This is a genomic window from Hyphomicrobium sp., assembly GCF_035548195.1.
Taxonomy (GTDB): Bacteria; Pseudomonadota; Alphaproteobacteria; order Rhizobiales; family Hyphomicrobiaceae; genus Hyphomicrobium_B.
Map to the genome: position 1 here is coordinate 1 of NZ_DASZTY010000004.1, position 57671 is coordinate 57671.

Consider the following 57671-nt stretch of genomic DNA (forward strand, 5'->3'; position numbering starts at 1 on the left):
ATCGCCGTTCCAGGTCTTGAGCGAAGAGTCTTTGCCGACCGGCTTGCCGAGCGACATCGTCTTCTCAGGATCGACCAGGATGTCGGAATCCGGGCCCATCGAGTAGGCGCGCCAGACCTTCTTGCCGCTGTTGATGTCGTAAGCGGTGACATGGCAGCGAACGCCGAATTCAGCGCCCGAGATGCCGATGATCACTTTGTCTTTCGTCACCAAAGGAGCGCCCGTACCGGTTTCACCCTTCTTGGGATCGCCGTCGACGACCTTCCACAGTTCCTTGCCCGTCTTCGCGTCGAGAGCGACGAGAGACGTATCGGCCTGGTGAAGGAAGATCTTGCCTTCAGCGTACTGAACGCCACGGTTGACCGTGTCGCAGCACATCACAGGAATAACCGACGGATCCTGCTTCGGCTCATACTTCCAGATGATCTTCTCGTCGTTCGCAAGATCAAGAGCAAACACGATGTTCGGGAACGCCGAATGGAGATACATCGTGTTGCCGATGACGAGCGGGCCACCTTCGTGACCACGAAGAACACCCGTCGAGAACGTCCACGCGACCTTCAGCTGGCCGACGTTAGCGGTCGTGATTTGGTCCAGGGTCGAGTACCGCGTACCGGCATAATCGCCGGACTGGATCGCCCAGTTCGCCGGATCGCTCGACAACTTGATCACGTCCTCGTTCGCCCATGCGGACGCTGAGAACGCGGCAGTTGCGAGCAACCCGCATGCGAATGCACTTTTGCGCATTGCGCTTCCTCCGTTTTGAGAAAAGTCTTGCCACGCTTGCAAGTTGATCTCGAGGACCTCCCGACTTTTCCTGCCATCAAAATCAAGGGCTTGCGGGATTTTTTCCCGTCTTAACCTCGTCGATGGAGGAGTTCTTCACGGAACCGTGTAGAACTCGGTAGGTCCCCGTGAACGCGGGCATGTAGACACTTTTTTTATACATCCGCAACACGTACTGCGACGATCGATCGTCCGCGACAAATTAAGACAGCTGTGCTGACCAAAAATACCCTATGATTTATCGGCGTTTTTCGCGTCGCACCAAAAATGGTGCGGCGCACGTCTATTTCTTCCCGAACGTGATAATTCTGCTCTCCGTTCACGAATCCTCGCAAGTTCGTGATACCTCGCGATCCATTCGCGCTTTTGCATTGGCTCTGTTTTCCGACTTATCTTGGGAAAATAACAATGACCCAAAATTCCCAGCCCCCTACGGGACCTTCCCGCAAAGATTTTCTCCGCGGAGCCGCGCTGATCGCGCTGCTGCCGTTGTTACGGCGCGCGGCACGTGCCGAAGAAACCCAGTTCGGCATAACGGAGGTGGCGCCCGGCATTTATGTCCACGTCGGCAAGTATGCTTTGGTTAATGGTGAAAACCACGGAGACATCTCGAATGCTTGCTGCGTCATCGGGAGTTCGGCCGCTGCGGTCATCGATACCGGCGGCTCGTACGAAGTCGGAAAAGCCTTCCTCGATGCGATCCGAAAGGTCACCGATAAGCCGATCCGCTACGTTATAAATACGCATATGCATCCGGACCATGTCCTCGGCAACGCCGCGTTCGAAGGTCTTGGCGCCGAATTCGTCGGCCACCACAAACTTCCCGCGGCACTAGCGGCCCGTGCCGAGAGCTACCTGAGAAACGCCCGCGAACGCATCGGCGACAAAGCTTTCGCCGGTACCAAAATCGTCATGCCGACAAAGCTCGTCACCGATACGCTTGAACTTGATCTTGGGAGCCGTCCCCTCACATTGGCGGCGCGGCCAACCGCCCACACTGATAACGACCTGACGATTTTCGATACCGCGACAGAGACGTTCTTTCTCGGAGATCTGCTGTTTTCGGTCCACATTCCAACACTCGATGGATCGATCGTCGGATGGTTGAAGCTTATTCCCGAGCTGATGAAGCAAAGGGCCAAGCGCGCGATCCCCGGCCACGGCCCCAAATCCATGCCATGGCCAGACGCAATTTTGCCGGAGCAGCATTATCTAGAAACGATTGCGCGCGAGGTACGCGCCATGATCAAGGACGGCAAGACGCTTGAGGAAGCGGTCGCCAAAGTTGGCCAATCTGAGCGCGGAAACTGGAAGCTCTTCGATGAGCACAACGGCATGAACGTGACCGCAGCGTTCACTGAGCTCGAATGGGAATAAAGGCGATCACGCTTGGCGACCGGCTCTCTGGAAGAGGGTCGCCAGACGCAGACTTCAGAAGCAGCGCAACTCACCTTCGACTTGCGCGCGTCTCATGTCCTTCACTTTTTTCTGCATTTCCGGGATCTTTGTCCAGGCGACGTTCTCGCCGCCCTTGAGTCCCACCGAGATCAGCGTCTCAGCTTCTTCATAGTCCGAATACGGCAGGATAGCCGCAATCTGATCGATCGAGCACGAACACTTATCGAGCATCTCACGCGTCTGACCGTTTACGGCCATGCAGGCATAAACGTAATCCGCGCGCGCGGCAGTCGGATAGTCATTCGCCGGCAATTCTTGCGCTATTGCCATTCCCGTGCAGGTCAAGCCCGCGGCAAAAGCCATTCCGAAAAGCGCCCTGCGTCCCAGAGGATTTTTCATTTCACATCTCCCACGCCTTCTAACGTTGTCGTTTCGAGCAGCGACGGCGCCGACTTGTCGGTGCTCGTGTAGTCAGAAACCATCCGCGCAAAATAACCCGGAATTTTATCGGAGAGCGCGATCTTGAATGTCGCGTTCTCGAAACCGTTCATTTTTGCTTTCGCGGGATCGTTCGCGTAAGGCGTCGCCGTCACCTGATAGCCATCGACCTCCTTGCCCTTGTAAAGAATTTTGACGGGCGCGATCGTGGCGTTCTCCGCGAGATATTTGCTGAACGTGTTCTTCAGATAGGCGCTATCTCCCCCCGCAAGCAGACGGAAGTGCGAAACGGCGTTGTCGAGATAGACAATCAACATCGGATTTCCGTCCATACCCGTGATGCGCTGCGGCTCACGCGCGCGATCGCCGGAGTAAACCTGGACGGTGACGTTCTTTTTGCCCGGCGCGCCATCGCTGTCGATTTTTACCGTGATATCGTCGCTAAAACCGGGGCCAAGCAGCTTCTCGTCGGAGGGCTTGCGGACAAACTTATAGTCGAGCACCGTTCCCGCGGCGACCGATGAGATGTGCGGACGATTAAAAAGGATATCGGTCGGTTTCGGCGTATCTTCGGCACCCGCAACGCCGGGGATAAGCAAGGCAAGCGCAGCCAAAGCGGCGACGGGAAATCTCAGCATTAAACCTTTTCCTCCAGATCAGCAGAATTGCTTGTTTTTCCCGGCTCTTTAGCGACCGGCGTACATATTGACCAGAGATCTTTGACCGATCCGGTAAAGCGTACGCCTGAGCGGGTTGGCAATTTTCAATGGAAAATGCCGGAAGAACTTCCAGTTCGGAACTTAAAAGCCGGTAATATCGGGCTAACGAAGGAATTTTCCGAAGGCGCGCGGCCCGTCGCCGACGGCAGCCTTTCCCGTGATTTTGAGAGCCGTTGGATCGAGACGAAGCAGGACGTCATCGCCCCAGCAGGAAACGTAAACATTGCTGTCCGACGAGTCCGCTTCGATGCCTTCAGGATGATCGCACGCCCTAATTTTCTTGATCGGCGCAAGTGTGGCCAGGTCGAATACCGTGACACTCCCACCGTATTGATCCGTTGAAAACCCCCGTCCGTCCGCCAACGCTACGACGTAGGGACGCCGCCCTGTCGGCACGTGACCGATTACCTTGCGCGCGGGGATGTCGATCACGGTCACATCATCGCTCTTCACGTTTGCGGTATAGGCACGCTTGCCGGACGGATCGATGGTAATTCCGAAAGGATGTTTCCCGACCGGAATCGATGCAATCCGTTTCCGACTGGCGATATCGATAATGGAAACCGCATCGCTTTCGCGATCCGCTGAAAGCAACAGCGACCCATCAGGCGTCACCGCCAATCCCGAAGGCGATTTTCCGACGGCAATTTCGCCGACGACGGCGAACTTCACCGCATCGATGATGAGGATCTTATGGGTGTACCAGTCCGCGACGTAGATTTCCTGCTTTGTCGGATGCATCGCTATGCCGAGCGGGCCGCCACCAAGCTTTAAGCGTCGTACGACGATGCGCTTGACTGCATCCACCTCGACCAGCTCTTTGCTATCCGGTGCCGTAATGTAGGCCCTGGATTTATCTGGCGAGAGCGCGATCCCAGCAGGTTTGCCACCGACTTTTATTCGCGCAACTTCCTTCATGGCCGTAAGATCGACAAACGACAGGCTGTCGTCCGGTTGATTTGTGGTCAGTGCCTCGCCCGCCAGCGCGGCCGATTGCAGTCCACCGAACAAGAGAACGGCAACCGCCGCGCTGAAGCGGAGCGAAATTCGCACTATTTGCCACCCTCGATCTTGGCCTTCACGGCGGCTAATGTGCTCTTATAAAGATCTTCGACGGCCTTCTTCGACGCTTCATCGTTCAGGTTCGGCGGCGGGTCATTGTTCATGTATCCGCGATAGAACGCACCTTTCCACTCAAGCGTCGACTTGTTGTCGCCGTCGGCGGTCACGGTGATATGCGAAGAATAGTCGTTGACCGGCAGAACCTTCACATCGACCTTCGTAATCTCGTAGCTATAGGTCATGTCCTTCGCGTCGTAATCGTCGAGCATTTCCTCGATGACGCCGCCATTTTTGAGTGTCAATGTCCGTGTGGCGCCGTCATTGGAAGCCTGGCTCGTCGCAGGCTTGTTACCGCCCTTGCCCTCGGTCTTGGCGACGGCAGGAACCCAGCTCATGTCCTGAAAATTTCCGACAACGGCCCAGACCTTGGCGGCAGGCGCATTGATCTCGACCGATTCTTCCACCTTCTGGCGTGACGGACCGTGAGCCAAAGCCACGGCCGGCAACGAGCCCAAGATCGCCGCGGCGATCGCGAAGCGTTTCAACATGCATTTCCTCCGGAGGTTCAGATCTGTGTGAAGCCAGATTGTTGGACCCTTAGGCCGAACGCGGGGACATTAGGCGCGTTGAACGTCGCGGGAGACGGCCAATTGTGTCGCACCGTATTTCCACCCGTTACCCTGCTTGACCGTTGGGGTGAGAGTTGGTTTACCTCCGGCCTCATACATTTGTCGAATCTCGCCGGGTAGCTTCCGCGGCTTCATGAGGTGGTGGATTTGGAATCCGAAAAGTCGAGAAACGGCGCAAATCACTTTGAGAACGTTGCCTGCCCTTTCTGCGGAATGGCCTGCGATGATCTCGACATCGGCCCCTCGGGCAACGGTGGGCTCAAAGTTCTCAAGAACGGGTGTGCGAGATCTATCGCAGGTTTCGAACGCCCACTTGTCGAACCGAGCCCGCAGGTCGACGGGAAGAACGTCACTTTAGAAGAAGCTGTCCGGGCGGCCGCAAAGTTAATCCAGACGAGCAAGCTCCCGATCTTTGGCGGCCTTGGCACCGATGTCGAAGGATCGCGCGCAGTCATTGCACTCGCCGAGCGCGGCGGCGGCGTTGTGGATCACGCGATGAGCCCGGCGACCTACCGCAACATCCGCGTCATGCAATCGAGCGGTTGGCTCACGACGTCTCTTACCGAGGCCCGAAATCGCGCCGATCTTTTCATCTTCGCTGGCTGCGACACGCACAAGAACAATCCCCGGTTCTTCGAGCGCGTCGTCTGCACGGAAGCATCGATGTTTTCCGATAATCCTGCAAAGCGTACGGTCATCTTTTTAGGCGAAGGCCTCGATCAGTCTGCGGCCAAGGGCAACCGTATTGGCGAAGTCCTCACGCTTCCGTGCAAGTCAGACCGTATTGGCGAGATTCTGGATGCGATGCGTGCCCTCCAAAAGAGCCTTGCGCTACCGAGTGGCGATATCGGCGGCTTGCCGCGTGCGGCCGTTGACGATCTCTATGCCCGCTGCAAAGCTTCGACTTATGGCGTGATCGTTTGGGATCCGGCGAGCTTCAACTTCCCTGGCGGGGATCTGACCGTCAACGCCATCTGTGAGTTCGTCAAAGAGATTAACGCGACATCGCGATTTGCAGGACTTTCGCTAGGTGGCAATGAAGGCGTTCCTTCTGCGTCTTCGGTCTGTGCCTGGCAATCCGGATATCCGCTTCGTGTTTCGTTTGCGAACGGCAAGCCGGAATACGATGCCGAACGTTATGATGCGACACGCATGCTCGCTGCGAAGGAAGGTGACCTGCTGGTATGGCTCGCGTCGTTCGGTGATAACCTCGTTCCGCCGGAGACCGACGTTCCGACAATCGTTCTCGGAACGCCCGGATTGAAACTCAGCCGGAAGCCTAAAATCTTCATTCCTGTCGGTACGCCCGGCGTCGATCACAGCGGTCGGGTCATACGCGTCGATAACGTTGTTTCGCTTCCGCTGCGAAAGCTGCGCCAATCGAAGCTTCCGTCGGCCGCCGACGTTCTCGCCTCCATCGAAGCCGCCCTCTAACACTCGAGATAAAGAATGCTCATCAAGCTTACAGGCGGCCGCATCTACGATCCCGCGAATGGCGTTGACGGCGAGGTCCGCGACATCTTTATCGAGAACGGTCGTATCGTTTCACCATCGCCGAATGCCAAGGTCGATCATGAATATTCGGTGCATGGCCGTGTGATCATGGCCGGCGGCATCGATCCTCACTCCCACATCGGCGGCGGCAAGATGACCATCGCCCGCATGATGCTGCCGGAAGACCATATCGGCCAGGAGTTCGCACGGACGGACATTACCCGTGCGGGTGTCGGCTATGCCATCCCGTCGACGATGACCGCCGGTTACCGCTATGCGGAGATGGGCTACACTGCGGCATTCGAACCGGCGATGCTTCCGGCGAATGCCCGGCAGGCTCACATGGAGCTTGCCGATACCGCGATCATCGACAAGGGCGCGTTCGCGATGCTTGGGTCGGATGATTTCTTCCTGCGCCAACTCGCAGGCAAGGCCGACTTCTCGGCAATCAAGGATTATATCGCTTGGACGATGCACGCGACGCAGGCGATTGCCGTCAAGGTCGTCAATCCGGGCGGAATCAGTGCGTTCAAGTTCAACCAGCGCAAACTCGATCTCGACGAAAAGCACGTTTATTACGGCGTCACGCCTCGCGACATCATCGTGACGCTGGCGCGTGGCCTTAACGAACTTGGCGTTATCCACCCGATCCATATTCACGGCTGCAACCTGGGAGTTCCGGGCGGCGTCGAGACGACGCTCGCGACGATCAAGGGTGCAGAAGGGTTGCCGATCCATCTGACGCACATTCAGTTCCACAGCTACGGAACCGAAGGCGACATGAAGTTTTCGTCTGCCGCGGCGCAGGTCGCGGAGGCCGTCAATGCCAATCCGAACGTCTCGTGCGACGTCGGCCAAGTGATGTTTGGACAAACGTGCACAGCATCGGGCGATTCGATGCGCCAGTTCGTCAACACGCGCTCGGCGTATCCGAAGAAGTGGGTCGTGATGGACATTGAATGCGATGCCGGTTGCGGCGTCGTTCCGTTCAAATATCGCGACAAGAGCTTCGTCAACGCGCTGCAGTGGGCGATCGGTCTTGAACTATTCCTCCTCGTGAACGACCCGTGGCGTCTGTTCCTGACGACCGACCATCCGAACGGCGGTCCGTTCACCTGCTATCCGCATTTGATCCGTCTCTTGATGGATAAGGCGTTCCGGCAAGAAATGATGCAGACGATCAACCAGGATGCGTTGAAATATTCGACACTTTCGACGCTCGATCGCGAATACACACTCTACGAAATCGCGATCATGACGCGCGCCGGACCGGCGAAGAGTCTTGGCCTTGTGGATCGCGGCCACCTTGGCGTCGGCGCTTGTGCCGACATTACCGTTTATGACGACAACCCGGACCGCGAGGCTATGTTCACGACGCCGGAAATGCTTTTCAAGAACGGCGAGTTGATTGTCCGCAACGGCAAGATCGTCAAGGCCGTCAACGGAGCGACGCACGTTTCCCGGCCGTCATACGACCGGGGCATTGAACGGCAATTGAAGTCGTATTTCGATGACTACAATACCGTGCGAATGGAGAACTTCCGCCTGTCGGATGATGAGATCACGGACAATGGGCGCGGCTCCCTTATCATCCAACCGACGAAGGCGCGCGTAGCATGAGCAAGACCGTCAACGGCGTCGAGATCGACGATACCTTCGCCGAAGCCTTCGGCATGACAGGTACGGGCATCATCATCACGGCAGACTCGTTGAAGTGGGCGCGCATCGCCGCCACGGTCGCCACCGGCTTCGGCACATCGGTGATCGGGGCGGGCGCCGAGTGCGGAATAGATCGCGAGTTGAGCCCCGATGACACACCTGATGGGCGTCCTGGCGTCCGCATTCTGATGTTTGGTTTTTCGCCTGACGCGCTCGTTCCTCAGATCCGGAACCGCATTGGACAATGCGTTCTCACGAGCCCCGGCTCGGCCTGCTATGCAGGTCTCAAGGCTCCGCAATCGATCGGCCTCGGAAAGGCGCCGCGCTATTTCGGCGATGGCTTCCAGACGGCAAAGAAGCTTGGTCAGAGCCGGTATTGGCGCGTGCCCGTCATGGACGGGGAATTCGTCATTGAGGAAGAAACCGGCGTAACGACCGACGCAGTCGGTGGCGGCAATATGCTGATCCTCGGCAACGATCGTGCGGGCCTATTAGAAACCGCCGAGGCTGCTGTCGAAGCCATTGCGAAGGTCGATGACGTGATCACCCCGTTTCCCGGCGGTATCGTTAGATCAGGAAGTAAGGTTGGTGCAAAATACTCGGGGATGTTCGCTTCGACCAACGATGCGTTCTGCCCGACACTGCGCGGAACCGTGAAGAAAAGCGAACTTGGTCCCGATACGCTGGCGGTTCTTGAAATCGTTATCGATGGGCTGACGTCGAAAGCGGTCGCCGATGCGATGCGGGCCGGCCTCAAGGCCGTGACCGACACAGGCGCCAAGCGTGGCGTTACGCGCGTCACTGCGGGCAACTACGGCGGCAAGCTTGGACAGCACCACTATCATCTGAAGGATTTGATCTGATGAGCGGCCTTACGTTGCGCCTCAAGGCGCCTGCGTCCGAGCGGATCAACCTTGACGGCGTCACTCCCGCGAAACTCGCAGCATTGTCTGGGCATGAGATTGCGAAGCTCAATGTCGGCATCGACAAGGGCGGCCTCGCGCTTGGCGATGCCTTCGATATTTCCGGCAGCGCGAGCGAGACGCTGACTATTGAAGGCGCCGGACCGAACCTCGATTTTGTCGGCGGCGGCCTCGACAGTGGAACGATCCGCGTCGTCGGCGACGTCGGTTCCTACGCTGGCCGCAAGATGGCGCGCGGCAAGCTCGAAATTCGCGGCAACGCTGGACACTATCTGGCCTCCGGAGCCACGGGCGGGTTCATTCACGTTTCCGGCAATGCGGGCGACAATGCGGGCGGGTTCATTCCGGGTGATCGTTTCGGGATGTTGGGCGGCGTCGCCGTCGTCGGCGGAAATGTCGGTGCGCGTGCGGGTGAAAAGATGCGCCGCGGCACCATCATCGTGAAGGGCAAGACGGGCGAAGGCGCGGGCACTCGGATGATCGGCGGCACCATCTGGGCCGAAGGCGGTATCGGCCCCCTCCCGGGCTTCATGATGCGCCGAGGAACACTCCTCGGACCCAGCGTCGAAAGCTTGCTGCCAACGTTCATCGATTGCGGGAAACACGATCTCGTGATCGTGCGTGTTATGTCCCGCTATTTCAAGAGCACGCTTGGCGACCTCGCGCCGGCCGCTATGCCATTGTTCGTGCGAAAGATTGGCGGCGATCTCGCCACCATTGGCCGTGGTGAAATTCTGCTCCCGGCTGCGTGATCGCCGGCGTAGCGCGGCGTTTGTGTGATTTGCACGAAAATTATTCCCCTAAGATGCAACGATAGTATTCTCGCTTTGGCGTCGCGACGAAGTCGCGGCGGCTCTGATGCCGTTGCTCTTCACAAGGGAAATCCGGTCGCTCATGATCGCAATCGTGCTTTCGGCCTGCCTGGCGAACCAGCCCAGCGTGTGCCGCGACTATAAAATTCCGATCAACGAGGGCATCGACGCGACGCATTGCGTGGCAGATGCACCGCCGTATTTTGCCCGGTGGGCGCAAGAGCATCCCGGTTGGACGATAACGCGTTGGCGCTGTGCCCCGGCGAGCGAGAACGACATCTGAATTCGTCTTCTCCGCCGTGGCTTACGCTATCACTAACGGGCTTTTTCCCAGGCGAGAGTCGACATTGATGGCGGCATAGTTCCGCTCATCTCGATCACGAATTTCTGGCGAATGGCGCGTGCGAAATCGCCATACCCTTGCGCCGGAAGAACGAAACTGCCGGGACCCGCCATCACGTGCTTGCGGTACCACTGTTCCAGCGGAGGCTTTCCTCCCGGCACCGCTTTCGGCAGCAACGCGTCGTTCTCGGGCGTATCGAGAAGTATCGGGAGGCCGTTTATCGTTACGCCGTTGCTGACGAGTTCGTCGCGCACTTTCTCGATCGGCTCGTCAGCGTTGCAATTGTCCGGGCCATCTCCCGACACGTCGATCACGATACGCGCTGCTTTTGCGGGAATCTGCGGAACGATTTTGTCGTTTGCCGAGCGCAGCATCCGCGTCATGCAAGTAAACTCCCCGCCTTGGTGGGGAAGCGTTCGTATTCGTTTTGCAACGGCGAACGCGTCTGCCTTGTTCGCGATGCGCATCCACGGAAGGACGAAGGCGGGCTTGTCGGCCCAAGTCACCATGGAAAATAAAATGCCGCCGCTGGAACCGCCCGAAATCGCATCTATGACTCCCGGATCTTCGAGAGCCTTCGCGATCCCTTCCATTTGCAGCTTGTACCGCGCGTTATCGACGGAGTTGGAGACGTCGACCGATACGACGAGAGCAGTATCGACAGCGGGAAGATCATCGGCCTTCGAATTTGAGACCGGAAAGACTGCTAGCCCAATAGCCAGTATCGCGCCAAGCGCCGACTGCAGATGTTTCATGACGCCTGGAATGAGCAAATTCGCTTGTGGATCGAGTTTTACCAACGTTCTGTGATGGAGCCTAGCAAAGACTGTTTTGCTCGCCAAGCACGGACCTTCCGACGAAGCTGATCCGCTCGGCCTAGGCCGTCAGTCGGTAAAATACGCTCCGCGGACGACCCGCGCCAAGGCGAACGCCAGCATCAGCGCCATGCCGAACCACGTCGCAGCGTAGAGCAAGTGGTGATTGTAAAATGAAATGACCGTGAGCCCCCCGATCGGGAATCCGCCTGGATTGGGAGTGCTGTCCGCATCGATGAAGTAAGGTGCAACGTTCGTTAGATTTTGCGTTTTCGCGATGGCGTTAACATCCCTCGAATACCATCGGTTTGCATTGGGTTTGTTCGAGCGCAGAAAGGCTCCGTTGGGCTCCGTCATGCGAAGCAATCCCGTAACCGTCGCCTCACCGTCAATCTCACCCGCCATGCGCGTTGCAGGGTCGCGCCGGTCAGCAGGAACGAAGCCGCGATTGACGAGAACCACGAAGCCATCGCGACTCCGAAGCGGGGTCATAATCCAGTAACCCATTCCTTGCTCTGTGGTCGCATCGACAAGCGTCTCGCGATCGTTCGCGAAGCGGCCGGTCACCGAAACCACTTTGTATTCGTCCTTGGACCGGGTGATCGATGACCACGCCGCCGGTCCAGGCGCTGCAACGGGCGACGCGTGGATGCGATGCTCGACGCGGTCGATGAGCGCGAGCTTCCAAGCCCGGCGTTCGATTTGCCAAACGCCGAGCGCCGTAAATATTGCAATTCCGGTGAGCGCGAAAACGACGAAGCCAGCCAAGCGCCGCCGCGGCACGGATTCTTTTCCTTTTAGTCCATAGCCAATGTGCGACGCATTGAATTCGGCGTCGATGGTCACGGCAACCGGCTCATGTCGTGGCTCGGCATCATGTTGGTGTTGAGGTGATACATAACCCACAAGGAACCGGCGAGCGTGATCAAGACCATCACCAATGTGAAGATCAATGCCATCATCGTCCAACCGTCTTCGGAGCGCGGGCTCATATGCAGAAAGAAGATCATATGAACCACGATCTGAACGGCTGCAAACGCCATGACTGCGACGACCGTCGCTTCTTTGTTGCCAAGCACGCCTGACATAACGAGCCAGAACGGGATGGCCGTCAACACGGCCGACAGCCCAAAGCCGATCAGATAGCCCCCGAGCGTCGCGTGGACGCCGCCATCGCGATCGTGCCCCGCGTGCGATCCATGATTTACGTGCGCTTCGGTGCTCATCTGAGGACACCCATTAAGTAGACGAAAGTGAAGACGCCGATCCACACGACGTCGAGGAAGTGCCAGAACATGCTGAGGCACATCAGCCGGCGTTTGTTGGCTTCAATCAAGCCATGCTGCCAGACCTGAAACATCAGCGTGCCAAGCCAAATCAGTCCGAACGTGACGTGCAATCCGTGCGTGCCGACCAGCGTGAAGAACGACGACAGGAATGCGCTCCGCTGCGGCGTCGCTCCTTCATGGATCATGTGAGCGAACTCGGTCAGCTCGATACCGATGAAGGCGGCGCCGAAAAGTGCTGTTATTGCCAGCCATGCCTGCATCTGTCCGACACGATTTTTGTCCATCGCCAGCACGGCAAAGCCATACGTGATCGAGGAAAACAACAGCATCGACGTATTGACGGCGACAAGCGGCAGATCGAACAGGTCCTTTGGAGCGGGTCCTGCTGCATAGCTTCCGCCGAGTACGCCATACGTCGCGAACAGGCATGCAAAGATGAGGCAGTCGCTCATCAGGTAGATCCAGAATCCGAGCATCGTGCTGCCGCCGCCAGCGTGCGCATGCTCATCTTCCAAATAAAAGACGGGAGTCGCGCTTGCCGCTTGGCCTGCGCCCGTTGTCTTTGCCGGTGCGTCCATATTCAAGCCTGCCCCGAAAGAAGCTTTGTCCGCGCGCCTTCGGTCCGGATGACCTCATCGACGGGAATGTTGAAATCGCGGTTGTAATTGAACGTGTGGCCGATGGCCGTCGCCAGCAGAGCTACGAAGCTGACTGCCGCGAGCCACCAGATATACCAGATCAATGCGAAACCGAGGACGCCGCTGATGCCGGCCAGGATGATTCCGGCGCTCGTATTCCTCGGCATGTGGATCGGCTTGTAGCCGCCAAGAGGCCGCGCATAGCCGCGCTGCTTCATATCCCACCACGCATCATTGTCGTGAACGACAGGCGTGAATGCAAAGTTGTAAGGTGGAGGCGGAGACGACGTCGACCACTCCAGCGTTCGCCCGTTCCAAGGATCGCCCGTCAGGTCTCGCAGCGCTTCGCGATTGCGGATGCTGACGAAAATCTGGACCAGGAAGGACAAAATACCGAAGAGAATAAGTACCGCACCGATGGCCGCGATCACGAACCAGATTTGCAACGATGGATCATCGAAAACCCGGAGACGCCGGGTGACGCCCATCAAACCGAGTACGTAGAGCGGCATGAAGGCCAGATAGAAACCCGATACCCAGAACCAGAATGACATCTTTCCCCAAAACGGGTCGAGCTTGAACCCGGTAACCTTGGGAAACCAATAGGCGATGCCGGCAAACATTCCGAACACGACGCCGCCGATGATCACGTTATGGAAGTGCGCGATCAGGAACAGACTGTTGTGAAGGACGAAGTCGGCAGGCGGAACAGCCAGAAGTACGCCGGTCATGCCGCCGATGACGAATGTCAGCATGAATGCGATGGTCCACATCATCGGCAATTCATAGCGAATGCGGCCACGATACATCGTGAACAGCCAGTTGAACATCTTCGCGCCCGTCGGGATCGAAATGATCATCGTCGTGATGCCGAAGAATGAGTTTACGCTCGCGCCTGATCCCATCGTGAAGAAGTGATGCAGCCAGACGAGGTACGACAAAATCGTGATGACGACGGTCGCATAGACCATCGACGTGTAACCAAAGAGACGCTTGCCGGAGAACGTGGACGTTACTTCCGAGAAGACGCCGAACGCCGGAAGAATGAGAATGTAAACCTCGGGATGCCCCCATATCCAAATCAGGTTCACGTACATCATCGGGTTGCCGCCGAAGTCGTTCGTGAAGAAGTTCGTGCCGGCGTAACGATCGAGACCAAGTAGCGCCAGCACGGCTGTCAAAACCGGAAACGCGGCAACGATCAGAACGTTGGTGCAGAGCGCAGTCCAAGTGAAGACCGGCATCTTCATCATCGTCATTCCCGGTGCCCGCATCTTCACGATGGTCGCGATAAGGTTGACACCGGACAGGAGGGTTCCGACACCCGCGATCTGCAGCGCCCATATGTAATAATCGACCCCGACATCTGGGCTGTATCCGATGTTCGACAGCGGCGGATACGCAAGCCAGCCGGTCCGCGCAAATTCGCCGACGAAGAGCGACATCATCACGAGCATTGCACCCGAGACGGTCATCCAGAAACTGAAGTTATTGAGAAACGGAAAGGCGACGTCGCGCGCACCGATCTGCAGCGGCACAACATAATTCATCAGTCCGGTGACGAGTGGCATCGCCACGAAGAAAATCATGATGACGCCGTGCGCGGTGAAAATCTGATCGTAGTGGTGTGCCGGTAGATAGCCTTCCGAACCGTTGAAAGCGATTGCCTGCTGCAATCGCATCATCAGCGCATCGGCAAAGCCACGCAGCAGCATGATAAGACCGAGAATGATGTACATGACGCCGATGCGTTTGTGATCGACGCTCGTGAACCATTCCCGCCAGAGATAACCCCAGAGACGGTAGTATGTGATTGCACCGACGACGGCAGCACCACCGAGCGCGACACCGACGAACGTCGCAACGAGGATCGGTTCATGAAACGGAAACGACTCGAGCGTCAGCCGTCCAAAGATCGCTTTTTGAAGACCAGGATTGTCAAGCATTCCGATATACGTCCCGATCAGGAGTTGGATGGCCGCTGAGGCGCGGCCGGTTGGGATGAAAGCCCCGGGCGCGGCAGACCGGCGCCAACGACGGGAATAGCCTCTAACGATCGCGGTGGAGGATCGTTGTCCGCTTCAACTCCCGTGGGTTCGGTCTTCGTACAGATGCTGGCCACCGGCGACTTCTTCGGACCCAGCACCGTCGATCCGCGTCGGACATATTTGTCATATTCGAGCGGCAGAACGTTATAGACACCTGCGAGTCCGAGGCCGCCCTTGGCATCGATGGCGCTCATCTCGTCCATGCACATTTTGCCGGGCTCGACGCACATCCCAACGATTGCTTTAAAGAGTCCTGCATCTACGGTCGCGAATTTCTTCACGGGAACGTTTTCGCTCGGGCGCTCAAGCTCCAGGTATTCTTTGCGGCTGAGCGTAGAATCTCCGGACTTTGCGTCAGCGACCCACTTCTCAAAGTCGCTTTTTGTCAGTCCGTGGAAGGCGAAGTGCATGCCCGAAAAACCGGCACCACTGTAGTTCGCTGAAAAGCCCTCATAAACGCCGGGCTTATTGATGACAGCGTGGAGCTTCGTCTGCATGCCCGGCATTGCGTAAACCTGCCCCGCAAGCGCCGGGATAAAGAACGAGTTCATGACCGACGATGACGTTATGCGAAAATCGATCGGCGTTTCGAGTGGAGCGGCCAGCTCGTTCACCGTCGCAATTCCGTAGTCCGGATAGATGAAGAGCCACTTCCAATCGAGCGCGACGACATCGACCTTAAGTGATCTTGTGTCGTGAGCTACGGCCTGTCCTGGCGCCGTGCGACCGATTGGACGGAACGGGTCGAGCAGATGCGTCGCCATCCAAGTTACCGCTCCCAAACAAATGATGATGAGCAGCGGCGCAGACCAAATGATCAACTCCAAATGTGTCGAATGGTCCCAATCGGGATCGTAGGTCGCACTCTTATTCGATTGGCGATAATGCCAAGCAAAAAACGCGGTGAGCGCCATCACCGGAATGATGATGAGCAGCATTAGTACTGTCGAGATGACCACAAGATCCCGCTGCTGCATGGCGACGTCGCCTGATGGATGCAGCACAACAGCGTTACAGCCACTCAACAAAACGATGAGTGGAAGCAAGGCAAACATACGAAGACGATTCAAGGTGGCTCCTGTCGGGGGACGCAGCACTTCCTTGCTTCACCGCTAAAGGCGTGACGACAAAAACGACATTGGACAATTTGCCCAATGCTCTTGCGACGCATCCCGAGACTAACAGTGGAGACACCGGAACGAGCGGACAGTCCGCCGTCCGCCAATTACCTAAAGGAGCAGACGACGGATGAGTGCTCAATCTGCCGCGCCCTCGTCAGCGATGTTCGAACGCGATGCGCGGATCGTAAACGCTCGACATGGCGACGCGACGCCCGGCGAAATCGCGATCGGCGTCATCATTGGACGAACGTCGGAGTTCTTCGACTTTTTCGTCTACGCAATCGCTTCCGTCATCGTCTTTCCCAAGCTGGTCTTTCCCTACTTGGATGCGCTGACCGGAACGCTTTATTCGTTTGCGATCTTCGCGCTCGCGTTCGTCGCGCGACCGATTGGCACCGGCATTTTCATGGCCATCGACCGCAACTATGGGCGCGGCGTTAAGCTCACGATTACCCTGTTTCTGCTTGGAACGTGCACCGTCGCGATCGCCTTCCTGCCGGGATACGAGCAGATCGGCGCTGCCTCCGCCTTTCTCTTGGCGCTTCTTCGCATCGGCCAGGGTCTTGCGCTTGGTGGCGAATGGGACGGCCTTCCCGCACTCCTCGCCATTAACGCGCCTGAGGGACGTCGCGGATGGTACGCCATGATACCGCAGCTTGGCGCGCCGCTTGGGCTGATCGTCGCAGCCGCGCTGTTCGCTTTCTTTGTCGCCAATCTGTCATCAGACGATTTCTTCGATTGGGGATGGCGCTACCCGTTCTTTGTCGCGTTTGCCATCAACGTCGTCGCCCTCTTCGCTCGCCTGCGATTGGTCGTGACGCCGCAATATACGAGACTGTTCGAAAGCCGTGAGCTACAGCCTGCTCCCGTTTTGAAAACGCTACGTGCCGAAGGCACACATGTGATCGTCGGGGCATTCGCGCCGTTGGCGAGCTTCGCCCTGTTCCACATGGTTACTGTATTTCCGCTGTCGTGGGTGTTTTTGTTTACAGCGGAGGGGCCGGCGCGCTTTCTCGTCATCGAGATCATCGGCGCGTTTGTTGGTTTGGCAGCAATTGTCGTCTCGGGATACGTCGCCGATCGGATCGGCCGGCGCAATCTTTTAGCTGGCACGGCCGCCGCCATCGCAGCATTCAGCGGCTTTGCACCGCAGCTTCTAAACGGCGGCGAATTTGGAGAAATGACCTTTATGGTCCTCGGCTTTGTCCTGCTCGGACTTTCGTTCGGACAGTCCTCGGGCGCAGTCGCGGCGAGTTTCTCGAAGGCGTACCGTTACACCGGATCTGCGTTGACGACGGATCTGGCTTGGCTTTTCGGCGCCGGTTTCGCCCCGTTCGTCGCGTTGCTGCTGTCGAGCCAATTCGGTTTGATGGCCGCCGGCGCCTACCTGCTCTCGGGCGCGATCTGCACGCTCTTGGCTCTGGCGGTAAGCAGTCAGTTCCGCACACGCGCGGACCGCTGATCGCGACAGGAGCCGGCACTTCAAGTAGCTCTTTAGGACTGTCGTGCACACCGCACGGCAGTCCTTTAAACATTTAGGTCGGCTGCTCGTTGGATATCAGCGATCGCGCGGCATTGTCGGAGTCGCAAGGGAGCCCGAGAAGCGCCAGAAATGTGAGCGCCGCAGCTCCCGCCAGATAAAGACCGACGGCATGAATGCCGAACTTCGTCGCAAGCGTCGTCGCGATGTAGGGCGCCAGCGACGCACCGAAAATACCGGCAAGATTGAACGCCAAAGATACGCCAGTGTATCGGACGCGGACCGGAAACGGCTCGGAAAGTGCCGTTCCGAGCGGACCGTAAGTCAGACCCATCAGCCCAAGACCCCCAATCATGAAAATGATTACGCTGCTCAATTGTCCCGAACCGAAAAGCGGCTGGAATAGAAGCCCGAAGCCCGCGATGAGCGCTGTTGTCCAGAGCAATACAGCGCGCCGTCCGAAGCGATCCGCGAGCCACGCCGAAAGAGGAATAGTCAATCCAAAGAATACGACGCCAATCATTTGAATCGGTAGAAATTCCTGGCGCGTATATTTCAGTGCATTGATCCCCCAGCTCAATGCAAAAACCGTCATCAGATAAAACAAGACGAATGTCGCAAGCGCAGCGAACGTGCCGAGGATCAGCAGCCGAGAGTGACTCGCGAACACCGACACCAGTGGCACTTTCACTCGTTCTTCAGCTTGGAGCGCGCGTTTGAACTCCGGTGTCTCGGAAATGCGCAGGCGGACATAGAGCCCTACCAGCACGAGCGTTGCGCTCGCGATGAATGGGATGCGCCACCCGAACGCGGCAAACTGTTGGTCGGTCAGAAGCTCCGTAATCAGAAGAAAAACGCCGGTCGAACAAAGAAAGCCGATCGGAGCACCGAGCTGCGGGAACATGCCGAACCATGCCTTTCGCGCAGGTGGAGCATTCTCGGTTGCGAGGAGGACGGCGCCGCCCCACTCTCCGCCGAGACCCAGACCCTGGAAGAACCGGCACATTGCCAGCAAAAACGGCGCCCAGATTCCAGCCGTCGCATAAGTCGGCAGGAGTCCGATCCCGACAGTCGCCAAGCCCATCGTCAATAGCGCTGCTACAAGCGTCGCCTTTCGCCCTATGCGATCCCCGAAGTGTCCGAACAGCATCGCGCCGACGGGCCGGGCGAAGAAAGCAATTGAAAAGGTCGCAAAGGACTGCAGAACTGCCGTCGTCGCATCCGCATTCGGGAAGAAGAGCTGCGGAAACACCAGAACCGCGGCCGTCGCATAGATATAGAAATCGAAAAATTCGATCGTCGTTCCGGCGAGACTTGCAAACAGCACGCGACGGGTTGAGGCATTCTCTGATCCGGCCAAAGTTACACCTGTGTCTGGGAAGGAGCTGACGGGAAAGTGCGACTATTTCAGCCAGAACGCCGCCGCGCAACCCAGGAGCTCGTCGCGCCGGTCCGCAAGCAGAGACACGCTGCTGACGATAGATCCGCGGCTACGTCAAGTCAGAGACGGCAATTACCTCCTGACCCGAGCGACCGATGACCGAATGGCTGAGGTCAGAACGGATGTTGACGATTTCCAGCTTTTTCCGAGCGTGCGCGGCGAAGCAAGTCGATTTCTGACGGCGCCGACAATTGCAGTGTCTACCGACGGCTCATTTTCGATTTTTGAGAGAATGATTTCGAGAAACTGCCTTTGCCAACGCGTCCGCAAAGGCATTTCGTTGATCAGGTCTGCAGTGAGCCCCTGCGGAAATGGCCAAGGCTGGGCGACGCCCGCCGCCACAAAATTGAGCTTCGTCAGGACGCACTTGGTACAGACGCCGCAATTTTCTCCGGTTCTCGGTCCGGCCCAGCAGACGCGCAGATGCGGAACGAGCTGAGGATGGCGGCCAAGATAGCGCGCTCGTTCAATGCGATCGTAGACGCCGCCGTCAGATTCGATCTTCAGCTTCGAAGATGAGAAAAAACGGTCGGTCCAGAAGCTGTTGCCCCAAACGGGGAAGGAATTTTGATAACTTTCCTCCGTTGCGATCAACGCGACGTCGTGAGCATCCGAAAATTGATGTAAGACGGAAGCGAGACCAGCACCAAAGGTCATTTCCCAATTTGGGATTATGCTTCGCCAATTTGTCTTGACGGTAACAAGCCCAACGCCGAGGTCGCGACATATGGCCAGTCCGTTGCTTAACAGAACTTCGAAACCGCCATCTGCTTCGAGAGGCATGTCGAATCCGTGAACCATGACGGCGGTATCGATATCGCGAACGGCCCTCCCCGCATCTTTGTTTAAGTGGCGGCTCAGTGTGAACGTGCTGTCAACACCGGACGAGAATGCCGCCACGGCACGATTGGCACGATTGGGAGACGACCGGAACGTTTCGCCGGCGGTCGTGATTTTGATTTTTTTCTTGAAAATGTCCGGTCGCCAGGAATGCCAAACCTCCTGATAGTGATCGAGACCGTCCAAAAGAGTTGAGTCTACCTCAAATTCGGCCTTCAGATCAGTCATTTCGCTCATCGCGATCGGCAACATCGCTATGAGCGCGAAATCGGCTCCGTCGAATTCAGGAATGTGTGCGCCAGCTCTCGGCTGAATCTCGTAGAAAAGATTTGGTAGCTTTCCGCCGCTTAAAACTTCGCGACGAAGTCCGTCTTCGGAAATGCGCAGTTTGAGCGTAGCCATTCGAGATTCCGAGTTTGGCCGATAGGTTTCAACAGACATACCGGCGCGTTGCGGCGAAAGACATTGAGGTCAAAACTTCATGAGGACTGCAGTCCCACCACTGTGCGAGTTCAAGTTCGGTTAGCTCGCCGCCAAGAAGAACGACCCTGTCACCGACCCGGTCCCAGGGATCGAGTTCAACAAATGCCGACTCCATTCCGACTTCCAGCAGCCTGGATTTCCGGCCATTGATGAGACATGGCCCCTTGCGAAGTCCGTGTGAATAGCCTGCGAGAATGATGCCGTGCTGTTCGACGACGAAGCCCGAATACCCCGCCGGTTTCCCCGAGTCATGAATCTCGACGATGCGTGCAGATATATTGATCGCGTTTCGATACATGGCCAATCCCGGTCGAACAGCGTCGAGCATCGCCCGTTCCTCGTGCAGCAAGGCGCTGGCCGCTGCGTGTCGCGGAAGATTAAAACCGCACGTCGCATTCTCGAATTTCTCGACATGACCGAGCCGCGTTGCATGCGTAAAGATCTCGCGGCAATCGCCAGCAACGACGGCTTCACGGCAGTCATCAGGCGGACACGAGAAGCGCTGCATGCCAGTGTCGACGCAAAGAGCCGGGCGAGCCCTTCGAAGTTGCCGGGCTTGCGCAGCATTGTAAACGCTCGGTGTGATGTCGTGAGCATCGTAGTCCGCGGGATCGCTGCTTTCAGGCGGCCCTAAAACGAGCACACGTTTGCGCGTGAGCCCGGCCAAGTCGACGGCGACCGCTTCTCTTGCCTGAAAGACGCAAAACCCTGCCGCGATATCCGCTATTGTTCGACTGATCGTTTCAATTCCGAGGCCATAGGCGTCGGCCTTCACGACCGGCAAGACTGGCACTCCAGTGGTTTTGGCGATGGCTTCCACATTGTGTCGGATCGATCCGAGGTCGATTTCGAGATCCAAATGCGGATTTTTCGTGCGGCCGCTGTCGCGCGCCGGAGCGTGCGCCTTTTTTGGGATAGAACTCGCTCTACTTCGTTGTGCCAGCGCTGTCATTGCACTGCGCTGCCCAGGAAGCCGCGGAAACGTTTTGTGCCGCGCGCAACCCTCGCGAAAAGCGACTTTTTCCGACGAAGCGGCTGGTCCTCTATATTTTCTTCGACATCGCTTGCGAACGAAATCGTATCGAAACGACAGAGGCTGTGCGCGTAAATTTCTCTATTCTTGTTGTAGGAATTGTCCAGCAGCTCGCACTCTTTCTGCAATAACGCGCAAGCGATCGCCACATGCAGCCGATCGGTGACGACACGCTTTGCAACCGAGATCGTTTTCAAAAAACACCAGGATGCAAGCTTCGATGTTCTGGCGTCGGCAACTCTGCCAAAGGCCCTGGACACATCCAAGTCGGTATCAATTCGCCAGAATCGTGCCTCTCGGTCGGTTCGCATGAACCGAACCACAGGGAGGCGACATAGTCGGTCGAGGGTGGTTCCGTGTTGCTCCAGACCTGCTCTGAGCATTGGCGGCCCGAACTCGTTACATTCTGCGTCGTTCAGAAGTTTTCCGACGTCGCAGTGGAACGCCATGTCATGTCCAAGACGACAATCCAAATTCGGATTGAGCTTGTGAACATGTTCGAAAGACCTCACATCGCGAGACCAGATCGTCATGCGGTTATCGAGCGACCGGATCAGATCGACATTGCTCCTTACAGTATGGGGTAGCAAAATGATCTGTGCCGATTGATCTCTGCACGCTTCGATCGTCTCCCGCATTCCGCGATAGATTCCGACCAGGTTTCCACCTCCGCCGAGAAACACGATCCTGTCGCGAAAGTCTGCACGTCTATTGACGATTTCGACGTCGATTGACGCCGCCGAAAGGGCGCCGAGTGTCGAAGCGAAAATTAAGCAATCTCCAACATTGCCTTCGTTTGGGACGAAGAGCACGCGCTCGCCGGCGAACCGTTTAAGAAAAAACTCCATGTCGGTTCGCATAGCGGCGAGGATGGGCATTTGCTTTTCGGCCCTATCGATCGATTTCCTTCGAAGCCGCTACAATAGCGCGCGAATATCGAAAGCTGCCACGGGTCCGCCCAGGTAAGGTGTGGACAAGGAGACACTTCTCATTCCACCCAGCACAAGTTCCGCGCTGCTGTAAAAAACGTTGTTAACTTTGGCGACGGGCAAAGATGATCGACCAGGAGTGAACCCAGTACGGAGAATCACGGTATCCGAATCTAGTTCTTGCGACAGCTACTGTTGAAACAATGATTCAGGATCAAAACGTTCGCTCACGTGTTCCTGCCTTCTACATAAATCTCGACCGCGATGTTTCTCGACGTGTACGCCTGGAAAAAGAGCTTTCGGCCGCGAATATCTCAGCCGAACGCATTTCAGCTGTCGATGGGCGCGGGGTTCCGCATTGGCTGCAATCTTTCTACGATAATCGAATGGGACCCGGCGAGGTCGGCTGCTCGGCTAGCCATCTTTCTATTTACAAGATCATTATCGACAGAGGTTTGCCGTGGGCGTTGATACTTGAGGACGACGCGCGCATCGAAAAAGATTGCCTTAACTCAGTTATGCATGCTGTCCGTGCGGCTCCAAGCGATTGGGACGTTATTCGCCTCATCGAAGCCTCGTCCCGGCCTGTCCAGCGACTCGTAGATATCGGGCGCGGAAGGGCTCTTGTCAGGTATCTGAGAATTCCCAGAAGCACGACCGGACTTGTCGTTAGTCAATCAGGCGCTCGAAAGCTTTTAACGCCCCGACTGATAAAGCAACCGATAGATGTTGAGATCCGCTGGCCCTGGCAGCTTGACCTAAACGTTTATGGAATTCATCCTCCGCCGATTACGCAGGCGAGTGGGATTGAGTTTGAGACAACGATCGCGGTCAGAAGCATGCCACGCAAACTCAATCAGGTTCGTCGAGTGATTTTCAATATGCGGAAAATGGGGATCGTTCCTTATTTAGCGCACTATTTTTGAGCGAGCGCGGACCGGTTCTATCGTTAAAAAAACTCGAGATCGCCGAATTCGTTTCTTGCGCACGCTCAGGCGAACGCAGGGCGCCGAACTCCTAAAATATTGATAGCTAATGGGGACCGACTGCTCAGGTACACTGACCGTGTGAGTAGTTCCGCGTACGAGTGAAAATTAGAGCATTGTAAAAATTTCGTCGTACTGGCGATTTTCTTATCGTACAGATGGCGGGAGAACGCGGGGATGTGGATAAAGCTCATAAGAGCGGCGGCAACAGCATACGTCAGCAAACTCGCAATTTGTTGACAGCTCGCCCGCTGATGAAAAACCTCATATTCGCGCGGACGGCGCTCAAGGTTATCGCAATTTCGGCTATCCTATTTGCGGCGCCATTACTGTGGCTCGATTTAGTCCAGGACACCTTGCATCCAATGGGCAGTTTGCCGCCACACTATATTCTCAACGAGTATTTTCTTGCCTATGCTCTGACCATAGCATCGATCGCGATCGTCCCATTTCTTCGGACGACGTCAATTCGCATCGCACTGACGTTTTTGATTTTGGCAGCGGTCGCATTCGACCAGGCTGTGCTCTTTCTATCGGGCTCGCACGTTAATCAGGAACTCGTCAACCTTCTTTGGCAAGTCAGAGACAACACAAGTGATGGTCTAAGTTTTCTGCCGACGGTGTTTTGGCACATTTTATGGCTCCTGCCGGTCGGATTTATCTTCTGCCTTCGACCAGGAAGATGGTCACTTCCTCTGTCTTTTGCTCTCGTTCCGGCGGGCGCTTTCGTCGTCACATTTCACAACGTGCAGATCGGAGATTATCAGAAGGTCATCCAGCCGCCGGTATTCGCGATCGAAGGGCAGATCGTGAAAGCGATGCGCATGGCGGATCCCAAGACCAGACCTCCCAATGCAGTTGGGTATGTCGGTCCAATTGCTCCAAGAATTAAGAAAATTCTTTACATCGTCGATGAGAGCGTGGGCGGCACATTCATGTCGCTCAACAATCCGCAATTCGACAACACGCCGTTTCTAACCAGTCTAGTCGGCAAGGACTTTTTCTTCAATTTCGGCGCCGCATCGTCGATTGCCAACTGTTCGACCGCGACTCGTCTCATGCTGCGGGTTGGCCTTCGCGAGGCAATGCTACCGGACAAACGCAAAGCGAGTCTCAAATCACCGAACTTTTGGCTGTACGCGCGGAGGGCTGGGTACCGGACCTATTACTTCGATGCTTTTCGGACGGCATTCACGTTTCATTCCTATATGGGTCGGGCAGAAGCTGCACAGATCGACGAACGCATCCCTTTAGCCAAAGTGGGTGATGATCAATTCAGGGATCACGACATCGCTCATCGATTGCTTAAACTGCTCGACAAATCTGAATCCCAATTCATCTTTGTCGAGAAAGAGGGCGCCCACTATCCCCACACAGGCTGGGTACTTCCACAGGGATTCAGTTATAATCCTGTCGGCGTCGATGCCTACTCGGATCCTCTCGGCCTAAATTCCGCCCAGAAGGCGCAAGTTTCGAATTATCTGAAAGAAATCAATTGGCAGGTTGATGACTTTTTCAAAGTTTTGCGGCCCGCTCTGGATCGTCCCGACACTGTCGTCATCTACACCTCAGATCATGGGCAAAACATGTTCGCTGTTCCTTCGAGATACTTTCATTGCAATCCTAAGAATCCAGCAATCACAGAGGGCGAGGTGCCACTTTTCGTATCGACGGGGGATCCAGGAATCAAAAAGGATCTGAAAGCGACCCTTCAGGAGCATGTCGACCATTCGAGCCATTTCGAAATATTTCCCACGCTGCTCGATTGGATGGGATATGATCGAAGGTTCGTCGTTGCTCGATACGGACTGGAACTCTACGGGCCGCCGCCGGTTGGGGTTCGAAAATTCCTGGGCCAGAATGCATTTGTCGGAAAGTGGTTCGGCATAAGCGCGAATCCGGCAGGCCGATCAACCCGAGATGCGATGATCGCACCGCGACTCGCAAACCATTCTGACAAATCCCCAGATGACCACCTTACCAAATATCGACCGTAGCGGACTTGCGAAGGGCGCCGGTTTGAAAGCAGGTGCTCCAGAGCTCCGAAGGGTTCACCCAATAACCGCTACAACGCCTGGAAAATGTCGTCACCGGAAAAATCAAGTGGACCGAGAGTTGTCCGAACGAAAAGCCGAACCACGCCCGCATCTCCCGGCACAACACGGGAGAGGTCGCATGGATGTCCCTTGCCGCTGACGAACGGGACCCCGCGAAAGTCGGAAAATGCGCTAGACGCGCAGCAAGAAAGGAAGACAGAACTATTCAATAAAACTTGGCGCTCCCTACGGGAGTCGAACCCGTCTTTTCAGATTGAAAATCTGACGTCCTAACCGATAGACGAAGGGAGCGGTCCGTCGGCTTGAGACGCACCCTATAGTCGGCTTCGGGCGTCTTTGGCAAGCGCGGGCGCCCCGCCCGCTCCTGCGACAGGATTGTCCTCGCGTTTGCGCTTTAAAATCAGGATTGACGCCGCGGATCGGCCGCATCCTCGATCTGCAACTCTACCCGGTCACGGCCGCCCCAGGTATCCCGCCTCAGGTGCCCGGCAACATGCAGCGGCATGCCTCCAGAGGACATCAAGAGGTCGCCGAGGGGCTGTCCAGCGGCGCGGAACGCAATGGCGTCGAGCCGTGCTCCGTCGCCACCTTCGAGCAAGGCCCGGACATGTGTTTCCCCGACCAGCTTGGCGAATTTGACGCGGTGCGCAGGAAGCACGAAACGCGCTTCCGCATTTCCTTGCCCGAACGGACTGACACGCTCGATGAGGTCCATCAATTCGGTTGTCGCGCCGGACGCGACGAGCGCAGCGTCGATGTCGAGCCCGGCTGACTGACTGGCGGTCGCTGTCGCCGCGCCAAGGTGTGTCGCAAAATGCTGATCGAGCGCCGCGAGACCTTCACGTGTCACGGTCAATCCGGCGGCCATCGCGTGGCCTCCGCCTTTAACAAGCAAACCTGCAGCAACTGCCGCACGGACCGCGGATCCCAGATCGACGCCCGGAATCGAACGCAGAGATCCCGTTCCGTGTCCCGGGAGGGACGTTTCCGTTTCCCACGCAATGACGCAGGCGGGTCTGCGAAACCGCTCGACGAGACGACTGGCAACGAGACCGACGATTCCCTTATGCCAAGTCTCCGATGCTACGACGATGATCGCGCGCGATGGATCGTCCGCTATTTGCCGGTCGGCTATCGCGAGCGCCTCTTCGAGCATCAGCGTCTCGATATCCTTGCGTTCCTTGTTGAGGCGATTGAGAAGCTCTGCGATTTTCTGCGCTTCAACGGCATCGGTTGTCGAAAGTAGAGTTGCGCCCAGCGCAGCATTGCCGATCCTGCCGCCAGCGTTGATGCGCGGCCCGAGAATAAATCCCAGGTGATAAGGCGTCGGCGGCGCCGTTAATCCGGCCGCATCGACAAGCGCCGTCAGTCCGACGTTCTCCCGCGCGCGCATAACTGTCAGGCCTTTTTTGACATAAGCGCGATTAAGCCCGACGAGCGGCACGACATCGGCAACGGTCGCGAGGGCGACAAGGTCGAGCAACGCCAGAAGATCGGGCTCGCGCGACGCGTTGTAAAATCCGCGGCGTCTGAGTTCGCGCGTCGTTGCTACGAGCATAAGAAACACAACGCCCGCGGCGCAGAGCATTCCTTGCCCCGAGATATCATCCTGGCGGTTCGGATTGACCAGCGCATGAACGTCAGGAAGCCGTTCGTCAGCCTGGTGATGATCGAGAACGACGACGTCGACGTTGAGCTTGCGCGCAGCCTCCAGCGGTTCGAAGCTCGTTGTACCGCAATCGACCGTCACGATGAGCCGCGCGCCTTCCTTTACCAAGGATTCGATGGCGGCAACGTTCGGACCGTACCCTTCGAAGATGCGGTCGGGAATATAAATGCGCGAGGGCACATCATGATGGGTGAGAAAACGGCTCAGCAGCGCGGACGAGCATGCACCATCGACATCGTAGTCCCCGAAGATCGCAACGGGCTGTTTTGCGATGATTGCATCCGCGAGGCGTGATGCCGCTTTGTCCATGTCTCTGAGCGTGCTCGGATCCGGCATGAGCGATTTGAGGGTCGGATCGAGAAAACCCTCAACCGCATCAAGGCCGATGCCACGCGCCGCCAATATGCGTCCCATCAGCTCCGGCAGCCCATGGCGCTGGCTGATCGCAGTTGCGATTGGTTTCAATTCGGCCGGAAGGCGCTCGCGCCAGACGAGGCCGCGGGCGCTCGCGCGAACGCCGAGGAACGCTGCGTCGTCCGATATATTCTCGAATGCGGCCTTTGCCAAACCCGTTGCGCGCACTGGAGCCCCCGCTGCTACCCGTGGCCAAGTTGTATGTCGATTCGCACGTGGGCGCGTGCCATGCGCGGCCGACGCCCACAGGACACGTCAGGATCGGAGCCTTATACCTTAGATAAAACGGCTACCGACGTTGCGGACAGTCGATCTGATCCTGCGCACGGTCCCGGTCTTTGAGCGCATCACCACGGTTTCGGTTTCAGCGAAATCGCCCCTGATTCTGACGCCTTTGAGGAGGGAGCCGTCTGTCACGCCGGTCGCAGAGAAGACCACGTCGGCCGAGGCCATATCTTCGAGTTTGAATTTTTTATTGATGTCGGAAATGCCCATCTTCTCGGCACGGATGCGCTCTTCATCCTTCATCGGCATCAGCCGGCCCTGAATTTGTCCTCCGATACAGCGCAGCGCCGCCGCCGCCAGCACGCCTTCGGGAGCTCCCCCCGAACCCATGTAGATGTCGATGCCGGTTTCTTTTGGATCGGTCGTCCAGATGACGCCGGCGATGTCGCCATCCGGAATGAGCTGAACGCCTGCACCAGTCTCACGCACGGCCCGGATCAGATCGGCATGACGCGGACGGTCTAGGATGCAGGCCATGATCTCGTTGATCGGAACGCCTTTCGCTTTCGCAAGAGCATGAAGATTGTCGGCGGGCGCTGCATCGAGATCTACGACACCCTCCGGATAGCCCGGCCCCACCGCGATCTTGTTCATGTACATGTCGGGAGCATGCAAAAATCCGCCATGCTCTGCGATGGCGAGCACGGCAAGCGCGTTCGGCATCGATTTGGCGCAGATCGTCGTTCCTTCGAGCGGATCGACGGCGATATCGACTTCCGGCCCCTCGCCGGTACCGACCTTTTCGCCGATGTAGAGCATCGGCGCCTCGTCCATCTCGCCCTCGCCGATGACGACGGTACCTTGAATTTCGACACGCCCGAGTTCTTTCCGCATGGCATCGACGGCGGCCTTATCTGCGGCTTTCTCGTTGCCGCGACCGCGCAGTTGCGCCGCTGCGATCGCGGCTGCTTCGGTCACACGCGCGAGTTCCAGAACAAGAATGCGCTCAAGGCCTGGACCGTGCTTTCCGTTCGGTTGCTCCGTCTTGCTCATATCCTGGTTCCTTCCGGGTCACGTATTGACCAATGCAAATTACAGTTCTTCGATGCGGATCATCTGCGGGCTCTCGCTGACGTTGCCGTCCCGCTCGATCGTTGCAAGAGCCTTGCGCATCGCCTCTTCGGTCGTCTCGTGCGTGATGATGATCACGGGCTGGGCCTTATCTTTCGAGCGCTGCGGCACGGTGCGCGGTGCATGCAACGTCTGCGGACGATGTTGGACGATGCTCTCCAGCGAGATGCCGCGGTCGCCCATGCATTTAGCAACGGCCGCCATCGCACCGGGCTTATCGTAGAGTGCCAGCCGTACGTAATAAGAACCATAATGCTGATCGAGCTTCGCCCGCTTGTGGGCTTTCAGCTTGGCCGTCGGCGTCACGAACGGCGGCACGATCAAACCGCGCGCGATATCGAGGATATCGCCCGCAACTGCAGATGCCGTCGGCTTCGCGCCCGCGCCCGCGCCCACGAGCAAAATGCTTCCGGAAAAATCGCCCTCAATCGCAATTGCGTTCGTGACGCCGGATACCTCTGCAATCGCAGAATCCTTGAAAACTAAGGCGGGCGAGACACGGGCCTCGATGCCCGTCTCGGTCTCGCTCGCGACGCCGAGCAGCTTGATGCGATAGCCGAGGCTGTCGGCCGCTTCCATATCGGCCTGCGTGATCGTCTGGATGCCTTCGACGTGGATCTGATCGAAGGCGACCTTCGTTCCGAACGCCAAGCTGGTCAGTAAGGCCAGCTTGTGTGCCGTGTCGAACCCGCCAATGTCGAATGTCGGATCGGCTTCGGCGTAGCCGAGCGCCTGCGCTTCCTTCAGCACATCCGCGAACGCGCGATTCTCGCTCTGCATTTGCGTCAGGATGTAGTTACATGTGCCGTTCAGAATACCATAGACGCGCTTTACGCGGTTCGCGCCCAGAGCCTCACGCAGCGTCTTGATGATTGGGATGCCGCCCGCGACCGCAGCCTCGAAATTCAATGCGACGCCATTCTTTTCGGCCAGCGCGGCCAATTCAACGCCATGCTTTGCAAGGAGCGCCTTATTCGCCGTCACCACGTGCTTCTTGGCATGAAGCGCCGCTTCGACCGCGGCTTTGGCGACGCCGTCTTCTCCTCCGATCAATTCGACGAAAACTGAATTGGAAGGATCCTTGGCAAGAGCGACCGGATCGTCGAACCATTTGAAACCATCGATCGGCGCGCTCCGTAATTTGTCGCGACTTCGCGCGGAAATGCCGGTGATACGAATTTCGCGGCCGACGATGTTCGCGAAATGCGCGCCGTTTGCGGCGAGCAGCTCCAGCAAACCGCCGCCGACCGTGCCAACTCCGGCAATACCGAGTGTAAGGGGTTCCATTGCGTACTTACTTATTGTGTAGCGGATTTCTGAGGGTGGGATTCCCGGTGGTCGGTCTCTACCGCTTCCGAGAAAAGTTTTTTGACCGAGCGCGCAGCCTGGCGGATGCGCTGTTCGTTTTCGACGAGCGCAATGCGGATGAAGCCCTCGCCATGCTCGCCAAATCCCACTCCGGGCGAGACGGCGAGGTCAGCTTGTTCGATCAGAAGCTTCGAAAACCCGACTGAGCCCAAATGGCGATATTTCTCCGGCACCGGAGCCCAGGCGAACATCGTCGCAGGCGGCGGTGGAATCGGAAAGCCCGCCCGGCCGAAACTCTCGACCAGCGCGTCGCGCCGGCTCTTATACATGGCGCGAATTTCGTCGACGCAGTCCTGCGGGCCGTTCAGCGCGGCGGCGGCGGCGACTTGTATAGGCGTAAACGCTCCGTAATCGAGATACGATTTCACGCGGGCCAACGCCGCGATCAGCCGTTCGTTTCCGACCGCGAAGCCCATGCGCCAACCCGGCATGTTGTAAGTCTTCGATAGCGACGTGAACTCAAGCGAAATGTCCTTGGCACCCGGCACCTGAAGGATGGACGGCGGCGGTACGCCGTCGAAATAGAGTTCTGCGTAGGCGACATCCGATAACACAATGAGATCGTGCTTCTTCGCCAGCGCCACCGCCTCTTTATAAAAATCGAGTCCGACGACCGTGGCGGTCGGGTTCGACGGAAATGAGATGACAACGGCGAGCGGCTTCGGGATCGAGTGCCTCACCGCATGGTCAATCGCGCGCAAAAAATCCTCGCCGTTGCTGGCAGGCAAATGGCGTATCGAAGCACCCGCGATGATGAATCCAAAAGCATGGATCGGGTATGTCGGGTTCGGAACGAGCACGACGTCGCCCGGCGCCGCGATGGCCTGTGCGACGTTGGCAAAACCCTCTTTCGATCCGAGCGTCGCGACGATCTCCGTTTCCGGATCTAGTTTGACGCCAAACCGGCGCGCGTAATATGCCGCCTGGGCCTTGCGCAGTCCTGGTATGCCTTTGGAGGCCGAGTATCGATGGGTACGCGGTTTGTTGATGGTTTCGATCAGCTTGTCGACGATGTGCTGTGGCGTCGGCATATCGGGATTGCCCATGCCGAGATCGACAATGTCGGCGCCTCTCGCGCGCGCTGCCGCCTTCAGCCGGTTAACCTCCGCGAAGACATAGGGTGGCAGGCGCTTGATGCGGTGAAAGTCTTCGCTCAAATTCCTTGCCCTCGGCGCCGCAACCTTGGCGTCACAGTTGTTTCATCATGTGCCTAGACAGCACGGGGAGCTGGCGATTGTGCAGAGCCCAACCCGCCGCCGCCCTGTTTACGCTTGCCTGCCTGGGTCCGTCCAGTACCGCGGCATAAAGGTGTGAAAACGGCCGTTGACGACCGGCGAAGACGTGCTTTTGCACTGCCAGAAAGAAAATGCCGCTCCTGGTCATTCCTCCGCCAAGCTCCTACTTAGAGGTAAGGCACTGCACCCGTGATTCGGCTTGAACCGATACCGTCCGGAGCGCAGTGTGAAAGGGTAAATGGCAGCGAGCCGAGAGGTGCCGAGCCTGCCGGGCACCGCAAATTGGAACATTTAAAACGCCGCTATGCCGCAAGACAGTCACGATACCGGGCCCCAGTCCTTCTTGTCGCGTTATCTCATCCCAAATCCGGAAGAGTTCGCTTCAAATATTCTTCGGGCGTTCGAGCGAGGAAGCGTGGCCCTGGCTCAGCTTGCCGAGCGTCCCGATGCGAAGATCGGACCGTACACTCCGGCGAGCGAATTCTCCGCCGCAACTGAAACGTTGTCCGCGTTGCTCCAGACCTGGCTGTCCGATCCCGTCAAACTTTCGGAAGCGCAGGCCCATTTTTTCAACCAGTTCGCGAGCCTCTGGAACAATGTTCTTGCCCGCGCGATGGGGATGCCTATTGCGCCTTTGATCGAACCGGCGTCGAGCGATAGCCGGTTCAAGGATCCCGAATGGGACAACAATCCGTTCTTCGATTTCTGTAAGCAGGCGTATTTGCTCGCGTGCAAATGGGCCGAGGATCAACTCGCCGCGACGCCGGGGCTGGATGCGCGAGAGCGCCATCGCGCGGAATTCTACTTGCGGCAATATACCAGCGCTTACTCTCCGACGAATTTTCTCGCAACTAATCCGGAGGTGCTGCGCGAAACGATTGTCTCGAACGCGCGCAATCTCTTGAACGGCGCCAATCTTTTGGCAGAGGACCTGAAGCGGTCGGGCGATCTGATGAAGATCAGCCAGACGGACGCCAATGCCTTCGAGCTTGGACGTAATCTCGCGACGACGCCGGGAAAGGTCGTCTTCCAGAACGAGCTTTTTCAGCTGATCCAATATATGCCGACAACGGACAAAGTGCGCGAACGTCCGCTGTTGATGATTCCCCCCTGGATTAACAAATATTACATTCTCGACCTGACCGCGTCGAAGAGCTTCATCAAATACGTCGTCGATCAGGGCTTTACGGTGTTCGTCGTGTCGTGGGTCAATCCTGACGAACGCTTCGCCGAAAAAACATTCGAAGACTACATCCTTGAAGGAATTCTTGAAGCGGCCCGGGCTGTCAAAGAAGAAACCGGCGTTCAAAAAATCAACGTTCTCGGTTACTGCGTCGGCGGCACAGCACTCGCGACGGGCCTGGCCTACCTCGCGCAGCGCGGGGAAGAACCGTTCAAATGCTGTACCTTGCTGACGACGCAGGTGGACTTCAAACTCGCGGGCGATCTTCTTCTCTTTACCGACGACACCCAGCTCAGCAGCCTCGATTCATTGATGACGGAAAAAGGCTTTCTCGACGGCTCGCGCATGGCCAACGTGTTCAACATGATGCGCCCGCGCGATCTGATCTGGCCGTATGTCGTCAACAACTACATGCTCGGCAAGAAGCCGTTCCCGTTCGACCTGCTCTACTGGAATCAGGATTCGACGAGGATGGCGGCTGCCAATCACAAATTCTACTTGCGGGAGTTCTACAATGAGAACCGTCTTGCCGAGGGCGAGATGGTCATCGGCGGCATCAAACTTGACCTGTCGAAAATTAAACTCCCGATTTTTTCCGTCGCGACGCGTGAGGATCACATCGCCCCTGCCGCATCGGTTTTTCGCGGCATTCAGATGTTCAAATGCCCGGTTGAATTCGTGCTCGCCGGCTCCGGCCATATTGCAGGCGTCATCAATCCGCCGTCCAAGGTCAAATATCAATATTGGACCAAGGGAACGGACATGACGAGCCTTGCCAACTGGGAAAAGAGCGCAACCGCATCGCCCGGCTCGTGGTGGCCTTATTGGATCGAATGGCTGTCGCAGCAGTCGGGGGGATGGACGGAGGCGCGGACGCCCGGCGCCAAGCTCGGCATAATCGAGGACGCGCCGGGCTCTTACGTCAAAGCGCGTTAAGCGAGTTCGAATTCACCCTCGTAATCAGCTGGCCAGAGCACAGTGAAATCTTCCGCGTCGAGCGCGCGGAATGCAACGGCAGTGATGTCGAGTTCGTCCGATGCTCCCTCGACAATCGGCTCGATCTTTTCCCAAACTTTCGTTGCGTTCTTTGCGAGAAGTATCAGGTTGATGACACCGTCCCCCGGCTCATGACCATCGACCTCGGCGGTCGTTGAGCCGTCAAGCGCGTCGATCAAACGATCCTCAAGCTCAATAACCTTATCCAAGGTGTCTTCGTCGTCGCCCTGGAACTGCAAAACAAGCTGGTGGTTCATGTCCCCCTTCCTGCATCATTGTGAGTTGGCCGCGAGGGCCTGATCGAGATCGGCGATGATATCGTCGACGTCCTCGATCCCGATCGAGAGCCGAACGACATCAGGACCGGCGCCCGCAGCTTCCCGTTGCTCATCGCTAAGCTGTCGATGTGTAGTCGAAGCCGGATGGATGACAAGACTTCGTGTGTCGCCCATGTTGGCGAGCAAGCTAAAAAGCTTCAGGCGCGAAACCAAGTTTACGCCGGCTTCATAGCCGCCCTTGACGCCGAACGTGAAGACGGCGCCAGCACCTTTTGGACAAATCTTTTGATGCAGGGCGAAGCTGGCGTTGCCTGGCAGTCCGGCATAATTGACCCAGCTCACCGCCGGATGCTTTTCCAGCCATTTGGCGACCGCGAGAGCATTGTCGGAGTGGCGCTGCATGCGGAGCGGCAAAGTTTCGACGCCTGTCAGGATCAAGAAAGCGTTGAACGGCGATATGGCCGCACCGAGGTCGCGAAGGCCAAGCACGCGCGTCGCAATCGCAAACGCCATCGGACCGAATGCTTCGGCCATGACCATCCCGCTATATGACGGATTGGGATCGACCAGCGCGGCGTATTTATGGGCGCTTCCGAGCCAATCGAACGTACCGCAATCGACGATGATGCCGCCGATCGAGTTGCCGTGTCCCGCGATAAACTTTGTCAGGCTGTGTACGACGATGTCGGCGCCAAACTCTTTCGGCCGGCAGAGGTATGGTGTCGCAAGTGTGTTATCAACGATGAATGGGACGCCCGCCTGTTTTGCAATTTTCGCGACTGCCGGCAGGTCGATGACGATACCGCCAGGATTGGCCAAACTTTCGCAGAAAATGGCCCGCGTCCGAGGTGTAACAGCGCGAGCGAAGCTCTCCGGTTTGGTGGCGTCCGCCCAGACGACGTTCCATCCGAATTTCTTGAACGAGTGGTTGAACTGATTGATCGAGCCACCGTAGAGCTGTCGCGCCGCGATGAATTCATCGCCCGGCTCAAGCAGCGTGTGCAGCGCCAGGAACTGCGCCGCGTGTCCCGAGGCGACAGCCAATGCCGCGCTTCCGCCTTCGAGCGCAGCGATGCGCGCTTCGAGAACGGCTTGCGTCGGGTTGTTGATGCGCGTGTAGATATTTCCGAATGCCTGCAGGCCGAACAACGACGCTGCATGATCGGCGTCATTGAAGACGAAGGATGTCGTTTGATAGATCGGCGTCGCGCGTGCCCCGGTCGTCGGATCGGGACTCGCGCCAGCGTGGACAGCTTGCGTCGCGAACTTAGGCGTCGGCGACTGGGTCATCGGTGGCCCTCCTGAACGGCGAATTGCCGTCAGGGAGCGCACAGCGGGCTGCTCTGTCAACCGCTTCTCTCAAAGCATTGAACAGATGCGGCCGGTTCTCAGAGGTTGGCAAATTGGCCGGCGATACCGCAGCGCCATTTGCGGACCACCCAATTCGGGTGCTCGCCAATCCATTTCGCCATTTCGATCTGGCCGCTCATCATGCACTGCTGAGTGCTGACGCTTTCGCCCTCGAAATTTAGGGTAACGTCCTTGCAGCGGGACGGCTTGTCGATCATGCAGACGGCAACGACGAGTTCGATCATATGACCCCCAAGGTGTTGGTCTGGCGATCACCTGGCGAAGGTGACCCGGTTTACCCCTGGGGCGGTTCCTCGACGCTTTTCTTATGAACCGAGATTATTTCCCGAGTATGGGCGAAATATTGCCATGCACAAGAACTTGGCTGTCGCAGGGCCTGCCCAAAAGCAGACACGTGCGTTTTGACAGCAAGAGTGTGGCGTGATCGCAGCAGGTTTTACCCTCAAAAGTACCCTCTTGGTCACACTTCAGCCCCGAGTAATCCGCTTTGAATAAAAATAAGTCGTCGGAATGCAACAACCGATTCGCTTTCCTGCGCGTTTGCTTGCCGGTGCTCTTGTGCAAGCGCGGTTTTCGGAGCGAAGAGTAGGGCGCGAGTCCTGAGGCAGATGATAGGGCAGCTAATGACGACATACGGGGCTTCGGCCCAACGTGCGGCGTGGGACAGTAATCGGTCCGAAACTCCGACGATTGGATGGTTTCTTCGCCGCTCGGCGCTCTGGGCGGCGATTGTTGTGGCGGGTGTGATTTCGGCCTGCGCGCTTTACGCTATCGTGACCAGTTCCGGCGCGGAGGGCGTGCGAGCCATACCCAAGGCGGTTGCGCAGCCACTCAAGGTTTAGCCGACCGGTACGGTCTTGGAGCATCCTCTGGTGGGTCTAAACGGGATACCCGGCATTGCTTGAGGTTGTAGAACTATCCATATAGATGCGCAGAGCTGGCGGACCGTGATCAAACAACGATAATTTAGGCTGCTGTTCACTATTCGCGCCGCCCTGTGCCGGGGGCGCCTTGATCGCGGGCCGCGCCTCCCTCTATCATCGTTTGAGGGTGAAGCCGAAGCCCCGAGGGATGCGTTGGAATGACGGAGCAGCAAAAGAAGTTTCCTGAGTTCTACGTCACTGCCCCGCAACCTTGCCCCTATTTGCCTGGCCGGCTGGAGCGCAAGCTTTTCACGCATCTGACACACGATAAGCCTGCCGAATTGGTCGACCGGCTGCTCACGACCGGATTTCGCCGCAGTCAGAACATTGCTTACGTCCCTTACTGCGAAGGCTGCCAAGCCTGCGTGTCGGTCCGCGTTCTCGTCAATGAGTTCCAGCCCGACCGCTCGATGCGGAGAAGCTGGACGCGGAACGCCGCCCTTATAGCGGAACGGATGGCTCCGATCCCGACGGTCGAGCAATTTCGCCTCTTCCGCGCCTACATCGACGCTCGGCACAGCGACGGCGGCATGGCCGATATGACCATGCTGGACTATCGCATGATGGTCGAGGACACGGTAATCGAGACGTTCTTGACCGAGTATCGGCAAAAACCTGCCGACGCCGGCGACGATCTTGAACGCGATTCCTGGCCGCTGAAGGCTGTCGCGCTTTGCGATCGGCTGACTGACGGGATCTCGATGGTTTACAGTTTCTATAATCCCGGAGATGCGGACGCCGGTCTCGGCACCTACATGATCCTAGAGCACATCGAATTTGCGCGACGGCTGGGTCTACCGCACGTCTATCTGGGCTATTGGATCGAAGGTTCGCGCAAGATGGCCTACAAAACACGCTTCAGGCCACAAGAGCGGCTCGGCCCCGATCGCTGGGAACGGGCGCACGATTGCGAAGATGGGGAATAACGGATCGCACTCGCGTGCGCTCCAGATTGCGCCCGATTTTCGTCGTTATGACGGTCGATAGCCCGTCCATTCCGTTATTGTAGACCGTCTTTAAAATCGCGGTCCGAACGAATTCGATCTCGGAAAGCCTTTTGGCGCGAGCTTCCCCGATTGCGCCCGCTCGCCAACCCATTCGCGTAACTCGCTCCATGAGAGCGCAAACGACCGGCCGGCGCTGTCGATCCAGGTCAGGCCTTCCGACTTCTTGAAAACCCGCACGTCGGAGAGTCCACCGTCCTTGAACCGTTGCAAGATCACCCCCTTGCCGCGGGTCATCTCGTTCACCTCATCGCGCTTGAATACGAGAAGTTTGCGATTCTCTCCGAGCGTCGCAACATAATCGCCGTCTGCCGGGACGCAGGCACGAGCCTCGTCGGGCTCCGACACATTCAAAACCTGTTTGCCTTTGCGCGTCGAAGCGATGACTTCGGCTTCCGGCACAATGAAACCATAACCTCCTGTGGAGACAACAAGCAATTTGCGCTCGGGGTTGTGCACAAACAGCTCGACGAAGTCATGGTTTTCTTCGAGATCGATCATGAGCCGGACGGGCTCTCCATGACCACGGCCGCCCGGCAGCGCTCCCGCTTCGAGCGTAAAGAACTTGCCGTTCGTCGCCAGCAGCACCAGCTTGTCGGTCGTCGACGCCTTGATGGCTTGCTTTAGTTCATCGCCCTGCTTGAAATCGAGCTTCGACAGATCATCCTGGTGACCTTTAAGCGCCCGGATCCATCCTTTTTCGGAAAGGATAACCGTAATCGGCTCTTTCTCAACGAGCGCGGCCGCGAGATCGATATCGATTTCCGGCGCATCGTCGAAAGTCGAACGCCGACGGCCAATCGCGGTTTTTTTCGAATAGGTTTCGCGCGTTGCTTTGACCTCGTCCGCGACCTTTGCCCACTGTAGCTCTTCGGATTTCAAAAGTTGCTTCAGCTCGCGCCGCTCCTTCGAAAGCTTGTCGTGCTCGGCGCGTATTTCGACTTCCTCAAGCTTCGAAAGCGACCGCAGTCTGAGATTCAGGATTGCTTCGGCCTGCACTTCGGAAAGGCTGAATTTCGAAATCAGCTTTGCTTTGGGATCGTCCTCGCGGCGAACGATGCGGATAACTTCATCGATGTTGAGGTATGCAATCAGATAGCCGTCGAGAACCTCGAGCCGATGTTCAATTTTCTTGAGGCGATGGGTCGAGCGCCGCACGAGGACTTCGATTCTATGCTCCAGCCATTGCCATAGCACGTCGCGTAGATCGAGCACGTTCGGCACTTGTCCGGCCGAGAGGACGTTCATGTTGAGGCCAACCCGGACCTCAAGCTCGGACGAGCGGAACAGACTTTCCATCAAGAGCAACGGATCGACCGTGCGGCTCTTCGGCTCCAGAATGAGACGAATTTCGTCTGCGCTTTCGTCGCGCACATCTCCGAGCAGCGGCAGCTTCTTCTCGCTCATAAGCTCGGCGATTTTTTCGACGAGCTTCGCTTTCTGAACGCCATAGGGAACTTCGGTAACGACGATCTGGTAACCGCCGCGACCGGTTTCTTCCTTGCTCCAGCGCGCTCTGACGCGAAAGCCGCCGCGGCCCGTCTTGTAGGCTTCGAGAATGGCGTCGCGCGGCTCGACAATTACGCCGCCCGTGGGAAAATCCGGCCCGGGCACCATTTCGACGAGCTTCTCGATCGTCGCGTTGGGGTGCTTGATAAGGTGCAAGAGCGCCGCACAGAGCTCATCGACGTTATGCGGCGGGATGTTGGTCGCCATGCCGACGGCGATGCCCGAGGCGCCATTCGCGAGCAAATTCGGGAACGCGGCCGGCAGCACGACCGGCTCTTCGACACGGCCGTCGTAATTCGGACGAAACTCAACCGTGTCCTCGTCGATTCCTTCGAGGATCAGCGCGGCCGTTTCCGTCATGCGGGCTTCGGTATAACGCTCGGCCGCGGGATTATCGCCGTCGATATTTCCGAAGTTACCTTGCCCGTCAACGAGCGGGTAGCGCACAGCGAAATCCTGGGCGAGGCGCGCCAACGCATCGTAAATCGCCTGGTTGCCGTGGGGGTGGTAATCGCCCATCACCTCGCCGACAATCTTGGCACATTTGATATAGCCGCCTTCGGGATTCAGCCTCAGTTCGCGCATCGCATAAAGGATGCGGCGATGCACCGGCTTCAGACCATCGCGAACGTCGGGCAGCGCCCGGTTCATAATGGTCGAAAGCGCATATGCGAGATAGCGCTCTTCGAGCGCGGTGCGAAGCTCAACGGGCTCGATCGGGCCGTCGCCGGGCAGAATCGGTTTTGTCGTCATGGCGCATTCCCTACAGCGGCGCTTGCGCGCTCTCAAGCCCGCCGAACTGCCGCCCCTACAGCTTTGTCGAAACCGTGCTATTTGGGCGCAATCGACAGGTCTGCGCAGCCTCGCGGCGATGGCGGCGCACGGACCACCGAACGACCAAATTCTCGAAGCAGAACAGGCCGGAATGGCAGCTCTTGTCCCCGATCTACCGAAAGTCGAGCAACATATCGTCGACCTGACCAATCAGGTTCGGCGGGAGAAAAACCTGTCATCTCTTAAGGTCAACGCAATTCTTACAAAGGCTGCACGGGCATATGCGCAACGCCTGGCCCGGACGGATCAATTTTCCCACACGGCCGACGGCCGCAGCCCCAGCGAGCGTGTCGAGAGCGCGGGCTACAAATTTTGCGCAATCGCCGAAAATCTGGCGATGGATCGCAGTCACGCCGGATTTGATACCGGCCAGCTCGCGCTTCAGGCCCTTGCCGGGTGGATGAATTCGCCACCCCACCGCGCCAATATCCTGATGGCCGGCGCAACGGAAATCGGTGTCGGGGTCGCGCGCGGTCCGGGTGCCGTCCCGAAATTCATTTCCGTTGAACTCCTCGGACGTCCGGCATCGTCGTCGTTGACGTTCGAGATTGCAAATTTATCGAAAGTCACCGTCACGTTCGCGTTTCAGGACAGGTCGCGTGATTTGAAATCCCGCATGAGCATCGTTCAACATTCGTGCGCGGCGGGCATCATTAAGCTTTCAAAACCTGGCGGCTTTTTTTCATCTGCGAGCGGCATAACGCAATTCCCCGCGAAGGACGGAACGCGTTACACGCTCAAATCAGATGCAAACGGTTCCCTCTCGGTCGTTATCGGCGCGCGCGCCAACTAAGATGTTTCCCGTTTTTTCCGAAATCCGGAACATTCCTCGCCTTATGCGCGTTTTGGTGCTTGGCGTTAACAGTAATTGAGGTCATGCGATGGATACGAACAGAATGGGCAGCTTTGCTCTGATCATTCTGCTTTTCGTTCTGATTGCTGGAGGCGTGTACGCTTACCAGCGCTCCCAGTCGGACGTCGTCGTCGATAGCCCAGCAGTCCGCGTCGAGACAAACAAGGCGACCGGTGAAACGACTGTGGAGGCGCCCTTCACGCGCGTTAAGAAAGACCAGAACGGTACGCAAGTGCAGGCCCCGGGCGTGAGCATCGACGTCCCGAACCGATCCGACGACAGCAAATAAATCCGCTTGCCACGTTGTGCAGCCGCCCGTTTCGGCGGGCGGTTTTTTTACGCAATCGTTCGAATAACGCCGCCTTCGACCCGCAGCGCCGCACCGTTCGTCGCCGACGCTTCTTTCGACGCAACATAAACAACCATGTTCGCGACCTCTTCGACCGTCGCGAAACGCTGGATAAGTGACGACGGGCGATGCTGCTTGACGAAATTTGCGGCCATCTCGTCTACACTTGTCCCAGCAGATTTCGCCATCGCTTGCAGAAAGTCCTCCACGCCGTCGGACCGCGTCGGACCCGGCAATACGGAATTCACCGTTACGTTCGTTCCGGCAGTCAATTCCGCCAGACCGCGCGAAATCGCCAGCTGCGCTGTTTTCGTGAAACCGTATTGGATCATTTCGACCGGAATATTCAACGCCGATTCCGAGGAAATGAAGATAATGCGGCCCCAGTCGCGCTCCAGCATTCCTGGCATCAACGCCCGCGACAGGCGGACGCCGGACATAACGTTTGTTTCGAAAAATCGTGTCCAATCCGCATCGGGAATTTCAAAGAACGGCTTGGGCTCGAAGATGCCCGCGTTGTTGACCAGAATATCGACGGCCTCCGCAGCGGCGATGAGCGTATTGCAGCCCTCCGCGGTCGAAACATCGGCGGCGACGCCCGAAACGGCCGCAGCCTTAACACTGGCGTGAACCGCCGCAACAGAGCGATCGACGCTCTCCTGCTTCCGGCCGTTGACAATGACGCGCGCGCCGCTGGCCGCAAGACCCTTCGCAACCGCGAGTCCGATTCCGGCGGTCGATCCCGTAACAAGCGCCGTTTTTCCGGTGAGGTCTATTTTCATTCCATCAACCCATCGTTCCATTCTGAAAAGACGAAATCGTTTGGCATCGTCACCGTTTCATCTGGTTCGTCATCGGTGGTGAGACGACAGCTCTTGTTTCAGCGCGTTGTCGATGCGCTTGTCAGGAACCAGCCACATCACTGCGACCGCCGCATAGATGGCATCGGCAATCAGCGGCGACACGAATGCAAGTGCCGCACCTGAAATGTAGGCTACAATCGATAGCTTGCCCTTAACATCGCGCCCTACGGCCTGGGCTAGGACGGCACCCTCGCCGTGATGGCGGATGATCGCATTCTGCAGGATCATCCAGGCCAGCGCCGGCATCAAAAGCGCAACTCCATAAACTGCGGTTGGGACCGGCGCATTATGATTTTCACCCATCCATGCCGTAGCGAACGGGATCAGCGAAAGCCAGAACAGGAGATGCGCATTTGACCAAAGGATCGCGCCATTGACGCTCGGGCACGCGCGGAGCAGTTGATAATGATTGTTCCAATAGATCGCGACATAGATGAAGCTGAGCACGTAGCTCAGGAAAACGGGAATGAGATGCCGGAGAGCTTCGACGTCGGCAATCTCAGGCACCTTCAACTCCAGCACCATGATCGTGATTATGATCGCGATTACCCCGTCACTGAATGCAGCCAGTCTTTCCATCCTTAAGCCCCTCCAAGCGAACGACGATTGCCAATCGCCGGTAGCATATTGCGCGACGGGCTGAAACATCGGCGTTAGGCATGGCCGTTCGACTTTCGCGTCGTAATCAAAGGTAGACGGGATGGCGATTGTTCGATCGCTATCGCCTCTTGTCCGGCACTAACGCTGTTCGGACCGGTAGGCGCTTGGCGTCATCCCGGTCCAGCGCCGAAACGCTCGCGTAAAATGCGCAGGGTCCGAATAGCCCAGCCGCAAAGCGATTTGCGTCACGGAAATTTCCGATTGGCGCAGCAAGTCCTTCGCCTGGGTTTCCATGACCCCATCGACCACACGATTGAAAGACGTTCCGTGCATGTCCAGCCATCGTTGCAGAGAACGGCCGGTCGTTCCGAGCTTGGAAGCTACCCATTTAATATGAGGATAGCCTTCATGGAGCGCCAGCTCGGTGACAGACTTGATCGTTGCAACAACATCGCTCTGCCTCGGCACCCGAGGTTCAAGATAGCCATCTACGGATGATGCGGATGCTTCACAGCTCAACCGACCGAGCAGCGAAGCATCAAACTCAATCGCCGGTACGCCGCATCCATGCAAAACGTTCGTACCGAAAATCTCTTCCAGCGCCTGTCTCGGGGAACCTGCCGGCAGAACCGACATGACTACATCCGGCCGCCAGGTTCGCCCGGCATATCCACGGATCATATCGATCATATAGCTGACACCGAGGAACTCGTTGTGATGCCGGCCTTCCGTCTCGGGCTCCACGAATTCGATCGACCAACGTACCTTGCTCCCCCGCCGCGTAAACGTCAGCACCGTTGATGTCTGTAACATGGTGTTAAGTCCGGCATGGGCACGGCGAATAGCACCGTCGAGTTTGTCGGCCGAGCAGACCCAGGCGCCAAATGAGCTCAACTCCCGGCCTTTGACAGCCTGCCCTAAGCGTGCGCCGAAATAGGGATCGCCCGTCTCGCGTGCCGCTTTTTCGAGTAGGCGAAATTGCTCTCTCAACGGAATAACTATGTCCGGCTGTTCAAGTATGGCGAATGGCAGGTCGACATTTCGAAGTGCGCGGGTGAATGATCCGCCATGCCGATCCATGAACTCGGAAATCGGGCCGAGAGAACTTGCGCGTGTAAAGCCCGAAAGACGAGGCGCCATTTCGATCGCCGATCCCAAAGATTTTCGATAATGGCGCAAAATGGCAAGCGGCCATTTCGGCTTCAAGTCACGTTGGTGTTATGGCGAGTCTCCAGTGACGCTGGGGCGGCGGCGGTAAGATAGATCTAATACCGAAAAGGACCACGCAGAAGATGGCCGACAGGCAGCGAGTCCCTGTAACAGCATTGATCAGGTGCACCTTCAGCGTCCGGAATATGCTTGCCGTCGCGTTCTTTGCCATGAGCTTGTGCGTCGGCATTTCTGTCCATGCAGCCGCTCCAAGGCCACCACTGATGGCAGTCTTGCCCTTCGAGATCGATGACAATTCCGGTGAGATCGGCTCTGCCGACCGTCATACGGCCATGCTTTCCGCAGTGACCACAACTGTTCGCAACAAAATAGAAGCGACCGGCAGGTATCGCGTCGTACCGCACGAAGCCGTCACTCAGGCAATCAATGCGGTGAACCCAGGGACGTACCTCCGCGATTGCAATGGCTGCGAATTGGATATCGCAAAGCGTCTTAATGCTCAGCGTGTCCTCGTTGGCTGGATATTTAAGATGAGTACTCTTATCGGGACGCTACACATCCGCATAGAGGATGTTGGGACGCGGCGCGTCGTCTATCGAAGAGACTTCGACTTTCGCGGAGACAATGAACGGGCGTGGAACCGCGCCGCTGACGTTTTCGTACGTACTTTGAGCAAAGATCAATAAAATTTCGAAATACAAACGTAGCAAGATCAGGACTATGGAACATGACCATTCAAGCGAGCAAAGACGCGAATGTCTCCCTTCCGTTCGATACCCGGAATATTCGCTGGTACACACTGCCTGATTTTCCGCACGTCGCCTATCACATTTGCAAAGTCGATGAGCAGAACCATATCGTCGATATACTTTTCAAGTTCGATGCCAATTCACAGATTGCGTTGCATCGGCACAAAGCCGATTATGTGACGCTCATTCTGCAGGGGGAATTGCGCATCTATCGCGCCAATGGTGAGCTCAAGGAAATTCGCCCCGTCGGCAGTTATGTCGAAACAGCGTCCGACGGTGAGCCGCATCGCGAAGGCGGCGGCGCGCAGGATGTGATTGCGTTTTTCAGCAATCGCAACGTGAAGGATCTCGTCTACGAAATTCTGGACGACGATCTTAACGTCATAGCCACACTTGGCGTTGGGGAGTTTAGGGCTTTGTACGAAGCACAAGCGGCAAGCTAGTAGACGACAAGCGATACTGGACGAATGCATATTATGTAAACGGCGGGAGCCCGGTCAGGGCTCCCGCTGTCGGCACAGTTTAATCCAGTGTGACGCAGATTATTTCGTTTGCGCCGGCGAGGTGTCGGGGGACGGCTTGTCGTTTGTCAGCTCGTTCCATTTATCGCCGAGCTGCTTTTTCAACGCGTCGATCTTCTCCGATGCTTCCGCTTTTCGCGCAGTGAAGGCATCGCGTGCTGCCTTGTAATCCGCATTGGAAATCTCGAACTCCGTCATGAAGGGGCAGCCGCCATGAGAGAAGTTCGGCGCGATGTAGCGGACGCGGGTCGTGTCGGCCGCTCCGCCCGGCCCGACTTTCATGATCACCGCGTCTTTTTCCATATGGCACTTTTCGCCTTTCTTGAGCGTTTTCATGTCGACGGTGACGAACTTGCCTTTCTCGTTAAGCAGCGTCACGTCCATCGCGCTCGGCATGAACGCCAATTCTGCAGACGTGCTGCCTGCATCTTCGGAAAAGGCCGGACCGGCCAAACACAAGAGAACGCCGGACAACGCCGAAAGCTTAACTATCGATTTCATGTTGCACTCCTGCAAGCAGCCAATCACTCGGAACTCTCTTAACGCCATGGATCGTACTCGTATGGATCGTCGTAGTCATCACCGCGTCTATATTGTTGCGTAGACGAACGATTAACGGATCTGCGCGACTTCGCGGTCGTCGTCGCAGAAGCGATTTTTCCGTCCAAGGATCGGACGACGGTCACCTCGGTGCCGACATGCACGAGCGACGCAAGATGTAAAACGTTCTCATTCAGCATCCGGAAGCATCCTGACGATTCCGCCTTGCCGATCGATTTCGGCTCGTTCGTTCCATGGATACGATAGAGCGTGTTCCCCAGATAGATGGCCTTGGCGCCGAGCGGATTGCGAATTCCGCCTAATACACGCTTGGGAAGTTTCGGCTGCCGCTTGCGCATATCGGCGGGCGGATACCAGTCAGGCCAATCAGCGATGCGCGAAATTTTTTCCTTGCCAGTCCAAGAAAAGCCCTGCCGACCAACGGCGATCGGATAGGCGTAAGCTTTTGTCGGGCTGAGTACGTAGTAGAGCTTGCGTCTACTGGTATCGATCACGACCGAGCCTTCGGCATATGGCCCGGAAAAATTAACGACCGGCGGAGCGACCGGTTTTATATAGGGCCGATTGCCACTATTCACGCCGGTTGTTTTTCTGAGCTGTTCCTCTTCGCCAGGCGACGGCGCCGCATCCCAGGCGCCGTAATCATCGCGACGCCAATCGCGGCCGTAACGATCATCGTCGCGCGTGTAGCGACGCCCGTCATAGGACGGGTCGTCGTTGTAACGCGGATCGTAGCGGCGATCATCGTCATTATCGAACCGGCGATAAACGCGGGCGCCATATCGGTCATCGTCATTGTAACGGCCGCCATAGCCGTCGAAATAACCTTGGGCTGGCGGGGCGCTTCCTGCTCTATCCCAAGGATTCCATTCCTGCGCCGACGCCCACGTCGAGCACGCGACCGACGCGCCAAGCGCGGCAGCTGCAGCGATGAACGTTTTCATAAAAGCCCCACTATAAGACGAATCCACACAAGCCAGACAAACGACTGAAACGATTCATTCCGTCGTTCGGATGTGGAGGGGGATGTCGGCTTTCGCATGGCAAATCGATGGCACGGTTTCGCATGCGACATTACGAATGCTTAAGTGGCGACGAAGCGCAAAACACCTCTCGCGATGCGTACGCGCGCAAAAGATTCTTGCCCGCGCAAGGCATCTCACCTTAACGCGAAGCGCGCGCCAGCACGTCCATCAACTCGGCTACTTTTCGCCGTTGGTCGGTCGCATTGCCGCTGGCAATCGCGTGCTCGACGCAATGCGCGACATGATCTCTCAACACTTCTTCTTCGACACGGCGCAACGCCGCCCTCACGGCTGAGATTTGCGTCACCACGTCGATGCAATAACGATCTTCAGCCACCATTTTGGCAAGACCGCGCACCTGCCCTTCGATCCGGTTCAGGCGCTTGAGGCACGAGGCTTTCATCGGCTTCTGCATACCTTGACGTATACCCTATTGGGGTATACATGTCAAACCATTCGATACCCTATTGGGGTATAGCAGGCGCGAGGTCACGATGGCGGCGGATAAGAACGCTTCAGGCAGAACAGGCAACCACGAACATCATGGAGGATGCTGCGCTCATCACAATGATGCCGCGACCCCGACGGCGCACGCCGTCAAAGATCCCGTTTGCGGCATGACCGTCGATCCGCACACCTCCAAGCACCGCGCCGAGCATAGCGGACGCACCTATTATTTCTGCGCCGCAGGTTGCCGAGCGAAATTCATCGCTGATCCTGGAAAGTATCTGAGCCCGTCCGAAGCCGCGAGCGAACCGGTGCCTGAAGGCACGATCTATACCTGTCCCATGCATCCGCAGATCCGCCAGGCGGGTCCGGGCTCCTGCCCGATCTGCGGCATGGCACTAGAACCGGAACTCGTAACCGCCGAGGCGACGCCCAATCCCGAACTCGCGGACATGTCGCACCGTTTGTGGATCGGATTGGCACTGACTATTCCAGTCTTTTTTCTGGAAATGGGAGGCCACATCTTTGGCCTGCATCGTCTGATCAGTCCGACCGTATCGAACTGGGTGCAGCTCCTTCTCGCAACGCCCGTGGTCCTTTGGGCCGGATGGCCCTTTTTCGAGCGCGGCTGGCAATCGCTCCGCACGCGCAATCTCAACATGTTCACGCTCGTCGCGCTCGGTACCGGCGTCGCATGGGTTTACAGCGTCGTAGCAACGCTTTTTCCATACCTGTTTCCAGCCGAGCTACGCGGCAGCGACGGCGCCGTCCCCGTCTATTTCGAAGCTGCTGCGGTCATCACCGTTCTCGTCCTCGTCGGCCAGGTGCTGGAGCTTAGAGCACGCGATCAAACGAGCGGCGCAATCCGCGCCCTTCTCAATCTCGCGCCGAAAACGGCACGCCGCGTATCTGCCGACGGGCGCGAAGAAGAAATCCAGGTTGACGCGGTTGTTGTTGGCGACCGGTTACGCATTCGTCCCGGAGAGCGCGTTCCGGTCGATGGATCGGTCATTGACGGAAAAAGCCTGGTCGATGAATCGATGGTCACGGGGGAAGCTCTTCCCGTCAGCAAATCGGCCGGAGCGAAAGTCATAGGCGGCACGATCAACGGCAACGGCGCGCTCATCATGCGAGCTGACAGTATCGGGCGCGACACGATGCTTGCGCGGATTGTTCAGATGGTAGCCGAAGCACAGCGCAGCCGCGCGCCAATCCAACGACTCGCCGATCAGGTTGCGGGCTGGTTCGTGCCGCTCGTTATTGCCGTTGCGGCGCTGGCGTTCGTTGCCTGGATGTCTTTTGGACCTGAGCCGCGCTTCTCTTACGCGATGATCGCGGCCGTATCGGTTTTGATTATCGCTTGCCCGTGCGCGCTCGGCCTCGCGACGCCGATGTCGATCATGGTCGGCGTGGGCCGAGGCGCGCAATCGGGCGTGTTGATCAAGAATGCTGAAGCGCTGGAGCGCATGGAGAAAATCGACACCGTCGTCGTCGACAAGACAGGCACCGTGACCGAAGGTAAGCCGAAAGTTACGGCACTCCGCACGTCGGGCGCAATCAGCGAGTCCGACCTATTGAAATTTGCAGCCAGCCTCGAACAGGCAAGCGAGCATCCGCTCGGCGCGGCCGTCGTCGCAGCTGCCAACGAACGTAAGATTGCGCTCGTTGCGAGCTCCGGATTTTCGGCACCCTCTGGCAAAGGCGTTTCGGGCACGATCGAAGGACGTCGTGTCATCATCGGCAACCAGCGCATTATGGCGGACGAGGAGATCGATACGGCAGCGCTTGATGCCGAAGCCGAACAACTTCGCGGCGACGGAGCAACCGTGGTTTACGTGGCAATCGACGGCGAGTGTGCCGGCATCGTGGCGGTCGCCGACCCGATAAAAGCGTCGAGCGCGTCTGCACTCCGTAAGCTGAAGGACAGCCGCGTCCACGTCGTCATGCTGACAGGGGACAATGCGACAACTGCCAAAATGGTGGCAGCGAAGCTCGGCATCAGCGATGTGAAAGCCGATGTCCTTCCTGAGGACAAAGCGAAGATCGTCTCTCAGCTCCGGCAAGACGGCCATGCCGTTGCGATGGCAGGGGACGGCATCAACGACGCTCCCGCGCTTGCGGTGGCCGACGTCGGCATCGCAATGGGCACAGGCACCGATGTGGCAATCGAAAGCGCGGGCATCACGCTGCTGAAAGGCGATCTCGAGGGCATCGCACAGGCCCGCCGACTGTCCGAAGCGACAATGGCGAATATCCGCCAGAACCTGTTTTTTGCGTTTATCTATAATGCTGCTGGCGTGCCGATTGCGGCGGGTGTTCTCTATCCGGTATTCGGCCTGCTTCTGTCTCCGGTCATCGCAGCCGCGGCGATGTCGCTGTCCTCCGTCAGTGTCATCACGAATGCCCTGCGTTTAAGAAAGGCCGCTATAGGATAAGACGATCACGACAAATTCTGGGGGCGCATCGTGAATATCGATCTTGGCTCATCTATCCTGACATTAGGCCGAATTCTTTTGGGCGGTTTATTCGTATATGGCGGCATCCATCACTTCTTCATCATGCCGCCGCTGACGGCCGCCCTTTCCGCACGCGGTGTTCCTGCTCCGCGGCTTGTTCTGATCGCAGGGTCCATCTTCCAAACGATCGCAGGCGCATTCTTCATCGCTGGCACCTACGTGGCCGCTTCCGCTTTTTGCCTGATTGCATTCACGATCGCCGCGTCGATCATGCTGCTCAATTTCTGGGATATGGCAGGCGCGATGCGCGACACGGCAAAGACGATGTGGCAGACGAATATCGCAATAATTGGCGGCTTGCTGATTGCCGCCGCGCATGCGCTCTAGGTCAGCGCCAGAAAATTCATGCGGAAGCGCACGTAGCGAGCTGCAGAAAATCGGGATCTCGCCTTCAGTGCGTGCCTTCGACGATAATTTCGAAGGACTGTACATCATACTTTTGCTTCAGAAGCGAAAGTAAATCTTCTGGCGGGCCGGCGAACTCCGGCTGATCCCAGCGCACCTCGAACGTCGTCGATTTGCGGCCGTCCTCACCGTTGCTCGTCTGGCGCAGGAAATTCGACCGGTATCCGGCTGCGCTCAGCATACCATAAACATCGCTAACCATTGGCGCGTCGGACCCACCCGCTATCATGACGTGCGCACGCCGCTGCCTCGGGATGCGGAAATCGACCCATTTGAAGCCGACGAGCGCGACGAGAATAACGATCGTTCCGACGCAGCCGAGAACCAGCTGCCCGCCGCCGAAGCAGAGGCCGATCACGGTCATCGCCCACAACGTCGCCGCGGTCGTGACACCGGAAACGAGATTACCGCGCTTCAGGATTGCGCCACCGCCGATAAAGCCCATTCCGGTCAATATGCCGAGCGGCAAGCGCATGAGGTCCATGACCGCGAATGACGCCGGAGTCTTGCCATCAAGCGTCAACAAAATGTTGGCCTGGATCATGGATAGCGCCGCGGCGAGGCTGACCAGAACGGTCGTGCGAAAGCCGGCGCTATGGCCGCCAGCCTCCCGGTTGATACCGACGACGGCGCCCGCGATCACTGTCAAAGTAATCCTGAGGGCGATATCCCACCAATTCGGGTGCAGGGGCATGTCCATTCGACCTCTCCAGCTCGCATATCAATCCTCTCGGCTCCGCCGACTGCACTGTCAGCGGCCCAAAAGCTACGCCTTGCCGGCCGCCTTGGGTCTATCCTACGATTGCCGCGAGATCACGCGCCGTCAATTTCAGAGCCTTGGGAACATAGGACAACATGCAAAGATGGACGGTGTTCCGGAAGGTCCTGCTTTTCATTCTGCTGATCTGGGCGCTTCTGATGATCGTTCCAGATCTGATGCGCGTGGTCCGGCCGCTTTCGGCGTTCGGCTTCTATGCCAACAACAACGGCCTCATCTACGACGTCACCGGTCCGTTCAATAAAGAAGAAGATTCCCCTGCGTGGCAGGCCGGCATTCGACCCGGTGACCAGCTCGATCTTGAGAAGATGCGTTGCTTTCCCTACGAGCGCTCGGTCTGCGCGAGCACGCTGGCGTCTGTCGGTGGCAATCTCTACGTCGCACCTCACAGCACGGCCATAATTCATCTGGTCGAAGGAAATGGCCGGCCAGCGCGCCAGGTCGCGCTAACGGCAGCGCAGCGGCCGGCGAACTGGGTCGTCCGTGCCATCTTATTGCTCGATCAGATCGCAGGCATCGCAGCTGTGCTCGCCTCCGCTTGGCTGGTCTGGCGACGGCCTGGCCCCATGAGCTGGGGGTTCTTTCTTTACGTTATCTGGTTCAATCCGGGCCAAGGCTTCGAGTTCTACGCGCAATTGCAGCGATGGCCGATACTGTTGCTGATTCAGTATGTCCTTGGATGTATCGCCCAGGCCGCCGGCTACACGGGACTGCTTGTCTTCGTCATGCGCGCGCCGACCGGAAAACTACAGCCCGAGTGGAGACCGCTCGAACGTGCGTTGCCGCCGATCACCGTCGTAATCGCTATCGCGCTTATGGCATCGTGCGCGAGCGCATTTGGTTTTGGAACAGAAACTCTGACGCGCGCGACCATCCTGTTCGGTCTCATCATCAGTTTCAGCGCGGTCGTCATCCTGATTCTGAGGCGCCGTTCCCTGACGCCAAAAGACAATCAGCGGCTCCGATGGGTCATGTGGGGTTGTCTGATCGGCTTGCCCGCGTTCGTCATCGCTGATCTCAGCGAATACACGACCGTCTTCGCATCATCCTGGGGTATCGAGCTGCCCGAAGACGTCGCGGGACTTCTTTATCTGGTCAACGGAATCCTCTGCCTGTTCGTCTTTGAAGCCCTGCGACGGCCGCGTGTCGTCAACGTTGCGATTCCGCTTCGCCGCGTGACCGTGCTTGCATTAACAATGAGCGTTCCGGCGCTTCTTCTTCACCAGCAAGCGGAGCACCTGCAGGAGCTTCTGGAGATACCGAACTGGGCTTGGCTACTGTTCGGCGCGCTCGCCGTGTTCGTCATCGGAAAGTTGCATGAGCGTGCGGTCGAACTGGCGGACGATTTTTTCAATCGCGAACTCGACCGGGCGGAGTCGCACATCGGAGAAGCGATCCTGGGCGCCAAAGATCCGGCCGCAATCGATCGCCTGCTCTCCAACGATGCGGCACGCGTGCTGAAATTATCCTCCGCCTCTACCTTTCGCCGTACGGATGAGGGTTTTCACCGTCAGGAAAACGGTCCTGGCTGGAGTACGGCCGCGACGCGTAATTTAGCGCTGGAAGAGGCGGATCTCGCTCGCTTGCAGAAGGGATCGCCGCGTAGTCTTGGAGAAGCGACAGCGAAACACGCGGGCTTTCCCCAAACGGTCGAGACGCCCCTTCTCGCCGTCCCGGCCGCGAGCCGTGCTCATTGCTTTGCAGTTACGCTCTACGGGCCGCACGAGTCCGGCACCGATATCGACCGCTATGAGCGCGACGTGCTGATCAACCTCGGACGCCACGCCGCGGATGCATACGCCCGCTTGGAAAATGAAGAGCTGCGAAAGGTGATTGAGACGCTCAAGCAGCGCCCGGCCGGACGAGGCGCGCTGGCTTAGCCCAGCGGCCGCCCTGTCACCGATCATTGGCAAGCGCCATTCGCCGCCAGCAGCGAAAGCTGCTCCGGCAGCCGGCGAACTCACTTAAAAATCTACGCTTCTTTGATGACGCTGACCGCGATCTTGCCCGAGCGCCGATCGGGTTCTGTTTCGAACTCGACTTTCTGACCCTGAGAGAGACTTCTCATTCCCGCGCGCTCAAGAGCCGTCGCGTGCACGAACACGTCGTTGCCACCACTGTCCGGTGCGATGAAACCATAGCCTTTTTGTTCATTGTAAAATTTCACGGTACCGGTAATCATTGGTAATTCCTTTTGGGATCTGAGTATCTTACAGGCTGATTTTAACGCCCATAGTTGAGCATATTCACCAACCCGCATGGTCGATTTTGGAAAGACGTTTGTGCGCTTGGCTGCGCCGAGACGCTCGTGCCTCGCATATCCTGCCAAAGTTCGATGCCGACTGGTAACACGAAGAATAAAGGATAGGAACCGCTACTTTCCAGATCTTCACCACGCCTTCGCGGCGTCACAATTGCTTCGCGGAGACTCTGGCGGCCGCCCTGGAGCGCACGCCGATTTCCGTGCGACACTGCCGCAAGGTTCGGCCCCAATTCGTGCCCAGTAATACTTCCGCATCCGACCGTTCGTCACGCAGAGCCATCTAACCTGATGTCAATCTCTCCCGCCAAGCGTCGGCTCAGAATACTGAGATGGGCGGTCGCTGTCGCATATCTTTTCCGCGTCCGCCTTCGCAAATCCTTGCGCGATGACGTCTTCGTTCTCGTTCTCACGGGAGCGATCGTCGGCGCATTGAGCGGCGCCATAGCCGCATTGATGGTTTACCTGGCTCAATTTTCGCACCGTCTTCTGTTTAATCTCGCACATGGACAACGGCTTAGCTCGGTGTCGGCGCTGCCAACCGAACTCACGCTGATCGTGCTGACGGTCGGCGGACTCGCAGTGGGCGCCACCTATTGGTATCGGGGTAATCGACGTCATCAAATCGTTGACCCGATTGAAGCCAATGCCCTGCTTGGCGGGCGCATGTCGCTGACAGACAGCACGTATGTTGCGATACAATCCCTTCTCTCAAGCGGCTTCGGCTTGTCGCTTGGTATCGAAGGTGGCTTCACACAGGCGGCTGGCGCGATCGGATCGAAGTTCGGTCAGCTTCTGCATCGCCGCCGCCACGACGTGCGCATGCTCGTCGGAGCCGGCGCGGCGGGTGGCATCGCCGGTGCGTTCGGCGCGCCGTTTGCAGGTGCGGCCTATGCATTCGAGCTGATCGTCGGCAGCTATACCGTGGCGAACCTCGCGCCGATTGTCGTCGCCGCGGTCGTCGGCACGATATCCGCCCACGCGCTGTTTGGACATTCCTACCGTCTCCCCGTCGATGCGCTTGAACTCAGCAACGACGCGCACATCTTTCCGGCCATCGGACTTGGGGTGATCTGCGGGCTTCTTTCCGTTCTCCTGATGCGCGGCGTTACCGCGACCGAGCATGCATTTCATCAGAGTGGCGTCAGAACCGCATTACGGCCCTGTGCAGGCGGCTTCCTCGTCGGCATCGTTGCGATCTTCTTTCCCCATGTTCTTGGATCCGGGCACGATGCAATGACGCTGATGCTGCACGGGAGCTGGCCACTCGCCACCCTGATTGCGGTGCTCTGCGGAAAGATCATCGCATCTGCGTTGTCGCTCGGCTCAGGTTTTCGCGGCGGCCTTTTTTCGACGTCGCTGTTTCTCGGAACCGTAACCGGAACAATCGCCGGTCAGCTCGGCGAAAACGCGGGCCTTTTCGCATCCGCCGACGCCGACATGATGAGCCTTGTCGGCATGGCGAGCTTCGGCGCCGCAGTGGTCGGCGCTCCGATGACGATGGCGCTTCTTGCCATCGAGATCACCGGCGATTTCACCGTCGTCGGGCCGGTACTGCTCGGTGTAATTGCCGCGACGCTGACGGTACGCCAAGTTTTCGGTTATTCCTTCGCGACGTGGCGGTTCCATTTGCGTGGCGAAGCCATCCTGAGCGGCGAGGACATCGGCTGGGTTCGGCAAACAACCGCCCGGGATCTGATGCGCAGGGATATCGCCATCGCTTCGGCCACGATGGGGCTTTCTGATTTCCGCGCAAAATTTCCGATTGGAGCCACGAAATACGTGGCTGCGGTCGATTCGAATGGCGGCTTTGTCGGACTGGTCGATGTCGCGAGTGTCCATGCGGAAGCCGCGCAACAGAACGGCGGCCCGGAACCAACACTGCAAGAGGTTGTTGCGGGCGAGGACAGTTGGGTCGATGCCGCGACTCGTTTCGATCGCCTGATGCCGCTGTTCGAACGCCGGGAGACCGAATTGCTCGTTGTCGTCGATGATAAAAACAAAAAACGCGTTCTCGGTCTTATAACCGAAGCCTTCGCATTGCGGCGTTATCGCCAGGAGTTAGAGGCTCGGCAACGCGAAATGTTCGGATCGCAACCCTAACGCTTGGGAGATCAAGCGCATGCAAATCGGATTCGTTGGATTGGGGCAAATGGGTTCCGGCATGGCCGCGAACCTGCTGAGGGCCGGTCATGGCATCACCGTCTACAATCGCACGCGCGCGAAAGCAGAGGCCCTCAGATCCCAGGGCGCAAAAATTGCCGAAAGGCTCGCGGACGCCTGCGATGGTAGCGCTGTTATTACGATGCTTGCCGACGATACGGCGGTCGAAAATGCTGTCTACGGCGACGGAGGCATCCTTTCGAGCCTTGGCAAAGGCGCAACTCACATTTCATCGAGCACCATCAGCGTCGAACTATCGAAACGACTGGCCGCAGATCACGCACGCGCCGGACAGCACTATGTGGCAGCGCCTGTCTTTGGACGCCCGGAAGCGGCAGCCGCCGCGAAGCTGTTCGTCGTCGCCGCGGGTCCGACGAATGCAGTTCAATCCGTAGCGCCGATATTCGATGCCATGGGGCAAAAAACCTTCACCGTTTCCGAAACGGCCGAATTGGCGAACGTCGTCAAACTCAGCGGCAACTTCCTGATCGCTTCGGTAATTGAATCGCTCGGCGAAGCAATGGCGCTCGTCGGCAAGGCCGGGATCGATAAACACCAGTATCTCGAAATCCTGACATCAACGCTTTTCGGCGCACCGGTCTACAAAACGTACGGCGATCTCATTGCCGCCGCCAAATTCGAGCCTCCTGGATTCGCAGCACCACTTGGTCTGAAAGACGTTCGGCTAACCCTTGCCGCTGGCGATGATCTGCGCGTTCCGTTGCCCCTCGCGAGCCTGCTCCGCGATCGCTTCCTCACCCTGCTCGCCAACGGAGGCGACAACCTCGACTGGTCGGCTATCGGCGGCTTGGCTGCAAAAGACGCCGGGGCCAAGTAAACGGAATGAAATTGCACCTTACGTGGCGGGCCGGGAGGCGATAGCCCGCGCTTATTGCAGTCCTCATCCTTCAACCCAAATAATGGATACTGGAGCCGCCGATTTTATTTATTATTGCATCCATATTTTCGGGACTGCCCTATGAGTAAAGCAGTCGTCTTCTCGCGAAGCACGTTGCCGCCAGGGCCGAAAGGCAGCTTCTTCGGCGGCAGCCTTAAAGACATCGGTCCTCGTCGCGTCGATTTCTTTCTTGATCTCGCGCGTAATTACGGCCCGCTTGCCAGCTTCCGCACCGGCCGCTGGCATCTTTTTCTGGCAAGCGATCCAAACCTCATCCAGCAGGTTCTCGTTACCGACGCGAAGTCCTACATCAAGCATTTCGGTGCCCGCACCTTCAAACCCGTGCTGGGCAATGGCCTCGTCACCAGCGAAGGCGATTTCTGGCTACGACAGCGGCGTTTGCTTCAGCCGGCATTTCTCAAAGCCCAAGTGCAATCGTATGCTCCCACAATGTCGCAGCTTACCGAGCGCATGCTTGCTGACTGGTCGCCGGGAAAATCCGTCAACATCGAATTCGAGTTCAGTGCGCTGACCAGCGCCATTGCGCTAAAGACGCTGTTCGGCCTCGACGAACGCGGCGATCGAAAACGCATCGACGAAAACCTGCGACTGACGTTTGAACTTCTGACTGCCCGGCTCGATACGCCTTTCCGACTGCCGCATTGGGTGCCAACGCGTTCTAACGTGCGTTTAAACCGTGCTCTCTCGGAGGTCCGGAAAGTCGTAGAGAGTTTCATCGCGGCTGGACGCGCGCGGCCGCCGGGCGGCGACTTGCTGTCGATCATGATCGCGGCTCAGCATGAGGATGGGACCGTCATGGACGACTGCCAACTGCGCGACGAAGCCATGACACTCTATCTCGCGGGCCACGAGACGACGGCGCTCGCGCTCACGTGGTGTTGGTATCTTCTCTCACAAAATTCGAAAGCCGAACAAAAACTTGCCGAAGAATGGGAGAGCGTTCTCGGCGGCCGTGCCGCCGGCGCAAATGATCTCGCATCTCTCCCCTACACCGCCGCAGTGATCAATGAGTCGATGCGACTCTATCCGCCGGTGTATGTCATTGGCCGCGAAGCCACGACCGATCTTGAACTCGGCGGCTACCGTGTCAAACGCGGATACACCGTATTGATGAGCCAGTGGGTCAATCACCGCGATTCAAAATACTTTCCGGAACCTGACCGATTTCTACCCGAGCGATGGCTGGACGGACTCGCATCGCGACTGCCGAAGTTCGCCTATTATCCATTTGGGGGCGGCCAGCGTATTTGCATCGGCAGCCATTTCGCGCTGACGGAAGCTGCCATCGTTCTCGCAACCGTCGGGCAGAAATACCGGTTCACAGTGGCCCCCGATGCGGTGATCGACATCAACCCGCAAATCACCTTGCCGCCGAAACACGGCATGCCGGCGACGCTTGAGCGACGCGGCTAACCCGCCTAAGCACTTTGATGCATCGGAGGTTCTCCAAGCACCGGATATTCCGCGGGTCTGTGCGGCAAATGTCCGTGCGTTGCGACGTTCCGCATGACTGAGCCTGCGTAACAGCCCCAACGCAATGCCCGCCATAAAAGAGCTTGACCGAGCGCGAAGCGTTTCGAAAGCAGCGACGATTTCAACGAATGGGCATCCGAGCGCCTCTTTGCCGGATCGCGGTAAAATGTGGTGATCTTGTCAGTACCCATCCCAGGCGAAGCCAACCAGGCGGGAGCATAAATGTTGCAGAGGCGCTCGACATCGAGCAGCGCCTTGCTCGCGCCGGTTCCGCTTACGGGGCATGCAGTCGAAAAAGCATCGCCGACCAATACAATACCCGGCCGCGCGAAATTTTCGGTCGCGATCAAATCGACAGGCCGGATCTTCACCCCACCGCGCACGCTCAGATGACCAGTAAGCCTTTCGAGATTCGGCAAAGCTCGACTGATTGCCGCCATCGGATCTTCACGGAAG

The 57671-nt window shown here is 57.6% G+C and carries 53 protein-coding genes and 1 tRNA gene (1 of these 54 running past the window's edge); 21 read left to right on the top strand and 33 right to left on the bottom strand.

All coding sequences use genetic code 11. From position 1 onward, the window contains the following. Positions 1-747: PQQ-binding-like beta-propeller repeat protein (locus VHB22_RS00070; protein ID WP_325454900.1), on the bottom strand; the 747-nt coding region annotated here is incomplete at its 3' end. A gap of 447 nt (positions 748-1194) precedes the next feature. On the opposite strand from VHB22_RS00070, the gene VHB22_RS00075 reads away from it, so the two are divergent. After that, the gene (locus VHB22_RS00075) at positions 1195-2163 is read left to right on the top strand and encodes a quinoprotein relay system zinc metallohydrolase 2 (RefSeq protein WP_325454901.1); all 969 of its coding nucleotides are present in this window, start codon (positions 1195-1197) and stop codon (positions 2161-2163) included. Positions 2164-2217: 54 nt separating this feature from the next. Here the strand turns inward: VHB22_RS00075 and VHB22_RS00080 are convergent, their stop codons facing one another. The 4 genes from VHB22_RS00080 to VHB22_RS00095 all read right to left on the bottom strand — a co-directional run bounded on the left by VHB22_RS00080 (position 2218) and on the right by VHB22_RS00095 (position 4951). Further along, positions 2218-2583: a hypothetical protein gene (locus VHB22_RS00080; RefSeq protein WP_414652683.1), complete on the bottom strand. Its 366-nt coding sequence runs from the start codon at positions 2581-2583 to the stop codon at positions 2218-2220. Continuing rightward, the gene (locus tag VHB22_RS00085; protein ID WP_325454902.1) at positions 2580-3260 is read right to left on the bottom strand and encodes a hypothetical protein; all 681 of its coding nucleotides are present in this window, start codon (positions 3258-3260) and stop codon (positions 2580-2582) included. The genes VHB22_RS00080 and VHB22_RS00085 overlap by 4 nt, the downstream gene beginning before the upstream one ends. Positions 3261-3443: 183 nt before the next feature. Then, the gene (locus VHB22_RS00090; protein WP_325454955.1) at positions 3444-4388 is read right to left on the bottom strand and encodes a beta-propeller fold lactonase family protein; all 945 of its coding nucleotides are present in this window, start codon (positions 4386-4388) and stop codon (positions 3444-3446) included. A 5-nt stretch (positions 4389-4393) separates the two neighbouring features. Beyond that, positions 4394-4951, bottom strand: a complete 558-nt coding sequence (locus VHB22_RS00095) for an SRPBCC family protein (protein ID WP_325454903.1) — start codon at positions 4949-4951, stop codon at positions 4394-4396. Positions 4952-5173: 222 nt separating this feature from the next. Between VHB22_RS00095 and VHB22_RS00100 the strand changes: the two genes are divergently transcribed. The 5 genes from VHB22_RS00100 (at position 5174) to VHB22_RS00120 (ending at position 10203) form a co-directional block, all read left to right on the top strand. Next, complete coding sequence (locus VHB22_RS00100) at positions 5174-6466, top strand: formylmethanofuran dehydrogenase (RefSeq protein ID WP_325454904.1); 1293 nt, start codon at positions 5174-5176, stop codon at positions 6464-6466. A 15-nt stretch (positions 6467-6481) separates the two neighbouring features. Continuing rightward, positions 6482-8146: a formylmethanofuran dehydrogenase subunit A gene (locus VHB22_RS00105; protein WP_325454905.1), complete on the top strand. Its 1665-nt coding sequence runs from the start codon at positions 6482-6484 to the stop codon at positions 8144-8146. After that, the gene (fhcD, locus tag VHB22_RS00110) at positions 8143-9048 is read left to right on the top strand and encodes a formylmethanofuran--tetrahydromethanopterin N-formyltransferase (RefSeq protein ID WP_325454906.1); all 906 of its coding nucleotides are present in this window, start codon (positions 8143-8145) and stop codon (positions 9046-9048) included. The genes VHB22_RS00105 and fhcD overlap by 4 nt, the downstream gene beginning before the upstream one ends. Next, positions 9048-9860, top strand: coding sequence for a formylmethanofuran dehydrogenase subunit C (locus tag VHB22_RS00115; RefSeq protein ID WP_325454907.1), 813 nt, complete (start codon positions 9048-9050; stop codon positions 9858-9860). Before fhcD ends, VHB22_RS00115 begins: the two co-directional genes overlap by 1 nt. Before the next feature lie 142 nt (positions 9861-10002). Beyond that, positions 10003-10203: a hypothetical protein gene (locus VHB22_RS00120; protein ID WP_325454908.1), complete on the top strand. Its 201-nt coding sequence runs from the start codon at positions 10003-10005 to the stop codon at positions 10201-10203. Positions 10204-10235: 32 nt separating this feature from the next. On the opposite strand, the gene VHB22_RS00125 is transcribed toward VHB22_RS00120, so the two are convergent. From VHB22_RS00125 to cyoA, 6 genes are all read right to left on the bottom strand, one after another. Continuing rightward, complete coding sequence (locus VHB22_RS00125) at positions 10236-11018, bottom strand: DUF1194 domain-containing protein (RefSeq protein ID WP_414652685.1); 783 nt, start codon at positions 11016-11018, stop codon at positions 10236-10238. A 129-nt stretch (positions 11019-11147) separates the two neighbouring features. Beyond that, positions 11148-11861, bottom strand: a complete 714-nt coding sequence (locus VHB22_RS00130) for an SURF1 family protein (protein WP_414652686.1) — start codon at positions 11859-11861, stop codon at positions 11148-11150. 59 nt (positions 11862-11920) lie between these two features. Beyond that, positions 11921-12304: a cytochrome o ubiquinol oxidase subunit IV gene (gene cyoD, locus VHB22_RS00135; RefSeq protein WP_325454910.1), complete on the bottom strand. Its 384-nt coding sequence runs from the start codon at positions 12302-12304 to the stop codon at positions 11921-11923. Continuing rightward, positions 12301-12945, bottom strand: a complete 645-nt coding sequence (gene cyoC / locus VHB22_RS00140; RefSeq protein WP_325454911.1) for a cytochrome o ubiquinol oxidase subunit III — start codon at positions 12943-12945, stop codon at positions 12301-12303. Before cyoC ends, cyoD begins: the two co-directional genes overlap by 4 nt. A 2-nt stretch (positions 12946-12947) precedes the next feature. Next, positions 12948-14951: a cytochrome o ubiquinol oxidase subunit I gene (cyoB, locus tag VHB22_RS00145; RefSeq protein WP_325454912.1), complete on the bottom strand. Its 2004-nt coding sequence runs from the start codon at positions 14949-14951 to the stop codon at positions 12948-12950. A 17-nt stretch (positions 14952-14968) separates the two neighbouring features. Next, a complete protein-coding gene (gene cyoA, locus VHB22_RS00150; protein ID WP_325454913.1) occupies positions 14969-16123 on the bottom strand; it encodes a ubiquinol oxidase subunit II in 1155 nt (384 codons plus the stop codon). Positions 16124-16334: 211 nt separating this feature from the next. Here cyoA and VHB22_RS00155 point away from each other — a divergent pair, with 211 nt between their 5' ends. Continuing rightward, a complete protein-coding gene (locus VHB22_RS00155) occupies positions 16335-17636 on the top strand; it encodes an MFS transporter (RefSeq protein WP_414652687.1) in 1302 nt (433 codons plus the stop codon). Between the two features lie 73 nt (positions 17637-17709). On the opposite strand, the gene VHB22_RS00160 is transcribed toward VHB22_RS00155, so the two are convergent. From VHB22_RS00160 to VHB22_RS00175, 4 genes are all read right to left on the bottom strand, one after another. Beyond that, entirely contained in the window at positions 17710-19014 is a 1305-nt protein-coding gene (locus VHB22_RS00160; RefSeq protein WP_325454915.1) for an MFS transporter, read from the bottom strand. Positions 19015-19167: 153 nt separating this feature from the next. Further along, positions 19168-20337, bottom strand: coding sequence for a hypothetical protein (locus VHB22_RS00165; RefSeq protein WP_325454916.1), 1170 nt, complete (start codon positions 20335-20337; stop codon positions 19168-19170). A 28-nt stretch (positions 20338-20365) separates the two neighbouring features. After that, the gene (locus VHB22_RS00170) at positions 20366-21370 is read right to left on the bottom strand and encodes an alanine racemase (protein WP_325454917.1); all 1005 of its coding nucleotides are present in this window, start codon (positions 21368-21370) and stop codon (positions 20366-20368) included. Next, the gene (locus VHB22_RS00175; RefSeq protein WP_325454918.1) at positions 21367-22329 is read right to left on the bottom strand and encodes a polysaccharide pyruvyl transferase family protein; all 963 of its coding nucleotides are present in this window, start codon (positions 22327-22329) and stop codon (positions 21367-21369) included. Before VHB22_RS00175 ends, VHB22_RS00170 begins: the two co-directional genes overlap by 4 nt. A 254-nt stretch (positions 22330-22583) precedes the next feature. Between VHB22_RS00175 and VHB22_RS16325 the strand changes: the two genes are divergently transcribed. Both VHB22_RS16325 and VHB22_RS00180 read left to right on the top strand, forming a co-directional pair. Further along, positions 22584-23306 (top strand): glycosyltransferase family 25 protein, encoded by a 723-nt coding sequence (locus VHB22_RS16325; protein WP_414652684.1) that lies wholly within the window; start codon positions 22584-22586, stop codon positions 23304-23306. 314 nt (positions 23307-23620) lie between these two features. Then, the gene (locus VHB22_RS00180; RefSeq protein WP_325454919.1) at positions 23621-25363 is read left to right on the top strand and encodes a sulfatase-like hydrolase/transferase; all 1743 of its coding nucleotides are present in this window, start codon (positions 23621-23623) and stop codon (positions 25361-25363) included. A gap of 276 nt (positions 25364-25639) precedes the next feature. Here VHB22_RS00180 and VHB22_RS00185 read toward each other — a convergent pair. From VHB22_RS00185 to VHB22_RS00205, 5 genes are all read right to left on the bottom strand, one after another. After that, positions 25640-25714: transfer RNA gene (locus VHB22_RS00185), tRNA-Glu, on the bottom strand. A gap of 109 nt (positions 25715-25823) precedes the next feature. After that, the gene (gene recJ / locus VHB22_RS00190; protein ID WP_325454920.1) at positions 25824-27674 is read right to left on the bottom strand and encodes a single-stranded-DNA-specific exonuclease RecJ; all 1851 of its coding nucleotides are present in this window, start codon (positions 27672-27674) and stop codon (positions 25824-25826) included. 108 nt (positions 27675-27782) lie between these two features. Then, on the bottom strand, positions 27783-28784 hold the full coding sequence (glpX, locus tag VHB22_RS00195; protein WP_325454921.1) for a class II fructose-bisphosphatase: 1002 nt from the start codon (positions 28782-28784) through the stop codon (positions 27783-27785). A 39-nt stretch (positions 28785-28823) separates the two neighbouring features. After that, positions 28824-30149, bottom strand: coding sequence for a homoserine dehydrogenase (locus tag VHB22_RS00200; RefSeq protein ID WP_325454922.1), 1326 nt, complete (start codon positions 30147-30149; stop codon positions 28824-28826). A gap of 11 nt (positions 30150-30160) precedes the next feature. Beyond that, positions 30161-31387, bottom strand: coding sequence for an LL-diaminopimelate aminotransferase (locus VHB22_RS00205; protein ID WP_325454923.1), 1227 nt, complete (start codon positions 31385-31387; stop codon positions 30161-30163). Positions 31388-31769: 382 nt separating this feature from the next. Between VHB22_RS00205 and VHB22_RS00210 the strand changes: the two genes are divergently transcribed. After that, positions 31770-33584 (top strand): class I poly(R)-hydroxyalkanoic acid synthase, encoded by a 1815-nt coding sequence (locus VHB22_RS00210; RefSeq protein ID WP_325454924.1) that lies wholly within the window; start codon positions 31770-31772, stop codon positions 33582-33584. Here the strand turns inward: VHB22_RS00210 and VHB22_RS00215 are convergent. From VHB22_RS00215 to VHB22_RS00225, 3 genes are all read right to left on the bottom strand, one after another. Beyond that, positions 33581-33901 carry a hypothetical protein gene (locus VHB22_RS00215; protein WP_325454925.1) on the bottom strand — a complete coding sequence of 107 codons (321 nt, stop codon included), beginning with the start codon at positions 33899-33901 and terminating at the stop codon, positions 33581-33583. The two genes, VHB22_RS00210 and VHB22_RS00215, sit on opposite strands and share 4 nt — an antisense overlap. Before the next feature lie 15 nt (positions 33902-33916). After that, positions 33917-35212, bottom strand: coding sequence for an O-acetylhomoserine aminocarboxypropyltransferase (locus VHB22_RS00220; protein ID WP_325454926.1), 1296 nt, complete (start codon positions 35210-35212; stop codon positions 33917-33919). 98 nt (positions 35213-35310) lie between these two features. Beyond that, positions 35311-35517 (bottom strand): hypothetical protein, encoded by a 207-nt coding sequence (locus tag VHB22_RS00225; RefSeq protein WP_325454927.1) that lies wholly within the window; start codon positions 35515-35517, stop codon positions 35311-35313. 857 nt (positions 35518-36374) lie between these two features. Between VHB22_RS00225 and VHB22_RS00230 the strand changes: the two genes are divergently transcribed. Further along, positions 36375-37142 (top strand): arginyltransferase, encoded by a 768-nt coding sequence (locus VHB22_RS00230; RefSeq protein WP_325454928.1) that lies wholly within the window; start codon positions 36375-36377, stop codon positions 37140-37142. 90 nt (positions 37143-37232) lie between these two features. Here the strand turns inward: VHB22_RS00230 and parC are convergent, their stop codons facing one another. Continuing rightward, positions 37233-39482 (bottom strand): DNA topoisomerase IV subunit A, encoded by a 2250-nt coding sequence (gene parC, locus VHB22_RS00235; protein WP_325454929.1) that lies wholly within the window; start codon positions 39480-39482, stop codon positions 37233-37235. Between parC and VHB22_RS00240 the strand changes: the two genes are divergently transcribed. Next, complete coding sequence (locus tag VHB22_RS00240; protein WP_325454930.1) at positions 39481-40356, top strand: CAP domain-containing protein; 876 nt, start codon at positions 39481-39483, stop codon at positions 40354-40356. The genes parC and VHB22_RS00240 overlap by 2 nt on opposite strands. A gap of 88 nt (positions 40357-40444) precedes the next feature. Then, complete coding sequence (locus VHB22_RS00245; RefSeq protein WP_325454931.1) at positions 40445-40705, top strand: hypothetical protein; 261 nt, start codon at positions 40445-40447, stop codon at positions 40703-40705. 47 nt (positions 40706-40752) lie between these two features. On the opposite strand, the gene VHB22_RS00250 is transcribed toward VHB22_RS00245, so the two are convergent. From VHB22_RS00250 to VHB22_RS00260, 3 genes are all read right to left on the bottom strand, one after another. Next, on the bottom strand, positions 40753-41547 hold the full coding sequence (locus VHB22_RS00250; protein WP_325454932.1) for an SDR family oxidoreductase: 795 nt from the start codon (positions 41545-41547) through the stop codon (positions 40753-40755). Between the two features lie 69 nt (positions 41548-41616). Next, a complete protein-coding gene (locus VHB22_RS00255; protein ID WP_325454933.1) occupies positions 41617-42207 on the bottom strand; it encodes a TMEM175 family protein in 591 nt (196 codons plus the stop codon). Between the two features lie 159 nt (positions 42208-42366). Next, complete coding sequence (locus VHB22_RS00260) at positions 42367-43368, bottom strand: AraC family transcriptional regulator (protein ID WP_325454934.1); 1002 nt, start codon at positions 43366-43368, stop codon at positions 42367-42369. 293 nt (positions 43369-43661) lie between these two features. Between VHB22_RS00260 and VHB22_RS00265 the strand changes: the two genes are divergently transcribed. Together VHB22_RS00265 and VHB22_RS00270 are read left to right on the top strand one after the other, a co-directional pair. Next, on the top strand, positions 43662-44084 hold the full coding sequence (locus VHB22_RS00265) for a DUF3280 domain-containing protein (protein WP_325454935.1): 423 nt from the start codon (positions 43662-43664) through the stop codon (positions 44082-44084). A 41-nt stretch (positions 44085-44125) separates the two neighbouring features. Further along, the gene (locus VHB22_RS00270; protein ID WP_325454936.1) at positions 44126-44590 is read left to right on the top strand and encodes a regulator; all 465 of its coding nucleotides are present in this window, start codon (positions 44126-44128) and stop codon (positions 44588-44590) included. A 99-nt stretch (positions 44591-44689) separates the two neighbouring features. Here VHB22_RS00270 and VHB22_RS00275 read toward each other — a convergent pair whose 3' ends face one another. From VHB22_RS00275 to VHB22_RS00285, 3 genes are all read right to left on the bottom strand, one after another. Next, entirely contained in the window at positions 44690-45169 is a 480-nt protein-coding gene (locus tag VHB22_RS00275) for a hypothetical protein (protein ID WP_325454937.1), read from the bottom strand. 38 nt (positions 45170-45207) lie between these two features. Beyond that, a complete protein-coding gene (locus VHB22_RS00280; protein ID WP_325454938.1) occupies positions 45208-46173 on the bottom strand; it encodes a L,D-transpeptidase in 966 nt (321 codons plus the stop codon). Positions 46174-46393: 220 nt separating this feature from the next. Next, positions 46394-46669, bottom strand: coding sequence for a metal-sensitive transcriptional regulator (locus VHB22_RS00285; protein ID WP_325454939.1), 276 nt, complete (start codon positions 46667-46669; stop codon positions 46394-46396). A 79-nt stretch (positions 46670-46748) separates the two neighbouring features. Here VHB22_RS00285 and VHB22_RS00290 point away from each other — a divergent pair, with 79 nt between their 5' ends. Further along, the gene (locus VHB22_RS00290) at positions 46749-49136 is read left to right on the top strand and encodes a heavy metal translocating P-type ATPase (RefSeq protein ID WP_325454940.1); all 2388 of its coding nucleotides are present in this window, start codon (positions 46749-46751) and stop codon (positions 49134-49136) included. Positions 49137-49172: 36 nt separating this feature from the next. Then, entirely contained in the window at positions 49173-49544 is a 372-nt protein-coding gene (locus VHB22_RS00295; protein WP_325454957.1) for a DoxX family protein, read from the top strand. 64 nt (positions 49545-49608) lie between these two features. Here the strand turns inward: VHB22_RS00295 and VHB22_RS00300 are convergent, their stop codons facing one another. Then, positions 49609-50322, bottom strand: coding sequence for an MgtC/SapB family protein (locus tag VHB22_RS00300; RefSeq protein ID WP_325454941.1), 714 nt, complete (start codon positions 50320-50322; stop codon positions 49609-49611). Between the two features lie 155 nt (positions 50323-50477). On the opposite strand from VHB22_RS00300, the gene VHB22_RS00305 reads away from it, so the two are divergent. Then, entirely contained in the window at positions 50478-52280 is a 1803-nt protein-coding gene (locus VHB22_RS00305) for a hypothetical protein (RefSeq protein ID WP_325454942.1), read from the top strand. Positions 52281-52372: 92 nt separating this feature from the next. Here the strand turns inward: VHB22_RS00305 and VHB22_RS00310 are convergent, their stop codons facing one another. Continuing rightward, complete coding sequence (locus tag VHB22_RS00310; RefSeq protein ID WP_325454943.1) at positions 52373-52582, bottom strand: cold-shock protein; 210 nt, start codon at positions 52580-52582, stop codon at positions 52373-52375. 369 nt (positions 52583-52951) lie between these two features. Here VHB22_RS00310 and VHB22_RS00315 point away from each other — a divergent pair, with 369 nt between their 5' ends. The 3 genes from VHB22_RS00315 to VHB22_RS00325 all read left to right on the top strand — a co-directional run bounded on the left by VHB22_RS00315 (position 52952) and on the right by VHB22_RS00325 (position 57155). Beyond that, entirely contained in the window at positions 52952-54763 is a 1812-nt protein-coding gene (locus VHB22_RS00315) for a chloride channel protein (RefSeq protein ID WP_325454944.1), read from the top strand. Positions 54764-54782: 19 nt separating this feature from the next. After that, entirely contained in the window at positions 54783-55661 is an 879-nt protein-coding gene (locus VHB22_RS00320) for an NAD(P)-dependent oxidoreductase (protein ID WP_325454945.1), read from the top strand. Positions 55662-55802: 141 nt separating this feature from the next. Next, positions 55803-57155 (top strand): cytochrome P450, encoded by a 1353-nt coding sequence (locus VHB22_RS00325; protein WP_325454946.1) that lies wholly within the window; start codon positions 55803-55805, stop codon positions 57153-57155. 5 nt (positions 57156-57160) lie between these two features. Here the strand turns inward: VHB22_RS00325 and VHB22_RS00330 are convergent, their stop codons facing one another. Further along, a protein-coding gene (locus VHB22_RS00330; protein WP_325454947.1) for an NAD(P)/FAD-dependent oxidoreductase crosses the window boundary here: on the bottom strand, positions 57161-57671 show its 3' portion. Its footprint extends 674 nt past the window's final position; 511 of the gene's 1185 nt are visible here — the last part of the coding sequence; the start codon falls outside the window, past its right edge; the stop codon is at positions 57161-57163.

Excerpts from the sequence above, each read along its gene's own strand:
- VHB22_RS00220 (WP_325454926.1), bottom strand. The coding sequence starts at position 35,212 with ATGACCCAGTCGCCGACGCCTAAGTTCGCGACGCAAGCTGTCCACGCT.
- VHB22_RS00250 (WP_325454932.1), bottom strand. The coding sequence starts at position 41,547 with ATGAAAATAGACCTCACCGGAAAAACGGCGCTTGTTACGGGATCGACC.
- VHB22_RS00115 (WP_325454907.1), top strand. The coding sequence starts at position 9,048 with ATGAGCGGCCTTACGTTGCGCCTCAAGGCGCCTGCGTCCGAGCGGATC.
- VHB22_RS00290 (WP_325454940.1), top strand. The coding sequence starts at position 46,749 with ATGGCGGCGGATAAGAACGCTTCAGGCAGAACAGGCAACCACGAACAT.
- VHB22_RS16325 (WP_414652684.1), top strand. The coding sequence starts at position 22,584 with ATGATTCAGGATCAAAACGTTCGCTCACGTGTTCCTGCCTTCTACATA.
- VHB22_RS00280 (WP_325454938.1), bottom strand. The coding sequence starts at position 46,173 with ATGAAAACGTTCATCGCTGCAGCTGCCGCGCTTGGCGCGTCGGTCGCG.
- VHB22_RS00120 (WP_325454908.1), top strand. The coding sequence starts at position 10,003 with ATGATCGCAATCGTGCTTTCGGCCTGCCTGGCGAACCAGCCCAGCGTG.
- cyoD (WP_325454910.1), bottom strand. The coding sequence starts at position 12,304 with ATGAGCACCGAAGCGCACGTAAATCATGGATCGCACGCGGGGCACGAT.
- VHB22_RS00080 (WP_414652683.1), bottom strand. The coding sequence starts at position 2,583 with ATGAAAAATCCTCTGGGACGCAGGGCGCTTTTCGGAATGGCTTTTGCC.
- glpX (WP_325454921.1), bottom strand. The coding sequence starts at position 28,784 with ATGAGCAAGACGGAGCAACCGAACGGAAAGCACGGTCCAGGCCTTGAG.
- VHB22_RS00245 (WP_325454931.1), top strand. The coding sequence starts at position 40,445 with ATGGATACGAACAGAATGGGCAGCTTTGCTCTGATCATTCTGCTTTTC.
- VHB22_RS00210 (WP_325454924.1), top strand. The coding sequence starts at position 31,770 with ATGCCGCAAGACAGTCACGATACCGGGCCCCAGTCCTTCTTGTCGCGT.
- VHB22_RS00095 (WP_325454903.1), bottom strand. The coding sequence starts at position 4,951 with ATGTTGAAACGCTTCGCGATCGCCGCGGCGATCTTGGGCTCGTTGCCG.
- VHB22_RS00325 (WP_325454946.1), top strand. The coding sequence starts at position 55,803 with ATGAGTAAAGCAGTCGTCTTCTCGCGAAGCACGTTGCCGCCAGGGCCG.
- VHB22_RS00165 (WP_325454916.1), bottom strand. The coding sequence starts at position 20,337 with ATGGCTACGCTCAAACTGCGCATTTCCGAAGACGGACTTCGTCGCGAA.
- VHB22_RS00240 (WP_325454930.1), top strand. The coding sequence starts at position 39,481 with ATGGCGCATTCCCTACAGCGGCGCTTGCGCGCTCTCAAGCCCGCCGAA.
- VHB22_RS00255 (WP_325454933.1), bottom strand. The coding sequence starts at position 42,207 with ATGGAAAGACTGGCTGCATTCAGTGACGGGGTAATCGCGATCATAATC.
- cyoB (WP_325454912.1), bottom strand. The coding sequence starts at position 14,951 with ATGCTTGACAATCCTGGTCTTCAAAAAGCGATCTTTGGACGGCTGACG.
- VHB22_RS00315 (WP_325454944.1), top strand. The coding sequence starts at position 52,952 with ATGTCAATCTCTCCCGCCAAGCGTCGGCTCAGAATACTGAGATGGGCG.
- VHB22_RS00215 (WP_325454925.1), bottom strand. The coding sequence starts at position 33,901 with ATGAACCACCAGCTTGTTTTGCAGTTCCAGGGCGACGACGAAGACACC.
- VHB22_RS00300 (WP_325454941.1), bottom strand. The coding sequence starts at position 50,322 with ATGGACATGCCCCTGCACCCGAATTGGTGGGATATCGCCCTCAGGATT.
- VHB22_RS00085 (WP_325454902.1), bottom strand. The coding sequence starts at position 3,260 with ATGCTGAGATTTCCCGTCGCCGCTTTGGCTGCGCTTGCCTTGCTTATC.
- VHB22_RS00285 (WP_325454939.1), bottom strand. The coding sequence starts at position 46,669 with ATGCAGAAGCCGATGAAAGCCTCGTGCCTCAAGCGCCTGAACCGGATC.
- VHB22_RS00275 (WP_325454937.1), bottom strand. The coding sequence starts at position 45,169 with ATGAAATCGATAGTTAAGCTTTCGGCGTTGTCCGGCGTTCTCTTGTGT.
- VHB22_RS00180 (WP_325454919.1), top strand. The coding sequence starts at position 23,621 with ATGAAAAACCTCATATTCGCGCGGACGGCGCTCAAGGTTATCGCAATT.
- VHB22_RS00270 (WP_325454936.1), top strand. The coding sequence starts at position 44,126 with ATGACCATTCAAGCGAGCAAAGACGCGAATGTCTCCCTTCCGTTCGAT.
- VHB22_RS00075 (WP_325454901.1), top strand. The coding sequence starts at position 1,195 with ATGACCCAAAATTCCCAGCCCCCTACGGGACCTTCCCGCAAAGATTTT.
- VHB22_RS00175 (WP_325454918.1), bottom strand. The coding sequence starts at position 22,329 with ATGCCCATCCTCGCCGCTATGCGAACCGACATGGAGTTTTTTCTTAAA.
- VHB22_RS00155 (WP_414652687.1), top strand. The coding sequence starts at position 16,335 with ATGTTCGAACGCGATGCGCGGATCGTAAACGCTCGACATGGCGACGCG.
- VHB22_RS00230 (WP_325454928.1), top strand. The coding sequence starts at position 36,375 with ATGACGGAGCAGCAAAAGAAGTTTCCTGAGTTCTACGTCACTGCCCCG.
- fhcD (WP_325454906.1), top strand. The coding sequence starts at position 8,143 with ATGAGCAAGACCGTCAACGGCGTCGAGATCGACGATACCTTCGCCGAA.
- VHB22_RS00260 (WP_325454934.1), bottom strand. The coding sequence starts at position 43,368 with ATGGCGCCTCGTCTTTCGGGCTTTACACGCGCAAGTTCTCTCGGCCCG.
- VHB22_RS00125 (WP_414652685.1), bottom strand. The coding sequence starts at position 11,018 with ATGAAACATCTGCAGTCGGCGCTTGGCGCGATACTGGCTATTGGGCTA.
- VHB22_RS00105 (WP_325454905.1), top strand. The coding sequence starts at position 6,482 with ATGCTCATCAAGCTTACAGGCGGCCGCATCTACGATCCCGCGAATGGC.
- VHB22_RS00320 (WP_325454945.1), top strand. The coding sequence starts at position 54,783 with ATGCAAATCGGATTCGTTGGATTGGGGCAAATGGGTTCCGGCATGGCC.
- VHB22_RS00200 (WP_325454922.1), bottom strand. The coding sequence starts at position 30,149 with ATGGAACCCCTTACACTCGGTATTGCCGGAGTTGGCACGGTCGGCGGC.
- VHB22_RS00265 (WP_325454935.1), top strand. The coding sequence starts at position 43,662 with ATGGCAGTCTTGCCCTTCGAGATCGATGACAATTCCGGTGAGATCGGC.
- VHB22_RS00310 (WP_325454943.1), bottom strand. The coding sequence starts at position 52,582 with ATGATTACCGGTACCGTGAAATTTTACAATGAACAAAAAGGCTATGGT.
- VHB22_RS00305 (WP_325454942.1), top strand. The coding sequence starts at position 50,478 with ATGCAAAGATGGACGGTGTTCCGGAAGGTCCTGCTTTTCATTCTGCTG.
- VHB22_RS00170 (WP_325454917.1), bottom strand. The coding sequence starts at position 21,370 with ATGACAGCGCTGGCACAACGAAGTAGAGCGAGTTCTATCCCAAAAAAG.
- cyoC (WP_325454911.1), bottom strand. The coding sequence starts at position 12,945 with ATGGACGCACCGGCAAAGACAACGGGCGCAGGCCAAGCGGCAAGCGCG.
- VHB22_RS00225 (WP_325454927.1), bottom strand. The coding sequence starts at position 35,517 with ATGATCGAACTCGTCGTTGCCGTCTGCATGATCGACAAGCCGTCCCGC.
- parC (WP_325454929.1), bottom strand. The coding sequence starts at position 39,482 with ATGACGACAAAACCGATTCTGCCCGGCGACGGCCCGATCGAGCCCGTT.